This is a genomic window from Sulfurimonas lacustris (assembly GCF_059705355.1).
Genome location: NZ_AP046125.1, coordinates 1,433,086 through 1,490,756 on the forward strand (window position 1 = coordinate 1,433,086; position 57,671 = coordinate 1,490,756).

51 protein-coding genes (2 of these 51 only partly in view) are annotated in these 57,671 nt (G+C 39.3%); 17 read left to right on the top strand and 34 right to left on the bottom strand.

The genetic code is table 11. From position 1 onward, the window contains the following. Positions 1-3,001, bottom strand: the beginning of a protein-coding gene (locus AC6H4V_RS07460) for a hypothetical protein (RefSeq protein ID WP_497606343.1). Its footprint begins 4,133 nt before the window's first position; 3,001 of the gene's 7,134 nt are visible here — the first part of the coding sequence; its start codon is at positions 2,999-3,001; the stop codon falls past the left edge of the window. Positions 3,002-3,199: 198 nt separating this feature from the next. Between AC6H4V_RS07460 and abc-f the strand changes: the two genes are divergently transcribed. Beyond that, positions 3,200-5,140 (top strand): ribosomal protection-like ABC-F family protein, encoded by a 1,941-nt coding sequence (gene abc-f / locus AC6H4V_RS07465; RefSeq protein WP_497606344.1) that lies wholly within the window; start codon positions 3,200-3,202, stop codon positions 5,138-5,140. 16 nt (positions 5,141-5,156) lie between these two features. Here the strand turns inward: abc-f and AC6H4V_RS07470 are convergent, their stop codons facing one another. Continuing rightward, positions 5,157-6,506 (bottom strand): class II 3-deoxy-7-phosphoheptulonate synthase, encoded by a 1,350-nt coding sequence (locus AC6H4V_RS07470; RefSeq protein WP_497606345.1) that lies wholly within the window; start codon positions 6,504-6,506, stop codon positions 5,157-5,159. 236 nt (positions 6,507-6,742) lie between these two features. On the opposite strand from AC6H4V_RS07470, the gene AC6H4V_RS07475 reads away from it, so the two are divergent. From AC6H4V_RS07475 to AC6H4V_RS07515, 9 genes are all read left to right on the top strand, one after another. Next, entirely contained in the window at positions 6,743-7,675 is a 933-nt protein-coding gene (locus AC6H4V_RS07475) for a GGDEF domain-containing protein (RefSeq protein ID WP_497606346.1), read from the top strand. Next, complete coding sequence (locus AC6H4V_RS07480) at positions 7,675-8,322, top strand: CvpA family protein (protein ID WP_497606347.1); 648 nt, start codon at positions 7,675-7,677, stop codon at positions 8,320-8,322. Before AC6H4V_RS07475 ends, AC6H4V_RS07480 begins: the two co-directional genes overlap by 1 nt. A gap of 2 nt (positions 8,323-8,324) precedes the next feature. Next, positions 8,325-8,801, top strand: a complete 477-nt coding sequence (locus tag AC6H4V_RS07485) for a Fur family transcriptional regulator (protein ID WP_428729610.1) — start codon at positions 8,325-8,327, stop codon at positions 8,799-8,801. 12 nt (positions 8,802-8,813) lie between these two features. Further along, the gene (gene lysS, locus AC6H4V_RS07490) at positions 8,814-10,328 is read left to right on the top strand and encodes a lysine--tRNA ligase (RefSeq protein ID WP_497606348.1); all 1,515 of its coding nucleotides are present in this window, start codon (positions 8,814-8,816) and stop codon (positions 10,326-10,328) included. Positions 10,329-10,352: 24 nt separating this feature from the next. Further along, a complete protein-coding gene (locus AC6H4V_RS07495; protein ID WP_428729608.1) occupies positions 10,353-11,600 on the top strand; it encodes a serine hydroxymethyltransferase in 1,248 nt (415 codons plus the stop codon). Positions 11,601-11,612: 12 nt separating this feature from the next. Further along, positions 11,613-12,155, top strand: coding sequence for a DUF1882 domain-containing protein (locus tag AC6H4V_RS07500; protein ID WP_428729607.1), 543 nt, complete (start codon positions 11,613-11,615; stop codon positions 12,153-12,155). A gap of 112 nt (positions 12,156-12,267) precedes the next feature. Further along, positions 12,268-12,972 carry an SPOR domain-containing protein gene (locus AC6H4V_RS07505; RefSeq protein WP_497606349.1) on the top strand — a complete coding sequence of 235 codons (705 nt, stop codon included), beginning with the start codon at positions 12,268-12,270 and terminating at the stop codon, positions 12,970-12,972. Positions 12,973-13,013: 41 nt separating this feature from the next. Continuing rightward, the gene (locus AC6H4V_RS07510) at positions 13,014-14,417 is read left to right on the top strand and encodes an anthranilate synthase component I family protein (RefSeq protein WP_428729605.1); all 1,404 of its coding nucleotides are present in this window, start codon (positions 13,014-13,016) and stop codon (positions 14,415-14,417) included. Positions 14,418-14,499: 82 nt separating this feature from the next. Further along, a complete protein-coding gene (locus AC6H4V_RS07515; RefSeq protein ID WP_497606350.1) occupies positions 14,500-15,294 on the top strand; it encodes a shikimate dehydrogenase in 795 nt (264 codons plus the stop codon). A 10-nt stretch (positions 15,295-15,304) separates the two neighbouring features. Here AC6H4V_RS07515 and AC6H4V_RS07520 read toward each other — a convergent pair whose 3' ends face one another. The 18 genes from AC6H4V_RS07520 to hypB all read right to left on the bottom strand — a co-directional run bounded on the left by AC6H4V_RS07520 (position 15,305) and on the right by hypB (position 32,181). Continuing rightward, a complete protein-coding gene (locus AC6H4V_RS07520) occupies positions 15,305-15,730 on the bottom strand; it encodes an Hsp20/alpha crystallin family protein (protein ID WP_497606351.1) in 426 nt (141 codons plus the stop codon). 15 nt (positions 15,731-15,745) lie between these two features. Further along, positions 15,746-16,156, bottom strand: a complete 411-nt coding sequence (locus AC6H4V_RS07525; RefSeq protein WP_428729602.1) for an Hsp20/alpha crystallin family protein — start codon at positions 16,154-16,156, stop codon at positions 15,746-15,748. 86 nt (positions 16,157-16,242) lie between these two features. Continuing rightward, positions 16,243-16,926: a Crp/Fnr family transcriptional regulator gene (locus AC6H4V_RS07530; protein WP_428729601.1), complete on the bottom strand. Its 684-nt coding sequence runs from the start codon at positions 16,924-16,926 to the stop codon at positions 16,243-16,245. A gap of 20 nt (positions 16,927-16,946) precedes the next feature. After that, on the bottom strand, positions 16,947-19,172 hold the full coding sequence (hypF, locus tag AC6H4V_RS07535; RefSeq protein ID WP_497606352.1) for a carbamoyltransferase HypF: 2,226 nt from the start codon (positions 19,170-19,172) through the stop codon (positions 16,947-16,949). Beyond that, on the bottom strand, positions 19,173-19,514 hold the full coding sequence (gene hypA / locus AC6H4V_RS07540; RefSeq protein WP_497606353.1) for a hydrogenase/urease nickel incorporation protein HypA: 342 nt from the start codon (positions 19,512-19,514) through the stop codon (positions 19,173-19,175). Continuing rightward, positions 19,515-20,507, bottom strand: a complete 993-nt coding sequence (gene hypE / locus AC6H4V_RS07545; RefSeq protein WP_497607921.1) for a hydrogenase expression/formation protein HypE — start codon at positions 20,505-20,507, stop codon at positions 19,515-19,517. It abuts the gene before it with no gap. A 10-nt stretch (positions 20,508-20,517) separates the two neighbouring features. Then, the gene (dinD, locus tag AC6H4V_RS07550; RefSeq protein WP_497606354.1) at positions 20,518-21,366 is read right to left on the bottom strand and encodes a DNA damage-inducible protein D; all 849 of its coding nucleotides are present in this window, start codon (positions 21,364-21,366) and stop codon (positions 20,518-20,520) included. A gap of 258 nt (positions 21,367-21,624) precedes the next feature. Beyond that, complete coding sequence (locus AC6H4V_RS07555; protein ID WP_497606355.1) at positions 21,625-23,421, bottom strand: GmrSD restriction endonuclease domain-containing protein; 1,797 nt, start codon at positions 23,419-23,421, stop codon at positions 21,625-21,627. Positions 23,422-23,486: 65 nt separating this feature from the next. Continuing rightward, entirely contained in the window at positions 23,487-23,774 is a 288-nt protein-coding gene (locus AC6H4V_RS07560; RefSeq protein ID WP_497606356.1) for a type II toxin-antitoxin system RelE/ParE family toxin, read from the bottom strand. Continuing rightward, positions 23,767-24,021, bottom strand: coding sequence for a type II toxin-antitoxin system Phd/YefM family antitoxin (locus AC6H4V_RS07565; protein ID WP_497606357.1), 255 nt, complete (start codon positions 24,019-24,021; stop codon positions 23,767-23,769). Before AC6H4V_RS07565 ends, AC6H4V_RS07560 begins: the two co-directional genes overlap by 8 nt. A gap of 30 nt (positions 24,022-24,051) precedes the next feature. Then, positions 24,052-24,732 carry a hypothetical protein gene (locus tag AC6H4V_RS07570; RefSeq protein ID WP_497606358.1) on the bottom strand — a complete coding sequence of 227 codons (681 nt, stop codon included), beginning with the start codon at positions 24,730-24,732 and terminating at the stop codon, positions 24,052-24,054. A gap of 3 nt (positions 24,733-24,735) precedes the next feature. Then, positions 24,736-25,224 carry a SixA phosphatase family protein gene (locus AC6H4V_RS07575; RefSeq protein ID WP_497606359.1) on the bottom strand — a complete coding sequence of 163 codons (489 nt, stop codon included), beginning with the start codon at positions 25,222-25,224 and terminating at the stop codon, positions 24,736-24,738. A gap of 3 nt (positions 25,225-25,227) precedes the next feature. Next, positions 25,228-26,247 (bottom strand): aldo/keto reductase, encoded by a 1,020-nt coding sequence (locus AC6H4V_RS07580; protein ID WP_497606360.1) that lies wholly within the window; start codon positions 26,245-26,247, stop codon positions 25,228-25,230. 21 nt (positions 26,248-26,268) lie between these two features. Beyond that, the gene (gene pyk / locus AC6H4V_RS07585; RefSeq protein WP_497606361.1) at positions 26,269-27,738 is read right to left on the bottom strand and encodes a pyruvate kinase; all 1,470 of its coding nucleotides are present in this window, start codon (positions 27,736-27,738) and stop codon (positions 26,269-26,271) included. A gap of 5 nt (positions 27,739-27,743) precedes the next feature. Further along, entirely contained in the window at positions 27,744-30,059 is a 2,316-nt protein-coding gene (locus AC6H4V_RS07590) for a helicase HerA domain-containing protein (protein ID WP_497606362.1), read from the bottom strand. A 10-nt stretch (positions 30,060-30,069) separates the two neighbouring features. Then, entirely contained in the window at positions 30,070-31,200 is a 1,131-nt protein-coding gene (gene hypD, locus AC6H4V_RS07595; RefSeq protein WP_497607922.1) for a hydrogenase formation protein HypD, read from the bottom strand. Then, positions 31,190-31,435: a HypC/HybG/HupF family hydrogenase formation chaperone gene (locus AC6H4V_RS07600; RefSeq protein WP_497606363.1), complete on the bottom strand. Its 246-nt coding sequence runs from the start codon at positions 31,433-31,435 to the stop codon at positions 31,190-31,192. The genes hypD and AC6H4V_RS07600 overlap by 11 nt, the downstream gene beginning before the upstream one ends. Continuing rightward, positions 31,435-32,181 carry a hydrogenase nickel incorporation protein HypB gene (gene hypB / locus AC6H4V_RS07605; protein ID WP_497606364.1) on the bottom strand — a complete coding sequence of 249 codons (747 nt, stop codon included), beginning with the start codon at positions 32,179-32,181 and terminating at the stop codon, positions 31,435-31,437. Before hypB ends, AC6H4V_RS07600 begins: the two co-directional genes overlap by 1 nt. Positions 32,182-32,269: 88 nt before the next feature. On the opposite strand from hypB, the gene AC6H4V_RS07610 reads away from it, so the two are divergent. Beyond that, positions 32,270-32,392, top strand: a complete 123-nt coding sequence (locus AC6H4V_RS07610) for a hypothetical protein (protein WP_497606365.1) — start codon at positions 32,270-32,272, stop codon at positions 32,390-32,392. A 99-nt stretch (positions 32,393-32,491) separates the two neighbouring features. Here the strand turns inward: AC6H4V_RS07610 and AC6H4V_RS07615 are convergent, their stop codons facing one another. The 11 genes from AC6H4V_RS07615 to mltA all read right to left on the bottom strand — a co-directional run bounded on the left by AC6H4V_RS07615 (position 32,492) and on the right by mltA (position 46,484). After that, positions 32,492-33,007, bottom strand: coding sequence for a HyaD/HybD family hydrogenase maturation endopeptidase (locus AC6H4V_RS07615; RefSeq protein ID WP_497606366.1), 516 nt, complete (start codon positions 33,005-33,007; stop codon positions 32,492-32,494). A gap of 24 nt (positions 33,008-33,031) precedes the next feature. Beyond that, positions 33,032-33,619 (bottom strand): Abi family protein, encoded by a 588-nt coding sequence (locus AC6H4V_RS07620; protein WP_497606367.1) that lies wholly within the window; start codon positions 33,617-33,619, stop codon positions 33,032-33,034. A 256-nt stretch (positions 33,620-33,875) separates the two neighbouring features. Further along, positions 33,876-34,928 carry a Fic family protein gene (locus AC6H4V_RS07625; RefSeq protein WP_497606368.1) on the bottom strand — a complete coding sequence of 351 codons (1,053 nt, stop codon included), beginning with the start codon at positions 34,926-34,928 and terminating at the stop codon, positions 33,876-33,878. 13 nt (positions 34,929-34,941) lie between these two features. Beyond that, the gene (locus AC6H4V_RS07630) at positions 34,942-36,384 is read right to left on the bottom strand and encodes a DUF6161 domain-containing protein (RefSeq protein WP_497606369.1); all 1,443 of its coding nucleotides are present in this window, start codon (positions 36,382-36,384) and stop codon (positions 34,942-34,944) included. A 44-nt stretch (positions 36,385-36,428) separates the two neighbouring features. Then, positions 36,429-38,090: a nickel-dependent hydrogenase large subunit gene (locus tag AC6H4V_RS07635; RefSeq protein ID WP_497606370.1), complete on the bottom strand. Its 1,662-nt coding sequence runs from the start codon at positions 38,088-38,090 to the stop codon at positions 36,429-36,431. Then, positions 38,071-40,482 carry a hydrogenase small subunit gene (locus AC6H4V_RS07640; RefSeq protein ID WP_497606371.1) on the bottom strand — a complete coding sequence of 804 codons (2,412 nt, stop codon included), beginning with the start codon at positions 40,480-40,482 and terminating at the stop codon, positions 38,071-38,073. Before AC6H4V_RS07640 ends, AC6H4V_RS07635 begins: the two co-directional genes overlap by 20 nt. 69 nt (positions 40,483-40,551) lie before the next feature. Next, complete coding sequence (locus tag AC6H4V_RS07645) at positions 40,552-43,227, bottom strand: glycosyltransferase family 2 protein (protein ID WP_497606372.1); 2,676 nt, start codon at positions 43,225-43,227, stop codon at positions 40,552-40,554. 88 nt (positions 43,228-43,315) lie between these two features. Further along, complete coding sequence (locus AC6H4V_RS07650; RefSeq protein WP_497606373.1) at positions 43,316-43,918, bottom strand: Tgt2/MlaC family protein; 603 nt, start codon at positions 43,916-43,918, stop codon at positions 43,316-43,318. Positions 43,919-43,921: 3 nt separating this feature from the next. Continuing rightward, positions 43,922-44,710, bottom strand: coding sequence for an MlaA family lipoprotein (locus AC6H4V_RS07655; RefSeq protein ID WP_428729578.1), 789 nt, complete (start codon positions 44,708-44,710; stop codon positions 43,922-43,924). Between the two features lies 1 nt (position 44,711). Next, positions 44,712-45,281 (bottom strand): recombination mediator RecR, encoded by a 570-nt coding sequence (gene recR / locus AC6H4V_RS07660; RefSeq protein ID WP_428729577.1) that lies wholly within the window; start codon positions 45,279-45,281, stop codon positions 44,712-44,714. 27 nt (positions 45,282-45,308) lie between these two features. After that, positions 45,309-46,484, bottom strand: a complete 1,176-nt coding sequence (gene mltA, locus AC6H4V_RS07665) for a murein transglycosylase A (RefSeq protein WP_497606374.1) — start codon at positions 46,482-46,484, stop codon at positions 45,309-45,311. 92 nt (positions 46,485-46,576) lie between these two features. Here mltA and dnaJ point away from each other — a divergent pair, with 92 nt between their 5' ends. Further along, positions 46,577-47,695 carry a molecular chaperone DnaJ gene (gene dnaJ, locus AC6H4V_RS07670; RefSeq protein ID WP_497606375.1) on the top strand — a complete coding sequence of 373 codons (1,119 nt, stop codon included), beginning with the start codon at positions 46,577-46,579 and terminating at the stop codon, positions 47,693-47,695. 366 nt (positions 47,696-48,061) lie between these two features. Continuing rightward, entirely contained in the window at positions 48,062-50,107 is a 2,046-nt protein-coding gene (locus tag AC6H4V_RS07675; RefSeq protein WP_497606376.1) for a methyl-accepting chemotaxis protein, read from the top strand. An 83-nt stretch (positions 50,108-50,190) separates the two neighbouring features. Here the strand turns inward: AC6H4V_RS07675 and AC6H4V_RS07680 are convergent, their stop codons facing one another. Then, positions 50,191-50,436: a helix-turn-helix domain-containing protein gene (locus AC6H4V_RS07680; RefSeq protein WP_497606377.1), complete on the bottom strand. Its 246-nt coding sequence runs from the start codon at positions 50,434-50,436 to the stop codon at positions 50,191-50,193. Between the two features lie 500 nt (positions 50,437-50,936). On the opposite strand from AC6H4V_RS07680, the gene AC6H4V_RS07685 reads away from it, so the two are divergent. The 3 genes from AC6H4V_RS07685 (at position 50,937) to AC6H4V_RS07695 (ending at position 56,499) form a co-directional block, all read left to right on the top strand. Further along, positions 50,937-53,108 (top strand): EAL domain-containing protein, encoded by a 2,172-nt coding sequence (locus AC6H4V_RS07685; RefSeq protein WP_497607923.1) that lies wholly within the window; start codon positions 50,937-50,939, stop codon positions 53,106-53,108. Positions 53,109-53,211: 103 nt separating this feature from the next. Continuing rightward, a complete protein-coding gene (locus AC6H4V_RS07690) occupies positions 53,212-55,170 on the top strand; it encodes a methyl-accepting chemotaxis protein (RefSeq protein ID WP_497606378.1) in 1,959 nt (652 codons plus the stop codon). A gap of 129 nt (positions 55,171-55,299) precedes the next feature. Next, a complete protein-coding gene (locus tag AC6H4V_RS07695) occupies positions 55,300-56,499 on the top strand; it encodes an ATP-binding protein (protein WP_497606379.1) in 1,200 nt (399 codons plus the stop codon). A 6-nt stretch (positions 56,500-56,505) separates the two neighbouring features. Here the strand turns inward: AC6H4V_RS07695 and AC6H4V_RS07700 are convergent, their stop codons facing one another. Both AC6H4V_RS07700 and AC6H4V_RS07705 read right to left on the bottom strand, forming a co-directional pair. Beyond that, entirely contained in the window at positions 56,506-56,859 is a 354-nt protein-coding gene (locus AC6H4V_RS07700) for a DsrE/DsrF/TusD sulfur relay family protein (protein WP_497606380.1), read from the bottom strand. Between the two features lie 2 nt (positions 56,860-56,861). Further along, entirely contained in the window at positions 56,862-57,344 is a 483-nt protein-coding gene (locus tag AC6H4V_RS07705; protein WP_497606381.1) for a rhodanese-like domain-containing protein, read from the bottom strand. Positions 57,345-57,434: 90 nt separating this feature from the next. Between AC6H4V_RS07705 and AC6H4V_RS07710 the strand changes: the two genes are divergently transcribed. Further along, on the top strand, positions 57,435-57,671 hold the 5' portion of the coding sequence (locus AC6H4V_RS07710) for an ArsR/SmtB family transcription factor (protein WP_428729571.1). The gene runs 138 nt beyond the window's last position; the window shows 237 of its 375 coding nt (coding positions 1-237); its start codon is at positions 57,435-57,437; the stop codon falls past the right edge of the window.

A 57,671-nucleotide genomic window follows, 5' to 3' on the forward strand; every position in this document is an offset into this window, starting at 1 on the left:
CCATCTCTCCTATTCTATCTGCTATTGCTCCGATATCGTCTGAGAGAGTAAGGATAGTCGCCATATAGGTAGGGCTTTGTTCTATCATACTTTGCATGGTTCCGTTGGCTGTATCGAACATAGAAGCTATCACTTCCATATTTCCATCCATGGTATTCATCATGGTATCCATCATACTTATCATTGGATCCATAACGGTTACCATATTGGAGCTCATATCACTCATGAAGCGGCTCATCATATCACTCATGGTTGTAGTAAAGCTTTGGAGTGGTGCTGTGGTATCTCCTGTCATTCCTGACATCATACTTCCCATCATGCTACCCATCATATCGCCGAGTGCTTGTGCTGGGTCTTCATTTCCTCCTGTTAGTCCTACCATAAACTGATTTATCATCTCTCCCATGGTAAGGGCAAACTCTTGGGCAGGTTTTTCGCTGGTGTTACCTGTCATCCCGTCCATAAATGAGTACATCATGGAGCCCATGGTGTTTGCCATATCTACGAATGGGTCCTCTGATGTCTGCATCTGTTGGCTGAACGTGTCCATCATCACACCCATCATATCGCCAAACTGAGAGATTGGCATAGCGCTCATCATACCATCCATCATCTCCATCATCTTCGATGCCATTTGGCTCATGGTATCCATCATACCGCTTTGCATCATGACGTTCATCATCTGATTCATCATACCCATGAACTCATCCATAGGCATAGAATCCATTCCGCTCATAAAGGAGTTCATCATCTCCATTAACGGCTCACTCATAGTTGACATATCCATAGGCATTCCATCGGTAGTTGTCATACCTGAACCCATAAACATAGACATCATAGAGTTCATCATTGCCGACATATCGTTAATGGAGCTATCATCTCCACTTGGAAGGCTAAACATAGGAAGCTCTTGCATACTAAAGCCCTCTTGGATGATGGTTGTCATATTTAGCAGGTCACCGAGTGTCATAGTGGATGTTGTTGGAATGGTATAGGCTACTAGAAGTTCTCTTCCATCTAAGAGGGAGCTGATATCTACTGAGAGACCATCCTCGCTTAGCCAGTTTAGTTCGCTGAGTTTAAATATACCTCCATCACTTGTCATAGTGTAAAGGTCACTTGGAAGTGTTTGCATTGCGTTATAGTCAACGGCTTCCCAGAGCATACTCATAGCATCGGTTGCTTTAGTGAGATTCGCCATAACCTCACTAAACCCAGCCATGTTCTGAATATCTTGTGGTTGAGACATCATCATCTCTATAAGGCTCAGTGCGTTTGCTTGGGTTGCTAGGAAGTTCGGGCTTTGAATCACTTGGGTATCTACGATTCTATCTGCCATCTCGCCTATTCTATCTGCCATTGCTCCGATATCATCTGATAGTCTAAGCATTGTATCCATATAGAGTGGGCTTTGTTCTATCATGCTTTGCATGGTTCCGTTGGCTGTATCGAACATGGAAGCTATTACTTCCATATTTCCATCCATTGTATTCATCATGGTATCCATCATACTTATCATTGGATCCATAACGGTTACCATATTGGAGCTCATATCACTCATGAAGCGGCTCATCATATCACTCATGGTTGTAGTAAAGCTTTGGAGTGGTGCTGTGGTATCTCCTGTCATTCCTGACATCATACTTCCCATCATGCTACCCATCATATCGCCGAGTGCTTGTGCTGGGTCTTCATTTCCTCCTGTTAGTCCTACCATAAACTGATTTATCATCTCTCCCATGGTAAGGGCAAACTCTTGGGCAGGTTTTTCGCTGGTGTTACCTGTCATCCCGTCCATAAATGAGTACATCATGGAGCCCATGGTGTTTGCCATATCTACGAATGGGTCCTCTGATGTCTGCATCTGTTGGCTGAACGTGTCCATCATCACACCCATCATATCGCCAAACTGAGAGATTGGCATAGCGCTCATCATACCATCCATCATCTCCATCATCTTCGATGCCATTTGGCTCATGGTATCCATCATACCGCTTTGCATCATGACGTTCATCATCTGATTCATCATACCCATGAACTCATCCATAGGCATAGAATCCATTCCGCTCATAAAGGAGTTCATCATCTCCATTAACGGCTCACTCATAGTTGACATATCCATAGGCATTCCATCGGTAGTTGTCATACCTGAACCCATAAACATAGACATCATAGAGTTCATCATTGCCGACATATCGTTAATGGAGCTATCATCTCCACTTGGAAGGCTAAACATAGGAAGCTCTTGCATACTAAAGCCCTCTTGGATGATGGTTGTCATATTTAGCAGGTCACCGAGTGTCATAGTGGATGTTGTTGGAATGGTATAGGCTACTAGAAGTTCTCTTCCATCTAAGAGGGAGCTGATATCTACTGAGAGACCATCCTCGCTTAGCCAGTTTAGTTCGCTGAGTTTTTGGATGGAGTTGTCTCTATTTTTAACATAGAGAGTAGTCATTAAAGAGTCATCTTCCTTCTCTGCTGGAGTATTTGTTTGATTTTGAGCATTATCACTACGCTTAGCCACAATAATTTCAAATCTATCTTCAAGAAAGCTATTTTTTCTTGCCGCTTTCAACTCATTTGTATCACCATTATTCAATGCTTCTATGCTTGAGATACTATTTTTTGAGTGCTCATTGCGCTCTAAAAAATGTGCCGACATACGAGTACTATTTTCCGCACCCTCTTCACCAGATGCTGTTTCTAAGCTCTCTTCATCAAACGCACCATCTGCACTACTCATATCTTCTTCTATTTTTTCTAAAAAAGTCTTATCAAAAGAGACTTTGGACTTTGCAGAGATAAAAATCTCTTTTCCCAAAGGGAGTATTGCAACTGCAATTTTGGCATTTTTAGGGTTATTCATATGACCGAAGAGAACATCATTTTGAGCAAGAGAGTCGCCCTCTTTTAAAAGCTTTATCTCTCCTTTTATAAAATCCTGAACAAAAAACTGATCTTTTTCAATCTGCTTAATCGTACCAATTATCGTTGCCATAAGAATACACCCCTGTTTTTTTTAAAATCCACATCACACGCTCTGTTGTTTTGAACTTTTTTATCTAAAAAATTTAACTAAAAGAGTTAAAAACATTACAAAACAAAAATTTGTAACTTCTTGTAATTATATTAAAATTTATCTCTTATATTACTTATACTATAATCGCAATTTTATAAATTACACAAAGACAGAAAAATGGCACTTATAGATTTACTCAATATTTCAAAACATTACGAAGCACAAAAGATTTTAAATGAAGTCAATTTTCATGTCGATGAGGGCGAGAGAATCGTTATCATCGGCAAAAATGGAAGCGGCAAATCTACTTTGATGAAGATTGTCAACGGCACGCTTGAGCAAGACGGCGGCGAGAGGATTTGCAGACAAAATCTTGAGATAAAGATGCTTGCACAAAGACCTGAGTTTCAAGAGGGGCAAAGTGTTCGAGAAGCTGTTGAAGCCGGACTGGATGAACTCAACCGTGCAAAAGAGCGCTACAACTCACTCTCGCTTCTCTTGGCTGATGATTTTGAGAACAAAGCACTTATTGATGAACATGAGATGCTCTCACGCTATATCGAACATCATAATGCTTGGAATTTGGATGACAAGATAGAACGCATCATCATACATTTTGACCTCAAGCAGTATGAAGAGAAGCCGGTTGCGATGCTTAGCGGAGGGGAGCAAAGAAGGGTGGCTCTGGCTTCACTGCTTCTGCAAAAACCGGATGTTTTGCTTCTGGATGAACCGACAAACCACCTTGACGTTTACATGGTAGAGTTTTTGGAGGAGCTGATTTTAAGGGAGAAATTTACTCTTGTTTTCATCTCGCATGACAGGTACTTTATCGATAGAGTAGCCACAAAGTGTGTTGAAGTGGAGGATTGTGCGCTTAGAGAGTACAGCGGCGGATACAGCACTTATCTGGTGCAAAAAGAGGAGTACATGCAGACACTCCAAAAACAGCATGAAACGCTTTTAACGATACTAAAGCGAGAAAATGAGTGGTTTGCGCGAGGTGTCAAGGCAAGACTAAAAAGAAACGAGGGGCGCAAAGAACGACTTATGTCTCTTAGAGAAGATGCCAAAACAAACCCCTCTAAAATAAAAAAAATGACGCTCGAGTTAGAGCGTGAAGCAAAACATTTCAACCGTGACAAAAGCGTCAACAAGCAAAAAATGCTCTTTGAAGTCGAAAATCTTGGACTCACACTTGGCAACAAACTACTTTTTAAAAACTTCACCACAAGAATCCTCCAAAAAGATGTTATCGCCATTGTCGGTCCAAACGGAAGCGGTAAATCAACACTTCTCAAAGCTCTTTTAGGACGCATCGAACCAACAGAGGGCAAAATCAAGAGAGGAGAGTTTAGTGTTGGCTACTTTGACCAGCACCGAGAGATGCTTGATGATGAAAAAAACCTTATAGAGACTTTCTGCCCATTTGGCGGAGACAGAGTGAGTGTGCGTGGGCGTGATATGCATGTCTTTGGCTACTTGAAAAACTTCCTTTTCCCCAGAGAGTTTTTGGACAAGAAGATAGGAATACTCAGCGGCGGAGAGAAAAACCGTATCGCCCTTGCCCTGCTCTTTACCAAAAATGTAGATATTCTCATCCTTGACGAACCTACAAACGATTTGGATATCCCAACCATAAACATCCTTGAAGAGCAGTTGATGAACTTTGGCGGAGCGGTAATCATAGTAAGCCACGATAGATATTTTGTCGATAAAATCGCAAAAAAACTCTTTATCTTCAAAGAGGACAAGCATATCGAGGAGAGTTACCAAAGCTACACGGAGTATCTCGAACTAGAACATGAACTAAAAGAGCTTAGTGAACTTGAAAAAGAGAGCCAAAAAACAGAGGAAAAACCAAAAGAGAGCAAACCAAAAGAGTTGCGTCTTACTTTTAAAGAGAAAATCGCACTTGAAAAACTCCCGCTTGAGATAGATGCTCTTGAAGCAAAAATAGACGAAAAAAACAGCTGCTTGGCAAACCCTGCATGCTACGAAAAGATAGGCATAACACAACTCGCCCGTGAGCTTGAAGAGTTAAAAAATCTTTATGAAGAAAAAGTGGAAGAGTTGTTGATGATTCAGGAGAAAGAGGAAGAGATAAACAGTAATTAACGCACGAATGCGTTATTTACTTTTGCGCCTCTTTAAGAGTGTCTGCTATTAAAAATGCCAGCTCTAAAGCTTGGTCGGCGTTAAGGCGAGGGTCGCAATGCGTATGGTAACGAGAGCTTAAATCCTCTTCTGTTACGATAAACGAACCACCGATGCACTCCGTTACATTTTTACCAGTCATCTCCAGATGTACACCACCCGCAAATGTTCCCTCAGATTTGTGTACTTGAAAGAACTGTTTCATCTCTGTAAGGATGGCATCGACAGGGCGTGTTTTAAAGTTGTTAGATGATTTGATAGTATTTCCATGCATCGGGTCACAGCTCCAAAGAACTTTTTTGCCCTCTCTCTCGATTGCACGGATAAGCTTTGGCATGCCATCACCAACTTTATCTGCTCCCATTCTTACAATTACATTTAAACGTCCTGCTTCATTTTCAGGGTTCAAAATATCGCAAAGTCTTACCAGATCTTCAGGATCCATTGACGGACCGGCTTTGACACCGATAGGGTTTTTGATACCTCTCATATACTCTATATGCGCACCGTCAAGTTGACGTGTTCTATCGCCTATCCAGAGCATATGCGCAGATGTATCGTACCAGTCTCCCGTAAGCGAATCTCTTCTTGTAAACGCCTCTTCATACGGAAGTAAAAGTGCCTCATGTGATGTATAAAAATCAGTTTCACGAAGCGCTCTATGCGTCTTGGATGAGATACCACATGCTTCCATAAACTTTAAAGTCTTTCCAATCTCCTCCGCCAAATCTTCATACTTTTTACTGATTTCACTCTGATGCGTAAAGTCAAGATTCCACTTATGAACCTCGTGCAAATCAGCCAAACCGCCGGATGCAAACGCACGTAAAAGATTTAGTGTTGCAGCTGACTGGTTGTAAGCTTTTATCATTCTTTGCGGGTCTGGAATACGTGCTTCGGACGTAAACTCAACACCGTTTATGATATCGCCGCGGTAAGCATCTAGCGTTACTCCACCGATAGTCTCAGTGTCGCTTGAGCGAGGTTTTGCAAACTGACCGCCTACACGACCTATCTTGATAACAGGAAGCCCGCCGGCATAGGTCATCACAACTGCCATTTGCAAAATCGCTTTGAATGTATCACGGATGTTATGTGCATGAAACTCACTAAAACTCTCAGCACAATCACCGCCTTGAAGTAAAAAAGCCTTTCCCTCAGAAGCGTTTGCCAACTGTGCTTTTAAAGAGCGTGCTTCACCAGCAAAAACAAGCGGAGGATAGTTTTTCAACTCATCCAAAACACGCTTGAGTTCCTCTTGATTTTGATAGGTTGGTTGCTGTACGATAGGTTTTTCTCTCCAGCTTGATGGACTCCAAGTACTCATTGTCATACCTTTAAACTATATATTTTTCGCGGATTTTACATTAAACTACCTAAAATAGCACTGATAAGAATTTTGTGCTTAACTAAACTTTTTCTCCCGCTTTATGCGGGTAGCTTTAGGGGGTTGCGAGGGACAATTGTCCCTTGCCACTAAAACGGACGAGTTCGTTTTAGTGTGTAACATCAAATAAAAGCTTTTTTTTATGCTTAGGAATGTATAATGCAGCATATTTTTCAATGGACTATGTCATTATGCAAAAAAACGATTTAAAAGCGCTTGTTGAGCAGATTTATGAAAATCTTCTTGAGCGCATTGACGCAGAAGAAGAGCCGACAAAAGGGCAAGTTATTGGATATCTCAAAGATGCCGTAGAGATAGTTTCAGGCATCAACGATAAAGACATAGACTCCATAGAGCACGCAAAAGAGAGCTTTAATAACTCCTACAAAGAGCTTGTAAAACAGAGCTTAAACTCCTATAAAAGCACCAATCAAAGATTTGGAGAGTTAACACAGCGCAACCAAGAAACCATAGAGCAGTGTACTTCTAAGCATATCGACGTAGATACTCTCTCTAGCATGTTTGATGAAATCCAGTCTCATATGATAGATGAAGTAAAAAAAGCAAATGAAGTAATCGCTGACTTAACTTCAAAAGTAAAAATTCTTGAAGAGACCTCCAACTTAGACCCTCTTACAAAAGTTTTCAACAGAAGAGCCCTTAGCTCTTACCTTGGAGAAATTTGCTCCAATCAAGGAGCTATCTCCTACCCGCTCCATCTCATTATGCTTGATATTGATAATTTTAAAACTATCAATGACAAACATGGTCACATAACAGGCGATAAAATCCTTATCTTTATCTCTAACATCCTTCGAAAAACTCTTAGAGATGGAGATAAGATTTTCAGATACGGTGGTGAAGAGTTCACTGTTATCATCAACCGCAACACTGATGAGCAGTGTGAACTTATCGCTAATAGACTCTTAACTTTAGTAAGCTCAAACAGACTTATCTATATGGGTGAGCGCATCTCTGTCACTGCAAGTATCGGTGTAACAAAGCTCCATGCAGGCGACACTCCCGACTCTCTTCTCTCAAGAGCAGACAAAGCACTCTACATGTCAAAAAGAAATGGAAAAAACATGGTTACAAAGGTGTGTGAATAATGGAGTTTAACACTTTTGATATTGTAGTCTCTATCCTCATTCTTTTTCTTGGTTTAAAAGGGATAATTAACGGCTTTTTCAAAGAACTTTTTGGACTTATAGGCATCATTGGTGGTATCTTTATCGCCTCAAGAGTGGGAGAAAATGTAGGGCAACTCATCAACAACTCACTTTTAAAGTTTGAAAATAGCGCTGCTATCAACTTTACAGGTTTTTTAGTTACCCTTGGACTCTTTTGGCTCTTTATGATAGGGATTGGTCTGATTTTCAAAAAACTAAGCCTCTTAAGCGGTCTTGGTCTTTTTGATAAAATTCTAGGTTTTATCTTTAGTGCCGGCAAATTTTTCCTTATCGCAGCAGTTATTCTCTACTCCACTTACAACATAAAGGTAATGCGCCCAAACCTCGATAAAATGATGCAAAACAGCATACTTTTCCCTGTTTTAGTAGAAGCGGGAGGTTTTATCATGAAACTAGACTCAACAGAACTCTCCAATGAAATCAACGCAACACTCAGCGAGAGTTCAGAGATACTAAAAGAGAGCGCTCTCAAAGATTTACAAGAAAATGCACTTCAAATCGTAGAAGATACAAAAGATAAAATAGATTCTATAAAAGATGATAACTCATCGAGTCAAAAGAGATAAAGATGCCAGAGATAACTACCGACTTTAGTGATAAAACGATCAAATATAAGCAACTATTAGAGGACTTTAAGCAGCTTCTCAAAAAAAACAACCTCAAGTTTACCATCCAAAGGGAAGTGATACTTGAGACGCTCTACAACGCTGATGAGCACTTAACTCCTGAATCACTCCACAACCTTATCCAAAAAAAATTTCCAGACCTCAAAACTGGAATCGCGACTGTTTATCGAACTCTCTCTTTGCTTGAAGAGTCAGATATGGTCACATCACTCTCTTTTGGTGCGCAAGGCAAAAAGTATGAACTAGGTGCAAAACACCATCACGACCACTTTATCTGTACTTCTTGTGGAAGCATCACAGAGTTTGTTGATGAACAGATAGAAGAGAGACAACGTAAAATAGCACAGGAACTTGGTTTTGAGATGAAAGACCACTCAATGCAGATTTACGGTATCTGCAAAAATTGTCAAAAAAAATAAAAGGAAATAGTATTGGTTTTTGAAAACAAATTTATTCAACAAAGAATCGAAAAAGCAGAACTTCTAAAAAAAGAGGGGATTAACCCCTACTCTAACGACTCAAAAAGAAATACGACTATTGAGAAGTTTTTATACGTAAACACAGACATTGCCCACACTGAGAGCAAAAGAGATGAAAATCGTCACTACACTCTAAGCGGACGTATCAAGCTATTTCGTATCATGGGAAAAGCGAGCTTTATCCAGATAGAAGATGAGAGCGGTGTTCTTCAAGTTTATGTTGCCCGTGACAACCTTCCTGAAAATTTCTATAATGAGACTTTTAAGAAAAATATAGAGACAGGCGATATCGTAGAAGTAAGCGGCTACCCTTTTGTAACGGGTCAAGGTGAACTTTCGCTTCATGCAGATGAACTAAGACTTTTAACAAAAGCCATCGCGCCGCTACCTGAGAAGTTTCACGGCATAACGGACAAAGAGACAAGATACAGAAAAAGATATCTCGACCTTATCATGAATGCAGATGTCCGTAAAACATTCCAAATTCGTTCAAAAGTTATCTCCTTAACTCGTCGTTTCTTTGAAGACAAAGGCTTTTTAGAGGTTGAAACGCCTATGATGCACCCCATAGCAGGCGGTGCAAATGCTAAACCGTTTGTAACACATCACAATGCACTTGGCATCGATAGATACTTAAGAATCGCTCCTGAACTCTACCTAAAGAGACTTATCGTCGGTGGGTTTGAAGCAGTTTTTGAGATAAACCGTAACTTTAGAAACGAGGGTATGGACGCTACGCACAACCCTGAGTTTACATCCATAGAGTTCTACTGGGCATACAAAACTTACAAAGATTTGATTGAAATCACAAAAGAGTATTTTACCTATCTTTTCGACCACCTAAACCTCCCTACAAAGCTTCCTTACGGAGAGATGGAGGTTGATTTTAGCCGCTTTAGCGAAGTACCTCTCATCGAGTCTCTTACTACCATCGGCGGAGTTCCGCAAGAGATAGTAAACGACAAAGAGAAGATAGTTGCATTTTTAAAGAGTAAAAACATTGCTGTAAAAAATGGTCTTAACTTAGGTCAGCTTCAAGGCGAACTTTTTGATGAGTTTGTTGAAGAAAAACTTATCAATCCAACTTTTATCACAGAGTATCCTGTTGAGATTTCGCCTCTTGCAAGAAGAAGTGATGCAAATCCCGCTATCACGGAGAGATTTGAGCTTTTCATCGCAGGACGGGAGATTGCCAACGCTTTTAGCGAGTTAAACGACCCTGTAGATCAGCTTCAAAGATTTGAAGCGCAAGGTGCGGCGAAAGAAAACGGGGACGATGAAGCGCATGAGATGGATTTGGACTTCATAGAAGCACTAAGTTATGGTATGGCTCCAACGGCAGGTCAAGGCATAGGTATAGACAGACTTGTGATGCTGCTTACAAACGAACACTCCATTAGAGATGTTCTGCTCTTCCCTGCTATGAAACCGTTGCATGTTGAAGAAAAAAACGACGAGACAATTTAATTTAAATAGGAAAAGGATAGAAAAATGAGTTTTTTAAAAGAGTTCGATAACGAAATTTATGCGTTATGCGAAAAAGAGTTAGAGAGACAAACAACGCACTTAGAGATGATAGCGAGTGAAAACTTCACACTTCCTGCCGTTATGGAGACTATGGGTTCTGTTTTTACAAACAAATATGCAGAGGGTTACCCAGGGAAAAGATACTATGGCGGTTGTGAGTATGCAGATGGTGTTGAGCAGTTGGCGATTGACAGAGCGTGCAAACTTTTTGGATGTAGCTATGCAAATGTTCAACCGCACTCGGGAAGCCAAGCCAATGCGGCAGTTTATGCGGCACTTTTAAATGCAGGCGACAAGCTTTTAGGGATGGATCTTAGCCACGGCGGACACTTGACACATGGAAGCAAACCTAGCTTTTCAGGTAAAAACTACCACTCTTTCACTTATGGTGTAGAGCTTGACGGTCGTATGAACTATGAGAAAATCATGGAAATCGCAAAAGCGGTACAACCAAAAATCATCGTTTGCGGTGCTTCTGCTTACGCTAGAGAGATAGATTTTGCAAAATTTAGAGAGATTGCAGATGCGGTTGGAGCAATTTTATTTGCTGACATTGCCCATGTTGCAGGTCTTGTTGCAGCGGGAGAGCATCCTAGTCCATTCCCTCATGCTCATGTTGTAACAACTACAACGCACAAAACTCTTGCAGGTCCAAGAGGTGGTATGATTATGACAAACGATGAGGAGATGGCAAAAAAACTAAACTCTGCCATCTTCCCTGGTATCCAAGGCGGACCGCTTGTTCATGTTATCGCTGCAAAAGCGGTAGGATTTAAGTACAACCTCTCTGCTGAGTGGAAAGAGTACGCTAAACAGGTAAAAGCAAATGCTAGAGTTCTTGGAGAAGTTTTAGTTAAGAGAGGTTATGAACTTGTAAGTGGCGGAACAGATAATCACTTAGTTCTTCTCTCTTTCATCAACCGTGATTTTTCAGGTAAAGATGCAGATATCGCTCTTGGAAATGCTGGTATTACAGTAAACAAAAACACTGTTCCAGGGGAGACTAGAAGTCCATTTGTTACTTCAGGTATCCGTATCGGAAGCCCTGCGCTTACAAGTAGAGGTATGAAAGAAAAAGAGTTTGAGTTTATAGCAAACAAGATTGCCGATGTCCTTGATGATATCAACAACACAGAGCTTCAGGCATCTGTCAAGAAAGAGCTAAAAGAACTAGCACAAAATTTTGTGGTTTACCACCAATCGACATATTAAGAGGAACAAAAGATGACGGCAGCAGATTTAAATCTTATAAAAATGGTAGCAGACCACTACTGGATCAAAAGAGATGCGGTAGTTGAAAAGATTATCTTTAAAGGTCGTACATTTTATAACAAATTTGAGAAAGTAAACTCTACGCTCTCGCATGCCATCATCAACCAACACATCAAAGGTGAAATAACTGTTGCGCATTCACTCATCAACAAGCTTGGCAAAGTAGAAAACATCGTTATTGACTATAATGGACGCGATCCTGAGCGTTTTTACCATAAAACGCAACTTCTTCTTCGTGAAGAGGGTTTTATCAACTTTACGGCATACAAAACAAAAACCGAAGGACATCTTCACGTCTATATCCACAAAGGACACACGACGCTTCAAGAAGCTATCCAGCTTGGAAAAATGATAAGTATGAAGTTAGCCGCGAAACAACCAAACCAGTGGCGCATGTTTCCAAATCCAGATCTACCGGATGAGTACAATATTTTGGCACTTCCTTATGAAGTGTATGCAAAAGAGCGTGGAGCTTCGTGGTCAAAGCATATGTAAACAACTTTTTGGTATGATTTTAAGTAGATAACTGAGTAGGGTCAATTTGTCCCTACCATTAAAACGGACGAGTTCGTTTTAATGCGTAACATCAGCAATAAAAGGAGAGATTATGGAAGAAAAAAGCGAATTGAACGATATTATCCTCAACAAAAACAACCAATCTACCAACAGCAAAAGAATAGTTTTAGCAGTTGCAACACTTGGCATCGTACTTATCCTTGTTGTTATGCTTATGAATACATTGACATCAAGCAATACAGACAATCTTCCACAAGCAGTCCTTCCTCCTGAACCACAAAAAGAGATAAAAACAGTAGCAGATGAACCACTTTTTGAAGATGTAAAAGTCATTCAAGAGGCAAATAAGGAAAATGGTTCTTTAGATGAAATAGCTCAAAGACTCAAACAAGAGAGTACAAAAGAGAGTAGTTTAGCACAACAAACAGCTCAAGTACAGCAACAAGTAACGCAAGAGGCTGAGAAAAAAACAGAACCAAAAAAAGCTTTAGAGGCTAAAAAAGTAACTCCACCTAAAGAGAGTGTTGCACAACCAAAAGCTCCATCGTCATCTGCAACAACACCTTCTGGATACTACGTCCAAGTTGGCTCTTTTTCGAAAAATCAGCCTAACAAAGAGTTTTTAGGCTCTATCACAAAACTTGGCTATGGCTATACATTTCACAAAGTTTCAAGCAATACAACACCTATCAGCAAGGTACTTGTCGGTCCTTTTGAGAGTGAAGCAGAGGCGAGAAAAGCACTCAAAAGCGTAAGAGCTTCTGTAGAGCCAGCTGCATTTTTAACAAAAATATAAACAATGAAGCTCCGCTTGTGGAGCAAATGAAGGTTACTCTTTTGATTTACTCAAAACAATTTATTCAAGACCAGTTAGCTCCTGTTGCAATTTATGCAAAGTTAAGGGCACTTTTTCCAAATGAAATCTCCTACCTTTTTGAGAGTGCGGGAGCAAGCGAGGGCAACTACAGTTTTATCTGCATTGGTGCGCGGGAGAGAGTTCAGTATAGAGATGCGAAAACTCTCTACACCGACGCAAATGGCGCAGTGCACACAAAAGAGGAATCTCCTTTTACTTTTTTAAAAAATTACTATAAAAACATTGATACAGAAATCTATAAAAAAGCATCTGCTGAACTTAAAGTCGGTTACGTTGACGGCTTTATCGGTTACATCGGCTATGATATGGTTAAAGTTTTTGAACCAAAACTCCACAACACAATGGACAATCTGAGGGATGAGCTAAATACTCCAGACCTTGACCTCATACTTCCAAAAATCGTTCTTGTTTACTCGCATAAAAACTACCAGCTCACGCTTATAAGCACGCAAAAAGAGATGTGTGATAAGTTTGAGGAGATTGAAGCAGAGCTAAAAAATTCCTACGAATATGTCCACATGAAGCGAAATATCGGTGAGGACAAAGGGAGTTTTGCATTTTCAAAAGAGCAGTTTTTTGAGATGGTTGACAAATCAAAAGAGATGATAAGAAGCGGGGATGTGTTTCAAATCCTCATCACTAACCGTTTTACAAGAAATATAAAAGTTGACCCCTTTAGCTTTTACAGAATCCTAAGAAGTAAAAATCCCTCTCCCTATATGTTTTTGATGGAGTATGAAGATTTGAACATCGTGGGTTCTTCTCCAGAGGTTATGGTAAGGCTTACTAACGGAGAGCTTCTTCTTCGTCCTATAGCAGGAACAAGAAAAAGAGGTGCTACAAAAGCCAGAGATAAAGAGCTTGAAGAGGAACTTTTAGCTGACCCAAAAGAGCTCTCAGAACACCTTATGCTTATAGACCTTGGCAGAAACGATGTAAGCCGCGTTGCAAAGACGGGAAGCGTGAAAGTTGAAAACATGATGCACATTGAGAGATTTTCCCATGTTATGCACATCGTCTCAGACGTTACAGCTACGCTTGCGGACGATAAAGATATGTTTGACCTCTTTATGGCGACCTTTACAGCAGGAACAATGACAGGTGCTCCAAAGATACGTGCGATGGAACTTATAGCCGAGTATGAGGGATTAAAACGCGGTTTTTATAGCGGAAGTGTCGGTTACTTCGGATTTGATGGCAATATGGATAGTGCGATTACCATCAGAACTGCTCTCGTTAAAGAGGACAAAGTCGTTCTTCAAGCGGGTGCTGGTGTTGTTGCCGATAGCCAAAACGAACTTGAGTACTTAGAAGTCAAAAACAAACTCGGCGCACTTGTTGCTTCACTAGAAGATTTAGACTAAAATTTATAATTTTTCTCGGCGAAGCCGTAGCTTTAGTGAGAGGAATTTTTGCCGGGCTTTGCTCGGAAAAAAGGAGACATTCTTGGAAAAACTCTTTGCCATCTTTGGCGACCCTGTTGCGCACTCTCGCTCTCCGCTTATGCACAACAGTGTATTTAAAAACCTCAATTACAAAGCTTGTTACACCAGAGTTCATCTAACGGATGGCTCAAAACTCAGAGAGACTTTTTTTGCTCTTGGTCTTAGCGGTGCGAATGTTACCGTTCCTCATAAAGAAGCGGCTTGTGCGGCTTGCGATGAAGTTCGCGGTTTTGCCAAAAAGGTTGGGGTGGTGAACACCATCGTAAATGAAAACGGCAAGTTAATCGGCTACAACACTGATGCGGACGGTTTTATGTTTGCTATAAAAGAGTTCGGTGCTATGAAAAACATCTTAGTTCTTGGTGCAGGTGGCACTGCAAAAGCGCTCTGTGCAAGATTTATAGAAGATGGCATAAAAGTAAGCGTTTTAAACAGAAGCAAAGAGAGGCTTGTATATTTTAGAGAACTTGGGTGTATGTGTTTTACGTGGGATGATTTTAAAAGTGACAAATATGATTTGGTAGTCAACACGACAAGTGCGGGGCTTAAAGATGAAGAGTTGCCCGCACCGCTAGAGTTAATAGAAAAAATCCTAAAGAACACCTCTTTTGTCGCAGATGCGATTTATGGCAAAGTCACACCGTTTTTGCAACTCTCTAAAGATAAAAATATCACCTGCAAAGACGGTGCCGCTATGCTTCTGGGGCAAGGCATTTTGGCGAATGAACTTTTAGTAAAACATGCACTAAAAACCGATGCCATAAAAACCTATATGTCAAAGAGTTTTGAGATTTAAAAGAGTATCCCTATTTTACGGTGATACTCTTTGATTTTTTGGATTCAACCTTTTCTAGAATTATATAAAGCCTTCCATCTTCATATTTTGCATCTATCTTCTCTCTATCAATCGTATCTGAGAGTATAAAGCTTCTTGAGATAAGCCCAAAATTTGACTCACAAAGATAGTAATCATCTTTTTTTGTCTCATTTTTGTATTTTCTGGTTGCGCTGATGGTGAGGTAGTTGCCCTCCACCTTGATATCAATATCCTCTTTTGTTACACCTGGCAAATCTACTTCTATGCTAAAAATATCGCTTGAGTGCTTTGCCAGATTTGCAAAAGGGAGATGTCTTGCGACGTTGTCAAATGTCTCTTTTACCACTTCCAATCCCTGCTCCACTTTTTCTTCTACTTTATCAACCAGTTTTTTTGAAGTTTTAACTAAATCCATGAAAATCTCCTTACTTTATTTGATTTCTATCTTTTTAGTTGGATTTTGAGCAATTTGGAGTTTTGGTATGACAACTTCTAAAACACCATCTTGTGTTGCTGCTCTGATATTTTCTACATCAACCTTCTCAGGTAGAGTGAAACTTCGCTGAAACTTCCCATAACTACTCTCTATCTTATAGTAGTCTTGCTCTTTTACTTCACTCTTAGTTTCTCTTTTTCCGGAAATAGTCAAAACATTATTCTCGACATCTATACTGATATCCTCTTTTTTGACACCCGGTAAATCAACATCCACATGGTACGCATCACTGCCTTCTCTCGTGTTTACGGCAGGTTTAAAGTCAACCATCACATCACCCTCTTTAAAAAAATCATAACCTCTTCTTCTATAACCTTGAGGATTTAAATATCTTGAAACTAACATCACAACACCTCTTTTAAATAAAATTTTATAGCTCAAATCACTCTTTAAGCTACTGAAATGATAGTAAAATCTGAAAAAGAGTTTTGCTACTTAAGTAGCATTTTGGAGTTTTTTTCTAAAAGTTTTTGAAGATTTGATATTTTTATATTTTTTCTACCTGTCTCGACCAAGCCATCGTCTCTAAGCTCTTTGATAGCTCTCTCTAGCACATGCCTAACACTACCAAGAAGCTTTGAAATCTCGCTATTTGAGAGATTTTGTAAAAGATTGTATTTAAAATGCTCCTCTGTATCTAAGTTTTGCAACAGTAGATGTACAAGTCTCTCTTTTACATCGTAAAGCGATACCTCAGTTGCCAAATCCTCCAAATAGCGCATTTGTGATGCGAGATAGGGAAAAAACATCTTGTTAAACTTTGGGCTATTTTCTATCCAGTATCTAACCTTCTCTATCGGAAGTTGAAGCAGTTTTGCATCCTCTAAAACCTCATATATAACCTCGTGAGGCTTTTTGTCGAGTAAAGAGAGGACATCAAACATATCTCCCCGCTTATAGATAAAGAGGGTCTGCTCTTTGGATGTCTCAAAATTTATCTGATATGTCTTAACTTTGCCATCTAACACTATATAAAAATGGTGAAGCAAATCTTTTGTAGAAAACGGTGAAGTGCCTTTTTTGTACTCTACGCTTTTTGAAGAAGCATAAAAATCACCCTCAAGTTCTTTATCGACATTTTGAAGAAGTTCTATCTCATATACTGGCTTTTGCATAAGAATTATTATAGCAAAAATTATGTGATTTGTATCGCCGCAATCGACTGTCCGTAAGCGATTGCGGCGTCATTACTGACAAACGATTCAGGCAAAATAACATCGGGAATCTTTCTCATAATCAACCTTAAAAGCACTCTGTTTTGAAACACTCCTCCGCCCAAAACCAATGGCAAATCGTACTTTTTGTGCATCCCATAAATAATCTCGACTATCGTATTAAAAAACTTTGAAACTGCTACTCGTACATCTTTTTCATCTAAAATCTGTTTTACTATTTGGCTAAAATCTATCTCGTTATCTTGCATACTAAACTCATAATACTCTGCAATATTTTCATCATAGAAGCTCTCCAAAAGCAACCCGCTCTCGCCCTCGTAACTGCAAACCTGAACAACATCCAAAAGAGATGCAACAGCATCAAATAGCCGTCCGCATGAGCTGCTAAGAGGTGCATTTAGTCCATTCTTCCATGCCGTGTAGAGTGTTTTTATCTCTTCTTTTCTAAATGAGGCGATTGTCGGATTGTTAAGATTAAAAACTCCATCACCGTATATCTCAAACAAGAAGCTAAGGGCAACACGCCTCGGCTCTTTTATAGCCCTCTCACCCCCGATAAGCTTAAAATATTTAAACTGCCCTACTCTTTCATACCCATCCAAGTCACATACAAAAAACTCTCCGCCCCAAAGATTGCCCTCATCACCGTAACCAGTTCCGTCAAAACTCACACCCAAAACTTTTGTCGTAATACCATTTACACCCATAGTAGCAAGTATATGTGCATAATGATGCTGCACTTGCACCAACTCTATCTCTTGATTTTGCGATACTAACTCTTTTGCGTATTTGGTGGATTCATAGTTTGGATGTTGGTCGCAAACAACTATATCAGGAGTAAAATCATAGATTCTCTTTAGCGTCTCTATATGTGATTTGAAATGCTCTATGCTGGACAAACTTCCCAAATCCCCTATATATGGTGAGAGAATCACGCTATCTTCTACGGTTATGGCAATCGTGCTTTTCTGGTTTGCTCCAAGTGCCAAAATCTTTTTATCTGTTTTTTGCGGAAGTTTTAGGTATAGAGGCGCGTATCCTCTTGCGTTTCTCAGCATAAATACTCTCTCATTTTCAACAAAGGCAACCGAATCATCGCAGCTGTTTAGTATCTCTCTGTTATGCTCCAAACAGTAGTCCCAAATGCCCCGCAGCTTCATAATATCATCATAAGTAGTACATAATGGCTCATCAGAGATATTTGCGCTTGTAGCGACTACGGGGCGGTTTAACTTTTGCAAGATAAGATGATGAAGCGGAGTGTATGCCAAAAAAAGACCGATTTGGTTGATATTTGGAGCGACAAAATCACTAAGAGAGTTATCGTCTCTTTTTTTAAGCAAAACTATCGGTCGTCTGTTTGAACAAAGCAGTTCTTCCTCTTTTGCGTTTATGCAGGCAATCTGCCTAGCCGCATTGACATCTTTTACCATCACTCCAAAAGGTTTTGAGGGTCGTTGTTTTCTCTCTCGCAGAAGTTTAAGGGCTTTATCATTTGAGGCATCGCAAACCAGATGATAACCGCCTATTCCCTTTATGGCTACAATCTTGCCCTCACTTATATCTTGTACAACTTCATCTACGATGTTTTTGGACTCTATTTTTGTACCGCTGTTGTCAAAAAGAGAGAGCCTTGCGCCGCACTCGTGACACCCGATGGGCTGAGCGTGGTATCTTCTATCTTTTGGATTTTTATACTCTGCCGCGCACTTTTCGCACATAACAAACTCATCCATAGAAGTATTTTTTCTATCATAGGGAAGATTTCTTATGATACTGTATCTGGGTCCGCAATTTGTACATGTGATAAAGGGGTGCTCAAATCTACGGTTGGCCTCATCACTAAGTTCACTCTCGCACTCCGTGCACATCGCGATGTCTGAGGGTATATGGCTTGATAGAGTTTTGGTACTTTCGCTCATCTCTATGCTAAAACCATCAAACGATTTTGTTTTTTTTATTTGAGTGATTTTTATGGAGTCTATCTCGCAAAGGGGCGGTCTGTTTTGTCTGATTTTTTGGACAAATAGATTCATATCTTCTTGGCAAGTATCAAGAAGTATCAACACGCCGTAACCGTTGTTTGAAACTTGACCCTTTAAGTGCATTGATATGGCAAGGTTATAGATAAAAGGACGAAAACCGACCCCCTGCACCACTCCTCTTATTTCAATGCTAAAAATCATCTATTCCAGCTCCAAACTCATAAGGTACATCTCTTCACCGTCAAGAACTTTTAAGTCAAAACTGCCGCATAACGGACATATAAACTCATTTTTTTTAAGCTCGGACTCTGCCAAACAGCCGTTACAGTGCACTTTTACTTTTTGAAGATTTATAACCAACTCAGCATCATTACACACTGTACCAAGCCTAAACATCTCGTAAGCTTCACTCAGAAGATGAGGCTCAACTCCGCTTAAAACTCCTATCTTCACTACTACTTTTGTTACTTTTTTTGCAAAGTTTTTTCTTGCATGCTCCTCACAACTCTCTATAAGCGAACTAACTATAGAGTACTCATGCATTTAGCAGATCCTTGGGAGCAGCTCACCGCTTGGCATATCTAAAAATCTCTGCGTACTCCACGCCGAATTTATAATAACTTTTTTTGGATGCAGATTTGTCACTTTGCCGATGATGGAAGCATTTTTATTAAATATTTTCAAAATCTGCTCTGCCCTCTGGGCTTCTTCTTTCTTAACCGCAAGCAAAAAAGTTCCCTCATTTGCCAGAGACATAGCATCAAACCCTAAAATCTCGCAAAGCCCCGTTACCTCATCACTTATGGATATCTTAGTCTCATCTACTTCTATACAGATATTTGACTGTTTTGCCCACTCGTTTAACACCGCACTAACTCCGCCGCGCGTTGCATCTCTCATAGCAGTTATATCTATGCCCTCATCTATCAAACTCTTTACGGTTGGATAAAGAGAGGTGCAGTCGCTCATAAGAGAGCTGCTTAACTCAATCCCCTCGCGTGATGCAAAAATAGTCGCCCCATGACACCCGATATCACGGCTAAGAAGTATGATATCATCCTCTGTTATGCCATTTGAGCTTATACCGCTTTGCAAAATCTCGCCAATGCCCGTCGTGTTTATAAATATCTTATCCACACTTCCTTTGGGCACCACTTTGGTATCACCGCTCACTATTTGTGCGCCGTTTACCTCTAGCTCTTTTTGCATAGATGAGACTATTCGTTCAAGCTCATCTACGCTAAAACCCTCTTCGATTATCACGCTGCAAGTTAGATACTTCGGCTTTGCACCCATCATAGAGAGGTCATTACAAGTTCCGCAAACGGCAAGTTTGCCAATGTCCGCACCCGCAAAAAAAAGCGGAGTGACCGTAAAACTGTCGGTTGAAAATGCTAGCTTTCCACCCTCTATAACCGCCGCATCTTCACTTTTGTCTAGGATGTCGTTTTTAAACGCTTTGTAAAATACTTTTGATATAAGTTCATTATTTTCAACTCCGCCGTTACCGTGTGCTAAGGTTATGTTCATATCGATTTTCTCACTTTTATTTTTTTGGCAATGCACTTTGTTTTATCATCTTTTTCTCATCCGATTTTACTTTTCTCTCTAATTTTTTCAAATCTTCCGCAGGTGGCAGATCTTCTGGCTTGATGCCTCTCTCGCCTAAAACTCCTCTAACGCTTTGGTTATTTTGTATATGTTCGCTTGTGATGGAGTTTTCGCCGTAAAGATTTTTTTGTTTTACATTATAGTTTGTGATTTCTGTGGCTAAGTTTTTAGCCGTGATGGTGATAGTCGGCAAAAAATCAGCCAATGGGCGAGTGTTTGGCACGCCTAGCTTATCTTTCATATTTTGTGTTGTATTGCCGCCAAAAAGTGCCGTATCGCCTTTTGAGCGAATCCGCCCAAATCCGCTCTCATCGACTCCTCTTTCATAGATATTTTTTGATAGTTCGGTTTCGGATTCTTTTAATTTTGCTCTTGCTTGAAGTCTGTCTTCCAGCTCTAAGCGTTGTTCTATGAGTTCTTGTTTTCGTGTCTGAATCGCAAAATATGTTTGAGCAAAAGCAATCTGCTCTTTTTTGCTATCGCCGTTTTGAGCTATGAGGTAACAAGCGTATCGTGTAAGCATGATATCTTCAATACTTCTTTGTGTATTTGAGCCAATAGATACCATTTTCGTAACATCACGAAAATGGTCTGTTATCTCTATACTAGAATTTTCACAAGCAGTTTTTGCTTTTTGTATCACATTTGCGAAATTTTCCCATCGTTCATATCCAAGCACTTTTTGCAAATCTCTAGCAAACCAATACTCTACACTACTATCTTCAAGTGTATTTGATAGCTGATTGAACTCATCTTGAAGTGCAGTTATAAGCTGTTTATCCATAAGTTTTTTTCCTTTAAGGTTTTACTCATCTTAGCATTTAAAACTATCTTTATGCAAAAATATGTCATTTTGCAATGTTTTTATCATTATACCAATCCCAACTCTTGTGAAATATCTTTGATAAGTTTGCTTAGAAGGCGTTTTTAAAGACTTTATAAAATACCTTGGAGATAAGCTCGTTATTTTCCTGCCCACTGTCACAGTGTGCTAATGTTATGGTTTTAATCATTTACGCATTCTTTGCTTCATATATAAACACTATAGAGAAAAATAATATTCTTTTATTTTTAAAGCCATTAAATTTCTTCTCTCATTTAAAAAATCCTCATAATTTAAAGCATCACTAGAAAGTATCATTTCTGGAATAGAATGCATTTTTAAATTTGTCAACAACTCTTCTTTAGTGGCTATTCCACTAAATTTTGTTTCAGAATTTACAAAATTTTCAAAAAGCTGTCCAAAATATTCGACTGGAGATTTATTACCAACTTTTATATTTATTTCTTGCTGCATATAAACATAGTTTGCAATTTGATTGTATTTATTTCTTTCAAACCCATTTTTCTTCAAGTAATCCTTTGGAAAAAGATGATGAATATCACCTCTGAGCGAAATTAAATCACTTACAGACACATCCTTCGATAAAAAACCTTTATCATTTGCTTTTGCCTGCGAAGCTAAAAATATATGGAAATATGGACTACTAGCTGCAGACGTATCAAGACTTCTTGGCAGAGATGCATTCCAAAATGCATCTGATAGCTCAGCTTCTTCTTTTTCTTTTAAATACTCATCCATTTTTTTATGGCTAATCTGTTTAATATCATAATCAAACATACTCTCTGGAGAGCCTGAATATCTACCCGTAAGAACAGAATAAACAAACCATCTTTTAACAAATTTTTCTATATCTACTGCATTTACACCCATTTCTTTGAGCTTAAGATATAAAATATATGCAAAATTAATCGCATTTTGAGATCTGATAAGTTTGCTATCTATAAAACCAGCTGATTTTATAATCATTAAAAATCTTTTAAAATTGGTTTCATTCGTAAAATTAACAACACCGCTTCTCAATTTTTCAAATGATTGTTCTGCAATTTCTGTCTCAAAGGTTCTTGTTTCAAAATTTCTACCTGATAACAAACTAACCAAATCTGAGAGTTTTCCCCTGTTAAATTGTGATGTAAATGCTACTCTAATTAAATCGTTATAATCAGGGTCATATAAATCCTCTTTTTCAGATTTTAGCCACTTTATTTTTTGATAAAGTTCAGTTTGTGAAAACTCCTTATCATTATCTTCTATGTGCTTGTAATATTCTGGTGCAATTGCTAAATGACAAAAATAATCAATCATTTTTCGAAGTTCATTGCCGCCATATTCAGTATTTGATGAAATTTTACTCATAGCAAAATCTGCTTGACTAAGCACCACGCCTTTTGAATTGATTCTTATAAATATTTCAGTGACAGTTTCTATGTCTAAATCTGATGCAAGTTCAATAAGTCCTATCTGTTTTTTAGGAATATTTATCAATTGAGTTATTGTTTGTTCGATTTTTTCTTCATCTGCGTCTGGATTAAGTTTAAGATATTCTCTGATGATTTTTAAAACACTTCCATTTATTACTTCTGAAATATCGTGCAACCAAGCTTTATCTTTCAAAATTGCTGGATTTTGAACTTCAAATTTTTCTGTTAAAGGATTAAATGCTATTTTTATTTTGACTCTTTTATATGTTTTGTCAATTACATATTGTCCTAAAATAGCTGCTGTTAAAGCGGTAATCCTCTGCTGTCCATCAATAAGAATTTTTTTACCCTCACTTGTACTGCCATCTTTGAGTTTAACATTTGGATTCCTCCAAGCAATAACATAACCAACAGGATAACCTTGATACAGGCTATCCATCAAATCTCTAACCTTTGAGGCATCCCATACAAAAGGTCTTTGAATTTCAGGAATCGCAATCTCACTAGAATTAACCCAAGCCAGAATTGTCTCAATTAAATGTTGATTTACAGAATATTTTTGCAAAGCTTTCTCCATTAACTATATTTTTTTATTTTACCTGATTTTTTTTAATTCACTACAAAGCACATTTTAAAACATTCTCATAATCTAGGCAAATTCTCTCTAAAAATCACCAAAATTTCTATATGCGTATCTGAAACACTGTAAATTATGGAGTATCCTTGATAGACCAGTTTTCTGGTGGAGGCTGAGAGTTCTTCTGTGGGTCTTCCTGCTTTTGGGAAGTTTGAGAGCGTTTGGATAATGTAGTTTTTCATCTTATCTAAATATCTATCGGCTACATCTTCATTTTTTGTTTGTTCAAAAATATATTTTGCTTGTTCTACTAAGTTGGCAACTGCTGTTTTTGAAAAAACTATCTTATGCACGATATGACTTTTTTGCTGCCTCAAAAGCATCATCAATATCTAAAAAGTCACCATTTTGAATCTCTTTAAGAGCATTCTGAACATCTTTTTTTAGCTTTGCGTGTGTGGCGTTATACTCATCAAGCGAGATGATGACGACGGATTTGTTGTTTTTCGTAGTTACTATTACCTCTTCGTGATTGTCGCATACATCTTCTATGATATTTTTTAGATTATTTCTAGCATTTGTGTAGTTTAGAGCTTGCATTTCAAAACCTTTTATGACAGGATATTGTCATTATAACGAAATATACTCGTTTTTTATCTTCTCATACAACTTTGCGTTTTCTTCCTGCGTATATCTCTCTATTTTTGCATAGAGTTGCTCTTTTATGTCATAGCTTTTCAATCTCTCCAAGCCGTTAAAATTGTCGTTTATCGTGCCTAAAGCATCTTTCAACTCTGTTAAACTTTTTATCTTTTTCTCATCTTTTGGTATGCTGTTTTTCTCTTTGTAGAGGCTCTTTTTGATGTAGATTCTATATTTGTGCAGCTTCTTTTTATCCAGCTCTGGAAACTCCATAAAGAGTAGTTCTTGTGGGGTAGTCTCCTCTGCTTTTTGTTCTGCACTCTTTGGAATTTCTAGTTTTTTGAGATATTTATGAAGTTTTTTTATCTCTTTTTTTCTTACATCCTCTTTTTCTTTTTCGGATATCTCATCTAGCACTTTTTTTCTCTCTTTTGTTGGCAATGAGTCAAGATAGTCGCTAAAAAAGACATCTATATCTCTGATTTCATTGCTAAGAGAGATGACTTTTTTAACACTTCTAGCAAATGCGTCCTCTTTGTTTAAGAGAGAAAAAAGCTCTCTGCATTTGATGCGAAGTTTATGGATGTCATCCTCACTTTGCAGGGATTTTTTTGTGAAATGTCTTATAAGCTTTATAAACTCTTTGAGCTTTAGCGCTATAAGTTCCATAACTCAATCACTTTTTTTTGGGTAGTCAAAGAGGAGGAGTTTTGCATTTTTTGGCTCTATCTCCGCCCAAACATCACAATCAAATCCTATCTCTACGATGCCGCATGTCGGGATATTTGCTTCATGGCTGACATAATAGTGCGCCAAATCGTTCAAAGAGGGGTTATGCCCTACCAAAAAAACCGTTTTGTTTTTGTCGCTAAGCGCTCTTAGGATGTCGCAAAGCGTAGCAACGCTTGCTTCATAAATCTCCTCATTCAAAAGCACCTTTTTTTTATAGCCAATCTCTTTGGCGATAATCTCTGCCGTCTCTTTCGCCCTTTTTGCAGGGCTGGAGAGGATGATGTCGGGCATAACACCCTTTTTTTTGAGCCGCTCACCCATCATAGGAGCATTTGCTTTGCCTCTTTTGCTAAGCCCTCTCTCAAAGTCCTCTAACGCAACGTCTTTCCAGCTTGATTTTGCATGCCTGATAATGTATAGCTTTTTCATCTCTCATCCCATCGGGTACATAATCTCTTGCTGCACCGCTTTTATCTCGCTCATGGTCTCTTGGCTTAGTGTCACATCAAACGCGGCGAGAGAGGCGTCCATCTGTTCTGTGTTTCTTGCTCCGATAATCGTTGAAGCCACAAAATCAAACTGTTTTGTGTATGCCACTGCCATAGTCACGGGAGAGATTTCAAGTTTTTTTGCAATATCGAGATATCGTGCGGTGGCTTTGAGCGTTTTTTCATTTACAAATCGTGCGGCTTGCGAGTTGAGGCGGCTGCTTTTGCTTGACACATAGTCCGAGTATCTCGCATTTTCAGGGTAGAACGCACCGTTATATTTGCCGCTTAGAACTCCTCCTGCTATGGGTGAGTATGCCAGAAGCGATATCTGCTCTCTTTTACACACGGTTGCAAGTTCATCTAAAAAACGAGGGTTATTCAAAGAGAAGTTGTTTTGAATGGACTCAAATCTTGCAATCCCCAGTCTTTTTGAAGTCTCATTTGCTTTTGTAAGCCCGTAAGCAGTGTCGTTTGAAGTTCCGATGTAGCGTACCTTGCCCTCTTTTACTAGCTCATCAAAAGCCTTTAGCGACTCTTCTATCGGCACAACGGAATCAGGCCAATGCATCTGGTAGAGGTCTATGTAGTCCGTCTGCAACCGCTTCAAGCTCCCCTCTATTGCACATTTTAGATGAAACGAGTCGATGGCGGTGTAGCCATGACGGATGGGCGGAACAAACCAGCCGTTTGCCGCACCTGCAACTTTTGAAGCTAAGATGATGCTATCTCTTGGTTTGCCCTTGAGCCATTTTCCGATGATGGTCTCGGTTATGCCAGCATCTTCAACTCTCGGCGGTACAGGGTAGAGTTCGGCGGTATCAAAAAAGTTGATTCCTCTCTCATATGCCTTATCCATAATTTTAAAAGCTTCCGCCTCATTGCTCCACGAGCCAAAACTCATCGTCCCTAAACCGATGGGAGTAACTCTAAGCCCTGTTTTTCCTATGTATCTATACTGCATTTCAAGCTCCTCTCAAAAATATTACACATCATAACAATCCAAATCTTTTAGATTTACAAAAAATTCCATCTCCTCATGCCTTAACGCCCTTATCATATTTGTGCTGCCGCTCACGCCAGAGGGATCGCCTGCGATGAGGATGTAACTTCTCTCAAGGCTAAGTAAATTGCGGCTTATCCCATCGTTTAAAAGCTGGTTGAGCATCTGTCCGATTGAGCCTTTTTTTACCAAAAATGCAGGGACAACTCCCCAAACTATGGTAAGAAGTCTTGCTGTTTTTTGCGAATGAACGCCTGCGTAAATGGTCTGGTTTGGTCTGTATCTTGCTATTTTTTTGGCACTCGCACCAGAATTTGTCATAGCAATAATCCCATCTGTTTTGAGATGATTTGACAACCTTGCGGCGGAGTAGTTTATGCTGTCTGTAAAATCATGCATCTCAAAATCTCCAAATTTATAGTAAGGATAAGTTGACCTCTCGGTTGCTTTAATGGTTTCCATCATAATCGTTACTGCTTCAATGGGGTACTTGCCCACGGTTGTCTCTTCGGACAACATCACCGCATCACTGCCATCAAGTATCGCATTTGCGACATCGCTTATCTCGGCTCTTGTCGCGCTTTTGGAGTTTGTCACGGAGAGAAGCATTTGAGTAGCGGTGATTACAGGTTTACTCATCTCATTTGCTTTTTTGATAATCATTTTTTGGACTTGCGGCACTTCATAGTAGGGAATCTCTATACCCAAATCACCCCTTGCGACCATTATGCCATCACTAACATCAATGATTTCATCAATATTTTCAACGCCGTCAAATTTCTCTATTTTGGCAAAGAGTTGCACATCCCCACCAAAAGAAGTCACAATTTCTCTGGCTTTTATGATATCCCCAGCATGTTGCACAAACGATATAGCCATAAAATCCACACCGTTTTTTACACCCCACTCTATATCTTTTATATCTTTTGGTGTAAGTACCTCAAGACCTAGTTTGGTATTTGGAAAATTCACCCCTTTGCTAGAAGACAACACGCCGCCGCTATGAGCCTCTACCACTACCCTGTCATCTTTGATTTGCACTACTTTTGTCTTGATTTGTCCGTCACAAAAAAAGATAAAACTACCCAGTTGAAGATTTTGCAAAATTTTCGGCTCACATATACTTAGCGTATAGCCACCATTTTGGTTTTTGCATCCGACTACATCATTTTTTAAAATCTCTATTTTATCGCCAACTGCTATCTCTAAAGCACCCTCTAAAGCCCCTACTCTTATCTTTGGACCGCTAATGTCTTGTAAAACTCCGATAAACAGCCCTGTCTGCTCACTCGCCTCTCTAATCCTTTGCAAAACAGCGGCATGATACTCATGCGTACCGTGAGAAAAATTGAGTCTAAAAACATTTACTCCAGCTCGAATCAAAGCTACGATTTTTTCTAAGCTGTCAGATGATGGTCCAATCGTTGCTACTATTTTTGTTCTTTTTTTCATCTCTTTTATCTCTCCCAAAGAAGCGCAAAGTCTGTAATAACGATGTCACTTCTCTTTGGCTTTATGATAAGGCTCTGGGGCGAGTAGTTTTTGATATCAAGCTCTTTTGTTATCTCTTCTATCTCTTCTTTGAGGCGTTGTTCGAGTGTTTGCATCTCCTCCTCAACATCGCTTAAAAGCAGTTGCGCATTTGCGACATCTGTTCGTTCTTTGAGTACGTCTTTACCTTTGGAGAGCGTACTTGCTCCCTTGCTGATGGTTGCGGCACTCAGAGTTTTTTTGCCAAAAAATGCGCTCATAAGTGTCATCCCAACGCCGATGAGTGTATCAGCCATTTTAGAACTCGCCTCCGCCTCCTCTTTTTGGAGTTTCATGTTGAGTTTTTGGAGCTTGTCTTGGAGTTTTTCATAGTCACTGCCAAACTTCTCTTGAAGCTTTTGTATGCGCTCTTCTCGTAACTCCTTGAGCGTATCTTCCATACGCACTAAAAAATCTCTTTTGCTCTCATGAAGTTTGGACTCCAAATCCAACTCCGCACACATAAAAAGCTCAAGATTTTTGCTCTCATAGACAAAATCACTCACACCTCTCTCAAAACCTTTCAGTGATTTCTCCCTCATGACAAGCTCTGGAAGCTGGGCATAAGAGGCATTTGCAGGGGCTTGAAGAGATTTTTGCTTCAATGCCTCTTCATGGGCATTTTGCCACTCTATGGTAAAAGTTTTTGCATCCAGTGGGAGTTTGTAAAAGAGGTTTTCTTGTGTATCTATCCCCTTTTTTTGGTTGAAAAATCTCAGTTTCAGCTCTGCATAAAGGTAAGGATAAAAGCAAGAATCCTCATTTGCAGAGACAAAATACTCTTTGATATTTTCATGCAGAAGAGGTTTTGTCATGCCACTTTGCATAAATGCCTCTCTCTCCTTTGGTTGCGGCAATGCCTCTTTTTTTGCTTGCATCACTGCTTTTATATCGTCTTTGCTCATAGGACCTTTGAGATACGAGAGCACCCAGCGGGTGTAAAACTCCTGCGTCTGCTCCTCATGCACATTTTTTACAAAAAAGTGTCGCCCTTTGAGTGTGGCTATCTGTGTGGCGATTTCTTCTTTTGAAAACTCCGAATTTGCGGCGATACCATCCACCACTTTTGCGATATCTTGTTTGGTTTGGAGCTTGCCTATAAACCACGTTCCTATGTTTGAGAGCCCTTTATAGTCGATATCCACAGGGTTTTGTGTTGAGAGGATGATACCGCATCCAAAAGCTCTTGCCTGCTTTAAAAGCAGAAGCATAGGCTCTTTTGAGGGCGGATTTTTCGAAGGCGGGAAAAAGCCAAAAATCTCATCCATATAAAGAATCGACTTAAGCACAGCACTTCCTCTTTGGGAGCGCATCCAGCTTATATAGGCGTTTAAGAGCAGGGATACAAAAAACATTCTCTCTTCGTCCGAGAGATGAGCGATGGAAAAAATAGCTATTTTTGCTCTGCCCTCTTCATCGTAGAGCATATTTTGGATGTCAAGAGGCTCACCCTTGAGCCACGCCGAAAAAGTAACAGAAGCCACAACACCGTTAAAGAGCGTTGCGAGTTTCATTCTCTCATTTTGCGGGTAAAAGGCATCAAGGGACAACATCCCTATCTTCTCAAATGGCGGCGTTATGATGTTTTGGATAAGCATCTCCATAGAAAGAGAGGTGCCGCCACTGTAGTAGTGGCTAAAGATGCTTGAGAGCAAAAGATGCTCTTTTGAGCCTAGCGAATCACTTGCTATGCCCACGAGAGAGAGGAGCGAGAGTGACGTTGTGTTGATGAGTGAAGCAAATGTCTCCTCATCTTCAAGCACACTCGGAGGCGGCGCTGCAAAACTCCCCAAGATATTTACACCGACACCTGCCGAACTCCCAGGGGTGTAGATGGTTTTTGGCACGGCGGCAAATCGCTGCACACGCTCCAAATCCTGCCCAAAACTCTCAATACCCGCTTTGTTGCTTGATGCCAAATCCTCTGCCATCTCTTGAAGGGTTTTGCCTTTGTTGAGCGCTTCACTCTCATCCACCCACGGCAGATAATCCTCTGGTCGCATCTGTCCAAAAGCAAGACAAAGATTGCCCATGTCGCCTTTTGGGTCGATAACGATGGAGGGGATATTGTCAATCGCCGCCTCCTCTATAAGCCCTATGCCAAGCCCAGTTTTCCCCGAACCCGTCATCCCGATGATGGCGGCATGCGTCGTAAGATGTTTGGATTTGTAAAGACTCAGTGAGTCATCTTTTGCATTTTTTCCTAGATAAAAAAGAGCCATTTTTTCATATATATCTTTCACTGTTTCACCTTTATACTAAATTTCCATATTTATAATACGCCGCACACGCGCCCTCGCTGCTTACCATACAGCTCCCAAGTGGACTTAATGGCGTGCAGGCTTTGCCGAAGACTTTACACTCTTTGGGGTTTGCTTTGCCCTTTAAAATATCTCCGCAAATGCAGAGTTTATGGTCGTCTATCTTTTGCGTGGGAAGAATCTCTTTGTAAAAAACCTCCGCATCAAGCCAGCTAAACGCATCTTTGAGCTTCAAGGCGCTTTGGGCTATGTCGCCGATGCCTCGCCATCTAAAATGTTCCCGTCTCTCAAAGAACTTCTCGTTTAGTTTTTGCGCTTCGATGTTGCCCTCATGCGTCACGCTTCTGCTGTACTCCACCTCAACTTCACATCGCCCCTCATTAAACTGTTTTAAAAGCATCAAAACCGACTGCATCACATCCACAGGCTCAAATCCGCTCACAACCAACGGTTTTTTATACTCACGCGCAAACTCATCATAAATCTTGCTTCCGCTTATAACGCTCACATGCGCAGGTCCTATGAAAGCGTCTATCTTGTTTGTCTCATCGTCTAGCAAAACCCTCATCGGTTCTGGGACGGTTACATGGTTTATGTGAAAGAGGATGTTTTTCACATTTTGCTTTATTGCCATGTTTATAAGTGCCGCTGTCATAGGCGTAGTCGTCTCAAAACCTATAGCAAAAAAGATAACGGTTTTATCTGGATTTTGTGCGGCGATTTTGAGCGTATCGGTGGGAGAGTAAACAAATCTGACATCAGCCCCATTGGCTCTTGCATCTTGCAGACTTCCCTTGCTTCCAGGGACTTTTATCATATCCCCTAGAGTTATAAGTATCACATCCTTTTGTTCTGCCAAAACATAAGCGTGGTCTATCCTCTCCTTTGGCATAACGCACACAGGACACCCTGGACCATGAACAAACTTGACATTTTTAGGCAAAAGCTGGTTCAGTCCATACTTCATAATGGTATGCGTATGCCCTCCGCACACCTCCATGATATTTACATCACGCGTGAGTGTTTTTGCCTCTTGTTCTATCAGCTTTGCGTATGCTTTGATGGTCTTAGAATCTCGAAAACCAAAATAGAGTTCTTTTAGCTCAAGCTCCCTACTGCTCATCATCGTCCATCCGCCTTGCTATCTCATCAAACGCCTCAAGGCATAGCAGCGCATCGGCTTTGTCGATTTTGTTCATAACAAAACCTATGTGTATAAGCACATAATCCCCGACTTCAACGCTGCCCTCTTCCATAAGCTCAAGGCTCGCTTCACGGCTCACACCCATAGTATCGACGGTTGCGGTGTTTGCTTCTTTATCTATCTTTGTTACACGGCTTGGGATGGAGAGGCACATTAGCGCATCCTTCTTTTAAACTCGACCCACTCCAACACTCTTTTTACGGAGTTGTCATCCTTGATGCTTACCTCTAAGATATCGACATTCGGACGAAGTTTTCTCGCCTCTTTCTTCTCTGCTTCTACATCAAACTCTATGTAAGGCAAAAGGTCGGTTTTTGTGATGAGCACAAGATCTGCTTTGCGAAACATCACTGGGTATTTGGCTATCTTGTCATCTCCCTCAGGAACACTAACAAGGACAATGTTTAGGTGCGTTCCAACATCATAAGAAGCAGGGCAGACGAGGTTACCGACATTTTCCACAAAACAGACATCCACCTTATCTAAGTCTATGTGATGAAGCGTTTTGTGAACCATAAAAGCATCCAAATGACACGCACTACCCGTTTGTATCTGATAAGCTTCCACTCCTTTGGCCTTTAGCCTATCTGCATCCCTTGAAGTCTCCAAGTCACCCTCTATCACGGCAAACCCAAACTCTGCCATCTCGGCAAATTTCTCTAAAAGCGCTGTTTTTCCGCTTCCGGGACTGCTCATCATATTTATCGCCAACACTCCATGACTATCAAAATGCGCTCTGTTATGAGAAGCCTCATGGTCGTTTTTGTCCAAAATCTTCTCTATAACCGCTATGGTTTTTGCATCGTTTAACTGAGGGTTTGCATGGATAGTTTGCATATCGTGCGTATGTTCGTGAGTGTGTTCATGCCCCGTTATACTGCATCCGCAATCCTTGCACATTAGCGGTTATCCTTAAAAAATTTGTCATAAACGACATAAGCACCGACCAAAGAGACTATAAAAAAAACAAAATACTCTGTATGCAGTGATGAAAAAAAGTGAATGTGTTCATGCTCTTTACCGTGGGCAAAAAGGGTACTCAAAAACAAAACAAAAACAGACAAATATCTCATGGCTTTATCCTTTTAAAATTTCGGAAGTGGGGCTTTAGCCCCGCTAAAATTTTCGTATGTGTTGCTATTTTCATTGCAATGCTTAAACGGGGCTAAAGCCCCACTTCCAGATTAACCTGCTACATTACTCATCACATTTACGGCAACTCTATTATAGCATCTAAATCCAAACTCCCCTTTTTAACTGCTTCCACAGCAATCCCCTCTAACGCCTCGATAACCGTTTGCACCAAAAGCTCAAACCGCCCTTTCAAAACCTCACTCAAACCTATCTTTGGAGTTGTGATATCTTGCGGAACTATCCCAAAGAGCGTTATATTTGCCTTTGCATCATGGAGCTCGCACATCTCTAACATCTGCAAAACCTCAACCTCATGCGCCGTTTTTTTATACCCGCCAAGCCCAAGCAATGCATGTGAAGGTATCTTGTAAATACTCCCCGCCTCATCCTCCAAAGAGAGCGTATCAAGCAGCAAAACATCATCATACTCTACAAAATACTCAAAAAGCCCAAACCCCGCAGTACCGCCGTCAACCAACTCCACGGCAGGCTCAAAGAGGTAGTTTTCCCTTAGATACCTAACGACATAAACCCCTACCCCATCATCACAAAAGAGTATATTACCGACCCCTATAACTGCTGTTTTTTTCATATGTGACATAAACTAAATCTCAAGTCAACCATTATTTGCCTTTTTTGAAAATTCTAATAACTCTTTATCAAAATAGCAAAGTATCTCATCTATTTCATCAAATATTTTGTTATAGTTATTTTTATTTAAAACTTTCTCATAATGAAACACCCTATTTCTAAAGTTTCTAATATGATTTAGTTCTTTGTATAATACTTCTCGATTGATAAGTTTTTCTTCTCTTGATGGTAGATTCAAAAAAATATTTTGTAAATCACTTGTTCTAAGTTTTGTAGCGTATGGTTTTTTGAACAAATTTACCCAAAATCCAAAAGATAGTTCAGCTATTATCTTAGATTTTGTAATACTTTCTCCACGCTTTTGTAATATGCTTTTTGCTTCTTCTATTTTTACAATACTATCTTTTGTTAAAAAGCCAGTATCTTCAATCCAATTAATACCAAGTTTTACACTTAGCAGGTTGTCTATAGAGTTTTTAAGTGCTATTTCCAGAATAGATAGCGGTATATATGCATTTTTTGAAAGTAGTAAATTAGCCTCATATTCCTCTATATCTCTATAGCTTCCAAATCTTTCATCGCTTATAAATCTTTTTATTAAGGCATCTTTCATTTATATTTTCCTACAATACTCTTGTAATTCCCCTGTAAGCCTACATACTAGAGATGTAGTTGGGGGTACATAATTTTCACTCCACTCATTTAACAATCAAGTCTTACGATTAGCAATTTTACCAAATAAACCTTCATAGTTTTGAAAGTCGTCATTAGCATTTGATATGTCAAAATTTCACTATTTTTTTAACATAGGTTTTGAGCTATGTTAAATTTTTTATATTTTTTTAACATAGCTCATAAGATATGTCAAATTATATGCCTTTTCTTAACATATCAAAAAGCTCAATATTGACAAAAAATTTACTATTTTTGATTTGTATATTTTTTAATATATCTATATTTTCAAGTTCACTTAGATATTTTGAAGCTGTTTGTCTTGTAATATTTAATCTATCAACCAAAAATTCTATCTTTGTATATGGGTGCATAAAAAGTACCTCAACCAAATCTTTACTATAAATCTTTGGCAATTCTTGCGATATTTTATCTTGCGTCTTTATCATCAAATCACTGATACTGTTTATAAGTTCTATCGTCTCCAGTGAAGTTTGTTCAACTGCTTCAAGCATATATAAAATCCACTCTTCCCACTTGTCATCTGTTCGTACTTCTTGCAAAAGCCTATAATAATCAGCCTTATGTGTGATGATGTAACGGCTCAGATACAGCACTGGGATATCGAGCAAATCCTGAAGTATCAAATACAAAATATTTATAATCCTTCCAGTTCTTCCATTTCCATCATAAAAAGGATGGATTGATTCAAACTGATAATGGATAATCGCCATATTTACAAGTGGGTCTATCTCGTTTGGCTCATTTATATACTTCTCAAGGTTTGTTAAAAGCTCTTGAATAGTTGCATAATCTTGCGGCGGAGTGTAGATAACCTCACCCGTTAAAGTATTTTTAAGATTTGTTCCTGCTTGTTTTCGAACTCCCGCACTATTTTTTTCTAAAACCGACTGTATTTCAATGATATGTTTATTGAGTAAAAGTTTATACTCTTGTACGAGTGAAAACCCTCTTAATAGTGCTTCTTTGTAATTTTGCACCTCTTTTGCTTCGTTTGTCACACTCTCTATATCAAGATTTGCACGATAAAGCTCATCGTGAGTTGTGATGATGTTTTCTATAGCACTACTATCTTTTGCCTCTTGAAGCACCAAAGAGTTTATGAGAATTGCACTATTTGGAATAATACGAGCCACACCGTTTAGATTTGCCAAAGCCCTATTTGCAGAGATGGCTTTTTTTAGGACTTTTGGGGTTTCGATTTTGTGGGTAAGTAGTAATTTATTCATAATGATTCACTACCTACTTTTTAAATGCCGTCATAATATCTGCAACCGTAACACTTGATTCATCTTTAATAATACCAATATTGGATGGTCTAAACAATGAGGATAAAATTAGGTTTTTAGCATTTTCATTGTTTATTTGTCCCTCATTAATAAAAGATAAATATGTTTGTATCATAACAACTCTTTCATGGGCATCTTCTGATAAATGTAAATTACTGAGTGCAATTTTTACTGTAATTCTAATAATCCAAAAAGCACTCGATGAAGCAAAAATCATCAAAATATACCAAGCTAATTTTGAATAGTCAAAATCAAAAGATTTGCTATTTTCTTCATTATTTGAGATTATTTTCTTTGGTTCTTGCAAAGTTTGTTTTATTGCGCTAATAGATTTATTAACATCTTGTATTGCTTTGTTTGATTCATTCGTTATGTTGATATCACTTATAATTTCAATTTTTCCACTTCCATTTATTTGATTTTCATGATAATTTAAAGCCTTAAATAAAATAAGTAAAAGTATTGCTATAAAAACTATTGCTGCACCACCAAACCACCAAAATTTAATTTTATGATTTTTTTGTTTAGCCTCCCAGTATGTTACAGAAGCGTTTAGTTTTATTTTATCTTCTAGTGCTTGAATTTTTATATCAAGATTTTCTGATTTTTCAAAGATTTTATAAAATTGTTCTTTTTTCTCTTCGATAGTCTGATTTTCTTTTTCTATTTTTTCAAATTTATTACTTAATTTTAGTAATTCATTTTCATTATTTGATAGTTTGTTTTTCATAGCTTCTAGTAAATCACTTGAATTTTCTTTTACCATACTGGAAGTAACTAAAAAATCAAATATTGAATTATCTAAAATCTTTTGGATTATTACTTTGTCATACGATCTTTTTTCATCACTCTCATTTCTATATACTATGCCTATTAATTTATCTTTTGTTCTTGTGTTTGTTGTGCCGCCTTGTGTCTTAACAACTATTGATTTATTTTGATTTTTATAAACTTTAAAAGGTTTTTTTTCTTTAGATGGTGTTTCTAATATTAAGTTACACTCTTCCCCTTCAAAATTTAAAGCTTCAATCAACTTATCATATCTTTTTGAAAATTCTTTTTCTAATATTTGAGTTGATTCAGATATGTCGTTTTTTTCTATTTTTGGCTCTTTTGGAGTATTTGATATTAAAAAATTTGCAGCATTTATAAATTTATGGGAATAACTTACAAAACGAGGCTCATTACTATATGAGATAAGTTCTAAGATTTTAGTTTCTATAATTTTTAACAAATCATCATCTTGAATTTGTTCAATATTTTTATAATATGATTGTAAAGACTCCTCAAAATCTTCTAAAGAGAATCCCCCGCCTTGTAGAGTTGCTTGCACTGTTTTATTTTGCAAATTTGTTTCAAGTTCTTTTAGTTTTATTTTCAATTGATTTATATTCATTTTATTTCTTCCTTACTTTAGCGATTATATCAAATTCCAACTTATCACACCGTCCTAACCCTATAACTACCAAGCTCCCTACCTTTAGCATCTACAACATGCACCGCACATGCAAGGCATGGGTCGAAGGAGTGGATGACCCTTAGCACTTCAAGCGGTTTTGTGGCATCTTTTATCTTTATGCCTATGAGCGCTTCTTCGTAGGCTCCTCTTTTGCCATCTTTGTCTTTTGGCGAGGCGTTCCAAGTGGTGGGGGCTATGACGGAGTAGTTTTTTATCTTTTGATTTTCTATGTTCACAAAGTGAGACAAAACACCTCTAGGGACTTCAAAAAACGCTCTGCCTTTTGCATTTTGCGGGAGTTTTTCAAACTCGTATTTTGTCCAAGTTTGTGTGTCGTCGTGTTTTATATTTTGAAGCAAATCCGAGACAAGTTTAAAAACATACTCGCAGATGTAAGCACTCTCGATAGCTCTTGCGGCATTTCTGCCCACCGTTGTAGATAAGTCCAAAAGCTCCAAATCGCTCTCTTTTAAAAACTCATCAACAAAAGGTTTTATAAACTCATTGCCGCTTAGGTAGCTTACTAGCACTCTTGCCAAAGGTCCGCTCTCCATCGCTTCACCGCCGTAGCGTGGAGCTTTTATCCATGAGTATTTGTCATCGTTTTTGGCAGTTTTTAGTGTTCCGTCATCGTTTAAGTCGGTATAGCAGACTTCGCCGCTCTGAGTGTACCACGCCCTGTCCACCTCTTCGGTGATTTTACTCTCGTCAAACTCCTCTACTTTTGAAAAATCATGCGCATAGATTACTCCGCTGCTAAAGAGCTTTTGTCTCTCATCAAACTCATAACCACCCACGGACAAAAAGTTTCCCGCACTTCTGCCTAAACCAGCCTTTATATCGTCTCTGTAAGCAGTTGCCAAAAGCCTCATATCTGCCATATAAGCGTTATCGACAAACTCTTTTGCCTCTTTGATGTTAAAGATGTAGTCATTTAGCCTCTGGAGACTTAGCATATCCGCCACGCTTGTCACTCCGCCGACAACTATGCTTTGTGGATGCGGTGTTTTGCCGCCAAATATCGCCACCGCTTTGCTCAACTGCGTTTGAAACTTGAGTGCCTCTAAGTAATGCGAGAGTAAGATGAGATTTTGTTCGGGGGTGAGTTTGTAGGCACTATGCCCCCAGTATCCATTTGCAAATGGTCCTAGTCTGCCTGCTTTTACAAAGTTTTGAAGCTTGAGCAAAACTGCCTCATAGTGAGAAAACGAACTCTCATACGGGGTTTTTGCGTACTTTTTTGCCTCTTCTACGGCAAGGGCGGCATCGGCTTGAAGCGCACTTGTCACATCCACAAAGTCCAAAGAGTGCAGATGGTAAAAATGCACAACATGGTCTTGGATAAAGAGCGCCATAGCCATCAAGTCTCTTACGATTTGCGCATTTTTTGGCAGTTCTATGCCGTAAGCATCCTCGACACTGCTCACCGCGGCACGAAAATGCGAGTTTGTACAAACTCCGCAAATCCTTCCTGCTAAAAGCCCAGCATCACGCGGATCTCGCTCTTTTAAAATCATCTCTATACCGCGAAAAAGCTGCCCGCTTGCATACGCTTCTCTTACAACTCCATCCTCATCGACTTCAACTTCAACCCTCAAATGCCCCTCTATGCGAGTGATGGGGTCAATGACTATTTTTTTCATGGTAAACTCTCTCATTTGCGTATTTGTCGAAAAAACCTTTTTCTGTACATGCCATACACCCATGCCCTGCTTGAACGGGCCAGCTTGTACCTTTGTTGAACTTCATCGTAGGGCAATTTGCATTTGCGTAAGCGCCTTTACACCCCATCTCAAAAAGGCACCACCCTTTTTTTGCCCCCTCATCGCCCCACTCTTTGACAAACTCACCTGCATCGAAATGTCCTCGCCGCTCGCAGTTTTCGTGAATCCTCCCCTCATACGCCCAAAGAGGTCTGTTCAACGCATCAAGCGGCGGCATCTCCTCAAACATCATAAAGTAGAGCAGCGTACCGACTATGTTTATAGGGTTTGTAGGGCATCCAGATATATTTATGACATCATCCCTCTCAAGCGCATCGGCAACGCCAACCGCTCCAGTTGGATTTGGCGCAGCAGCTACCACTCCACCATCAAACGCACAACTTCCCACCGCAACGATGAGTGCCGCATCTTTTGCGCATCTCTTTAAGAGTTCTATGCCCGTCTCGCCCTTTGAGCCGATTCTTAGGTATTTTCCATCCAGCCCAAGAGGCACAGCACCCTCTACGATAAGCACATATTCGCCCCTTTGGTTTTTGATGATATCTTCAAGCGCGCTCTCACTCGCATCACCGCTAGCACTCATCAAAAGCTCATGATAGTCAAGCGAGATGTAGTCAAATATCAAGTCCTCGATAGAAGGGTTTGCAGATTTTATAAAAGCCTCCGAGTTTCCACTGCAATCCGAGAGTTCAAGCCAGATAATGGGTATCTTGTTTAGTGTTTTTACCCCTTTTTGTACCACCTCTTCAAACTTTGGATGCAGCTGCATATTTGCCGTGACCATACTTATCCATCTGTTGACCTCATCCTTTTTTATCTCCAACGACTCCATTGCCGCTTCAAGGTTGCTCTCGTCAAGCTGGTTTTTTGGATGCAGTTTATTGTACTTCTCAACTCTCTTTTTTGCCTCTTGCACCTCTTTTTCTATCTCTTGCTCTTTGGCGCTTTTTTGAACCACGCTAGGGTCTATGAGATGCTGGGACTCCTCTATGATTTTTACAACCTCGCCCCTGCATCTGCCGCAAACCCTGCCCGCTTGCGAAAAGTGTGCCAAATCCGCAAACGTACTCACGCCGTTTTGCACAACCAGAGCAACCAAATCATTACGATAAACACTCACACAACTGCAAACAAGTTTGCCTCTTGCTTCATCAACCCTGTTTTTGCGCAACTCATCTATAGCAACTTCACTCTCATTTTGCATAAGAGCCTGCAGAGAGGCTATATCTGCATTTGCGTTGATACCGACATAGCGAAGCAGTTTTTTTTCTCTTAAAAAGTACTCATCCACGCAATTTTGGCTACTTATAGTGACCTTCTCATACTCAGTTGAGAACTTTGCAGAAGTCACATCCACAAGGTTAATCGCACCCACTTTAAGCATATCGACCGTTGTTTTGCGTGCAAACTCTTTTGGCTCTCCAAGCAACAGATGCGCCACTACACACTCTGCCTCATCCACGCAAGCCTCCACATGCCCCGCCACAAAGCCAAGCTCTCTCACCTCCGCACACTCTCCAACAGCGTAAATATCCTCTTCGCACTGCATAAAAAGATTTGTCAAAATCCCCCTGTTGCACTCCAAGGCATCTCTAAAACTCTCAATATTTGGCTTTATCCCTATGCCAAAGACCACAAAAGGGTTCTCAATCTCCAGTTTTTTGCTACTCAGCCTCTTTATCTCGCCATCTTCAACCACAGTATCTATGATTTCATCTTCGTAAGATATGGTTATCTTCTTCTCTTTTGTGTAGCTCTTCTCGATGAGCTTTATGGATTCTTGTGAGAGGTTTTTATCGTATAAAAAGTTTGAACGTACAAGCAGTGTGACTTTGCGTACATCCTCCATTTTGTCCAGCCGCTCCAAAAGTTCCAGTGCGATTGGTCCTGCCCCGACGACAACAACCTCTCTGCCTTTTATGCCCTCTTTGATAGATTTGGCATCCTCCGCACTTCTAAAAACAGCAGCGTTTTTGATTTGGCTTATATCAAATGGGGTGTTTGGCAACGAGCCTGTTGCGATGACGAGTTTGTCATAATGAAACATCGCATCTTTGGAGAAAACTCTCTTTTTTACTTTATCTATTTTTATGATTTTTTGGTTGAGCTCCAGATGTACTCTTGGGTCAAGCAGAAGCGATATTTTTTGCAGTGTTGCGCTCTCATCGACTAAAGAGCAGAGGTGGATTCTATCATAAGGCGGGTATAACTCATCACTTAGCATCACAACATCAAGCGATGCATCGATTTTTTTTGCTCTATTTGCCAAATGCACCGCGGCGATACCGCCACCAATTATTAAGAGTCTCATAACGATACCTCTTTTTTAGAGCATTATAGTTTAAAAATGGGAAAGAAAAAAGGGCAAAAAGCCCTTTTTTTATATATTTGCAGCAGTCTCTTTTTTATAAGAACTTTTTTCGATAAGTCTTAAAACAATAGCCGAGAGGTAAGGCACACTCTGGATAAGAATGGTTGCAGAAAAGACATAAATCTCTACAATATCCTGATGATTTGTCATAATAAGTGCGATAAACGAACCTATAAGCAGTGTCGCTAAAATGATCTCATTTTTAACAGGGCTGCTTACACTCTTTTTGCTGTTGCCCCCTTTTTCTGTTCTCTTAAATGGCAGACGGTCTTTGACAAACCCATCATATACCGCTTTGAAGATTATAAGCTGTAAGCTCATAGCCGCAATAGCACCCAGCGTTGAGTGGAAAAGTTTTGCTCCAACCCTTGTTTTGTAGAGTATAAATGAGTGGATGACGTTTACCAAGAAAGCTGTCAAAATCGGCACTGTAAGCGCAATTGTAGGAATAGTTACTCCAACGAAAATGATAACTGGAACCCAAAGGATGTTGAGCACTGCCATCACTGGTCCAAGTGCGTCAGAGAGCCAGAAAAACCAACCAGTCACAAAGTGATGTTTTTGCGCACGGGTAAGCGTTTTGGATGATGGCTTAAAGTGTTGCCAATGTTTTTTGAGAATCTGCACCGCACCGTATGCCCAGCGATGACGCTGATTTTTGAAAGCTTCAATAGTATCTGGTAATAGTCCATGCCCATAACGACGGTTTGTATAATGCCCGATGTACCCCGCTTCAAAGAGTCTAAGCCCTAATTCACTGTCTTCAACGATGGTATCAGTGTTCCACTGCCCCACTTCATCAAACGCACTTTTACGTACCATAAGCATCGTTCCATGCGCCACGATAGCATTCTCTTCATTACGCTCAACCATGCCGATGTCAAAAAAGCCTGCATACTCAGCATTCATAGCAGTTTTTATAAGCGACTCGTTACCGTCTCTATGGTCTTGAGGTGCTTGAACCAATGCAACCTTCGCATCATCAAAAATCGGTACCAAATCAACAAGCCAAGTAGGCTTAATCACATAGTCGGCATCGATTACGGCAAGTATTTCGCACTCAGGATTTGTAAACTCTAACGCTTTGTTAAGTGCTCCTGCTTTAAATCCACTGCACTGAATATCAAGATAAACAAATCTCTCGCCAAGCTCTTCACACAACGCTTTGATAGGTGCTTTATAAAAATCCTCAGGAGTGTTATTGATGATAACCAAAACCTCATAGTTTGTATATTTGAGTTGTGCAAGAGCACGAAGCGTCTCTTCCAAAACAGCAGGCTGCTCTTTATATGCAGGAACATGAATACTCACAAAAGGAACTCTGTCCGACTTCAAATCAAGCGGAATAAGTCTCTCAGGCGCTTTTCCTATGGTACATTTGAAAAGCTCATTTGCCTTTGCAAGGGTTATGAGCGTGAGCGGTATCATCAAGAGAGAGCCCATCCCCCACATAATCCACATACCAAAATTCATATAGTGGATAAACGGATAGACCGCCGCCATAACGATACCAAAAGAGATACCTTGCGCCGCAAGTCCGTAAGTGATGGCATGTAAGAAGTTGATATTTTGATTTCTAAGTCCAAAGAATGTCAAAATAGCCCCGATGATAGCGGCTGAAACCATCTGCATAAACCAGAACGGCTCTACAAGTACTACCCCTTGCATCTCAAATTTTAGTTTGCGGTTTGCATCAAAGATACCCCAGTACTGCCCAACGCTTCCCTCATCCACACCTTTCCATGGCTGGTCAAACGCTTCCATAAGGTTATAGCTAAAGCCATTCTCTTTTGCCATTCCCAAAAATCTTCTAATAATCATCGCCTGATTTTGCGGACTTGCCACAGCGCCTTGGTTGTTATACCCTTGGCTTGGCCATCCAAACTCCCCTACGATGATAGGTTTTGTTTTATGCACATCCCGTATCTTTTGGTAAATCTCATTGAAAAATGCTTCAAAGTTCTCTGCTTTTATCTTCTCCCAATATGGAAGAATATGGATGTTGATCATATCAACTTCATCTGCCAAATCAGGATAAAGCAGCCACATATTCCAAATCTCAGCCGTAGTCACTGCTACGGTATGCTCTTTGTTTTTTGCAAGTTCTGCGCGAAGCTCTTTCTCTTTTGCAGTTCGTTTACGCTTGTTTTTTATCTTTGCAAGTTCATCTTGGATGGCTTTTTCTTTAACCTCTTCTCTTGCCTTGAAGATAGCATCCACGTGCGCTTTAAAATCTCTGATATGCACAACCAGTTCATCAGGTTTGAGGTCATCACGAAGCAGAACCTCATTTCCGACAATAACCGATGTCAAGTTGTCATAATACTCAGTGATGAGAGTTTTCGCCAAAGCTATCTCTTTTTCGTTATCCTCAGCAACTCCGGAGAGCCAAAGCCCCATATGAGCCTGCATACCAAGCTCTTTTACAAAAGGCAGTACTTTTTGAGAATCCTCCGCAGAGTAGAAACGTACAGTGTTGGTAAACTTTTTTAAGAGTTTTAGATCTCTAAGAACCTCTGCATCACTCAGCATCTCTTTTTCGTTCTTTTTTGTATAGGGAGCGTACGAGAGTGACTCAATGATGTTATCGGCATCAGGAGGTGTGATAAATTTGTTATCACTGTTAAGCCATAAAAAAACCTGAAGAAGCGAAGCGAAAAGGAGCGAAACGAGAATGTATTTCAATGGTGTTCCTAAGAAAATGAAACGAATTGTACATCAAAATTTTTGAAATTGTTATGTAAAATTTGCAACTCTTTCCTAGGCTTTAAATCTACGACTGTTTTGCCAAAGCATCCATGAGTTCAGCCATACTTTTTGTTTGTAAAAACTCTTTAAATTGCGCCATATCTGTTTTTAAAATGCTTACACCCAAAATCTCTACATCATAGATAAGCCACTTATCTTTTGACGCAACAGGAACTTTTGGTTTATGAAACTTATAAGCGATTTCAAGTTTTTGGGTTTGACTCACAAGGTCACTTACTAAAGTTATCCTATCTTCTTTAGTTTGTTCTATCTTTTTTATCTCTACTTTTTCATCTTTGTACGCATCGATTTTTGATGAGTAGGATTGTTTCATACGCTCAACATAGAGTGCTACAAACTTCTTTCCCTCAGCATCTGAGAGCTCCCTCCATTTGCTTCCAAGGCTAAGTTTTGCCATAAGTTCAAAATCAAACATAGGCGTTAATGACTTAACGATAGTGCCATTTCTCTCATCTTTTGTCATCTTTTTGTCTTCAACTATCAAGATAACTTCATCAATCTTCTTTAAAAAATGCTCTTTTAACTCCACTTGCTCATTTGCGGCTACACTTTGTGCACAAAAAAGCACCATACCCAGAACCAACACCATTTTATAGATATATTGCATCACTTACTCCTCTATCTGTTTTTTTCTACGCTGTTCATACATATCTCTCAAAAACGGATACAAATCCACTGCATCCTCTTTCATCTTGTCGTATTTGTCCATATGCAAGGAGATAGTGTTTGTTTTTTCTAGCACTTTTACACCGATATACTCCGCTGGGGTATCCGTAAGTGTCCAGTAACTTCTCTCTTCATAGTCAAGCAGACTCAAAAAAGAGTCTGGGTAGAGGCTCAAAGTATCACGCAGGTTTGAGGGTCCAAGAAGCGGAAGTACGATATGAGGACCGCCGCCAACGCCATAAAATCCAAGTGTTTGCCCAAAGTCTTCCTCATGTGCTTCAAGCTCAAAGTAACTCTTCGCAGGATCAAAAAACCCTAAAACACCCACTGTCGTATTACAAACAAATCTCCCCGCCTCTTCCGCCGCATAAGAGAATTTCCCCTGCAAAAGAGTGTTTGCAAATCGCACTGGAAAGTAAAGATTTTCAAAAAAATTCTCTATAGAGTTGCGAACCTCAAAATGCAACACATTTTTATACCCAGTAGCAACAGGCTTAAAAACATACTCATACGCACCGTCATTGAAACGTGTCATCGCACGGTTATAGCCCTTAAGTGGGTCATAAATCTCTTGAACTTCCATCTCATCCGCAAACGATGCCAACTCATCCTCAGCGCCATCACTTTTTTGTGTTTGTACCGCTTCTTCTGGTTTTGCAACACTCTTTGAACTACACGCACTAAGCCCAAAAACAAGCATACAACTCACTATGCTTAGATAAATCGTCCTCATCTTACACCTTTACTCTGTCACTTAAAGCCCTGCTAAGAGACAACAAATCTATATTTTCTAAACTTACTCCAGTTGGAACACCCTGAGCAATTTTTGAGAAGTTTATATCAAAATTACTTAATTTATCTTCAATATATAACATAACCGCATCGTTTGCGATAGATGGTGTTAGCGCAAAAACGATCTCTTTTACCCCTGAAGCAACCATTCTCTCTAAAGCCGAGAGATTGAAGTTTTCTAAAGATTCTAAGACAAAATATCTTCCCTCAAAAAGCTTGTTTTCCTCTAAAAGAAGAATATCTTTGGCGTTTTCAACGATACAAAGAAGTGTCTCATCTCTGCTCTCATCACAACAGATAAAACAGAGTGCATCTTCACTCATGCCGCCGCACATACTACACTGTCTGATACCGCCAAGCGCATCTTCTATGGCATGCGATATCTTCATCCCGACAAAACTGTCTCGCATAACTATATGGTAAGCAAGGCGTATGGCTGATTTTTTGCCGATGGTGGGGAGCTCTTGCAGCGCATCGACAAGCTTGTTAAATTTTTCTAAAGAACCATTCATAAAAAAACGCTCAAACCTCAAGCTTCATTAGGATTTACTCTTTGGCAACAGTATCCACAATTTCAAAGGCGCTTTGAGTCTGCCTGCAATCTGTCCTGCTTCATCGCCATATCCACAAAAGAAGTCAGCGCGAACACTCCCTTTGATGGCTCCGCCCGTATCTTGCGCAAGAACGATTCGGTTTAAATCCTTCTCTTTTGTCTCTGCGCTCATATAAAGCATACTTCCCAAAGGAAGATAGCTTTGATCAATTGCAACAGAGCGCTCAGGGGTAAGCACAACGCCAAGCGCACCCGTAGCAGGCTGATTTTTCTTTTTGAAAAAAACCATAGAGTCGTTATGGTGTAGCAACTCATCTACGCGTGATGGATTTTGGTCACACCACTTTTTGATGCCCTGCATAGAAGCCTCTGCATACGTCATCTCACCCGCATCGATGAGATACTTCCCGATAGATTTATACTTATGTCCGTTGAGATTATCAAACCCGACGTACATCATCTCTCCATTTTCAAGCAAAACTCTTCCTGAACCCTGTACTTCAAGAAAGAAAAGGTCAATGCGAGAGTCCACATAACAGACAATCTCCGCATCGATTTTTCGCCCGCTCAACTCTTTACGCGAGTAGTAGGGAACGACATTTGCCCCCTCCACTCTTCCGCGCAATCTATAGTTTTTAAGCTCTGGATACTGATCAGCCAACTTTACGGTAACTAAATCTTTTGGAGTTCCATATACAGGATGCACATAAGGCTCTTTTTTTTTCAAAGAACCCCTCAGAAGCGGTTCGTAGTAACCCGTCAAAAGCCCATCATCTTTCTTGTCCGAGACATCCACTTGGTAAGGTGCAAAATTTTGCATAAAAAAATCTTTAGGGCTTGGTGTCTCTTTGGCAACACGGCATAGCTCTTCATAAAGCGCTTTTGTTTTAGTTGTTTTACAGCTTGTCACAAAAGAGTTCAGAGCCGCCGTATAATCTTCACTTTCCCACTCAGGAAGCTCCTCAAAACTGCTAGGAATCAGCTCTGCATTTGGTACAGCAGGAAGCTTCACTTTTTGGACACTCTTTTGGATGCTCTCTTGAGCACTTTTTTGGATATCCAAAGGCTTTTGCGTAGGTGCATCATAAACAACGACCGTGGGTTCTCTCGAACATCCTACTAAAAATAAAATTGTGGTTATATAAAGTATGTTTCTTTTCATTGATGCGATTATAGCAAAATTCATACCAAGCAAATATATTAAATTTTAAACGCTATAATTGCGAAAAAATTTCAGGCAAGGATAGAAAAAAGATGCAGGATTTAAGCTATTATGAAATTTTAGAGATTTCGCGAGATGCGGATCAGGCAACCATCAAAAAAGCCTATAGAAACATGGCAAAAATGTACCACCCTGACAAAAACCCGGGTGATAGCGAAGCAGAACACAAGTTTAAACTATGCAACGAAGCGTACCAATGCTTAAGCGATGAAAAGCAAAAGAGCATCTACGACAGATACGGCAAAGAGGGACTTCAAGGCATCGGCGGCAGACGCTCTTCCGGCGGTTTTGACGATTTGGGTAGTATCTTTGAAGAGATGTTTAACGGATTTGGCGGTTCATCTCGCCGCCGTCAAAACCCATCCGATATGGAAAAATACAACCTCGATATGAACGTCGATATGCACATCACTTTCAACGAAGCCGTTTTTGGATGCGAAAAAGAGGTAGAGTTCAAGTACAAAAACTCTTGTAACAGTTGTAGCGGTACAGGTGCAAAAGATGGCAAGCTCTCCACATGTAGCCAGTGTAGAGGTCAAGGGCAGGTCTTTATGAAACAAGGCTTTATGACCTTCTCCCAAACATGTCCGGCATGCCATGGAACAGGCTCTGCTCCCGCTGCACCGTGTAACAGTTGTGATGGCAAAGGCTACCATGAAGAGCGTGGCAATGTTACCATCAAAGTTCCAAAAGGCATCGACAACGGCAACCGCCTTAGAGTTTCAGGAAAAGGAAACATCGGTAAACGCGGCACAAGAGGCGACCTTTACGTCACTTTTAGCGTCAAGCCAGATAAACATTTTCAGCGTGATGGCAACGATATCTATATCGCCATCCCCGTCTTCTTCACACAAGCAGTCGCAGGCGACACGCTCAACATTCCATCGCTTACAGGCGAACTTGAGCTAAAACTAGACATCGGAACGACAGACAAACAGCACTTTGTCTTTAGAGGTGAGGGCATCGACGATGTTCATGGACACGGAAAAGGAGATCTCATAGCGCAAGTCAACATCACCTACCCTAAAAAACTCACCGACGAACAGCGAGAACTCCTCTCAAAACTCCAAGAGTCTTTTGGCATAGAGTCAAAACCACATGAAAGTGTTTTAGACTCAGCTATCGAGAAGATGAAAAGCTGGTTTAAGTAACAAAATCCCTTTTTTATGGGGATTTTGCACTCTCATGAAAGCGAGGCTTCAGCCTCGCGAACATGCCAATCTTGAACTAAGCTCCGTGGAAAAACATGATTTTACACTCTCTTGGAAGTGAGGCTTCAGCCTCGCCTAGTTGCTACGACAAAAACTACACAAGTGTTTTAAACTTTTAACGGGGCTAAAGCCCCATTTCCGATAAAGTACGCAAAATCAGTTTATAGTTAGATATAGAAGCAAAATAATGATACAGAATAAATATTGCATTCTATTGTAACCTTTTTGTAATCTTTTTATTTTGACTATAACATCAATTGTTAATTTTGATATAATAAAATAATTCTTCATAAAAAAGGTTCGTAAATGAAAAAAATGTCACTTAGGTTTCAGATGATTACACTTAGCGTGTTTTCACTTCTTATATTGGCGGTTATCACCACCTATATAGCGGTAACAGACAGCAAAGAGGCTATTCACAACAAAAGCGTTGCCGCTCTTCAAGGAGCAAGAGATATCAAAAAATCGCAATTAGAAACTTTTTTCAAAGAGAGAATCGGAGATATAAATGTACTTTCAGCATCGTCTGATGTCAAAGAGCTAGTAGAAGATATGCTTCATGTGCATGATGAGCTAGGTGTAGGCGCAACGGATGATTTTCCAGTTAAAAATGAGATGGTACAAGAGAAAACAAAGAGACATGAGACTTTTTTTCAATCCTATATGCAAGAGTATGGTTATTATGATATTTTTGTTATGTGTGCAAAACATGGGCATGTGCTCTACACAGGGGCAAAAGAATCCGACTATGGAGAAAATCTAAGCGCTGGAAAACTTAAAGAGAGCGGACTTGCAGAGGCGTACAGAAAAGCGCTCCAAAACAACCGTCCTACATTTGTCGATATGGCTCCTTACGCACCAAGCGGCGGTGCGCCTGCGATGTTTCTAGCAACTCCAGTTAAAGTAGGCGGTGAAGTCAAAGCAGTTATAGCATTTCAGGTGTCGGATGCTGCTATAAGCAGGGTTATGCAGTATAGAACTAGCTACGGTGAAACGCAAGAAGATTTTCTTGTCGGGCAAGATAAGTTGATGCGAAGCGATAGTTTTTTATGGAAAGATACACACTCTATTAAAGCCTCTTTTGCAAATCCTTCTGCGGGTAAAGTAGATACTGAAGCGTCACAAAAAGGGTTGAGCGGAGAGAGCGGTGAAGCAGTCATAAAAGGGTTTACAGGAGAAATGATAGCAGTTGCCTACTCTTTTGTAGAGATTGGGAGTGATTTGAAATGGGCTATCATTTCTAGGATAACTGTGGACGAAATGGAAAAAGTGGCGATTGAGACGAGAAATCTTTTAATTATTTCTTCTCTTATCGTACTTGTTGTCATTGTTTTAGCTGCTGTCTTGCTTATCAATAAAAGTGTTATTGCTCCGCTTGAGAAGTTTAAAACAACGCTCTTGGGTATAGGCAATACAAAAAACCTCACGCTTCAAGTAGATGAGAATGCTCCGCAAGAACTCTCAGAAATGGCACAAAGCTTCAATAAATTATTAGGCACACTCAGAGACCTCATAGAAACTTCTAAACAGTCCTCTAGTGAAAACGCTTCCATCTCTCATGAACTCTCAACAACTGCGATGGGTGTTGGGGAAAATGTAGAAAAAAGTGTGGTGGTGATTGATGATGCAACGAAAAAAGCAAGTCAAATCAAAAACGAAATCCAAATCGCCATCTATGAAGCGGCAGAGAGTAAAAAAGAGATTATCAAGGCAAATGAGAACTTAGGTGCTGCAAGAGATGAGATTATCCACCTCACACACAAAGTGCAAAACTCCGCACAGCTTGAAGTAGAACTTGCACAGCGTATGGAAACACTCTCAAAAGAGGCAAGTGAAGTCAAAAATATCTTAAATATCATCGCCGATATCGCAGAACAGACAAATCTTCTCGCACTCAACGCTGCCATAGAAGCAGCACGTGCGGGCGAGCATGGACGCGGATTTGCCGTAGTTGCAGATGAAGTACGTAAACTCGCAGAGCGCACGCAAAGAAGCCTCACAGAGATAAATGCAACCATCAACGTCATAGTCCAATCCATCGTAGATGTCAGCGGACAGATGAGTTCAAACTCAGAGGAGATTCAAGGTCTCTCACAAAACGCTTCTGACGTAGAAGCAAAAATCAACGAAAGTGTCCTCATAGTCAATGAAGCAGTACGCGCAACCGACAAAACCGTAAGCGATTTTGAACAAACAGGAAGAAACGTAGAGTCCATCGTCGCACAAGTCTCACAAATCAACGAAATCTCCTCTAAAAACGCTAGAAACGTAGAAGAGATAGCAGCAGCCGCAGACCACCTAAACTCCATGACAGACGAACTACACGCAAAACTAGAGCTCTTTAGAACATAAAGAGCCTTTTGTTCTTATATCTACCTCTATAGTGGTATATTTTATGCCACTATACTAGAATATTTTACAAACATAACCACGCCTCAAACTATCAAATCTTTAACATCAACCTCAAGAGCTTTTGCTATTTTATAAAGATGCTCCAAATTAAAGTGCTTTCCATATCTATTATTTTCGCAATTTGAGTAAAAAGCAACAGATTTAATCCCTATCTCAAGTGAAAGTTCGAGTTGCGATATCTTTTTTTCTTCTCTAAAACATTTCACTCTTAAAGATATGTTTTTGTATATATCATCGACCTCTTTTTGTGAAATATTGGCAAAATTCATATGTAATTTATCCTATAGGTTAATTTTAGATTAAACTATATAGATATACAATACCTTAGTCATTATCCTATGGGATAAATAACAAGGGATAAAGTCATTGATAAATATTAAATCCAAGCTTCTTATACTCTCTACACTGCCAATGATTATAATTTTTATGTTATCCACTCTCGTTTTAATTGAGATATTTCATAAAAAAGAGGATTTTGAACTTGCAAAAAAAGATATCAGCAACGCTATGGCAATTTCAAAAATAGTGCATTTGCTTCAGCTTGAAAGAGGTCTAAACACAGAACTCGTAGCCAATCCAGACAGTAACAAAAAAGAGAAGTTGCACTCCACTAAACAGCAACTGAACAAATTACTTCAAAACACAACTCTAACAAACTGCCAACACACTCTTGCAAAAATTATAGAAGAGAGAAAATCCTTAGATACAAAAAACCTCACGATAAATGAAATACATGATTTCTACTCTTTAAAAATTGCCACTCTCTTAGATATTTGCCAGCACTCTTCCAAACTCTATGAACGATGCGCAAAACAGAACTTATATAAATGCTTATACGCATCTTGTCATCATGAAAGAGATGCTTGGACAAACAAGAACTATTCTCAACAAATCTTTTATAAAAAAAGAGATTCAAGAGGAAGATTATGCAAAACTGGATGTTATTTTTAAAACATACCGCGTTTCTCAAAGCAGATTTGAGAACAATTTATCTACTTTTAGCGATTTGTTTTATAGCTATACAAAATCGCTGGACGATGAAAAAAACAGAGAGGTTTTTGACATCATAGAATTTGTGTTAAACAACAAAAAAAGCCAACGACTTGAAGCGTTTTCTCATGAGTGGTTTGAAAAGATAACATACACTATAGAATCACTCAACGCTATCGAAAGTGCGTTATTTATAAACGTAAATAAGGCACTGGAAAAAAAACAAAAGTCAAATTTCAATGAGATGATTTTAGTTTTTATCTTTTTAATCATCAGTTCTCTAGCTCTTATTTATGAAGCAATAACGATTGTCAAAGAGATATTGGCTTCAACAGATTCTCTTGAGTCTAACCTCTATGAATCAACATCGCTTCTTGAACAGTACAAATCAGTTGTTGATGAGAGCGAAATAGTTTCAAAAACGAATCCAGAGGGCATTATAACCTATGTTAATGATAAATTTTGTACCATAAACGGTTACACACAAAATGAACTCTTAGGAAAATCACACAACATCATCCATCACCCAGATATGCCTAAAGAGGTTTTTAGAGATTTATGGCATACCGTCAAAATACTCAAGCAACCATGGCTCGGTGACGTTAAAAATAAGAAAAAAGATGGTAGTGCTTACTGGGCTAAAACATTCATAAAGCCTATTTTAGACGCAAATAAAGAAGTTATAGAGTTTATAGCAATTCGAACAGACATAACTAAGATAGTTGAACAAAAATCCCTCTTTGAGATGGCAGCAAAAACAGATACGCTAACAAACTACGGCAACAGATATAAACTTAGTGAAGACATAAAAGAGAAAGAAAATCTCTCAATCGCTATTTTTAACATAGACAACTTTAGAGAATTAAATGATTTTTATGGGCATCACTTTGGAGATAGTGTCATAAAATCTATCGCAGATAAGATCTATAATTTCATCTCAAACGACGATAAACTCTTTTTTTACAGACTTCAAGGAGATGAATTTGCGCTTCTTGCAACTCAACAAAAGCAAGATATTTTTACGCATATATGTAAAGAAATTTTACTTTCCATGAAAGAGAGCTTGATTATCCAAAATGAAAAAATCGTACTCTCTTGCAGTTGTGGCATCGCTTTTGATGACAAAGAGCATCTTTTATCTAATGCCAATATGGCACTAAAATTAGCCAAGCAGACAAATAATGACTTTATCATTTACAACGATGATATTTCGCTAAACAACACATATGCCAACAACATAAGATGGACAAAAAAACTAGCAATCGCCCTACAAAACGACAATATCATCACACACTATCAACCCATCGTTAGCAACCGCACTTTAAAATATGAAAAGTACGAAGCACTTGTGAGAATGATTGACGAAGATGGTGCTACGATTGCGCCTTTTTATTTTTTAGATATATCTAAAAAAACAAAAAAGTATTTTGATATTACAAAACTTGTTATCGCACAATCTTTTGAAATGTTCAAAACAAATGAGATTGAATTTTCTATCAATTTATCTGTTATGGATATCGCCGAACCTCAAATCTTGGACTATATAGTTATGATGCTCCAACGCTATAGTATCGGTTCAAGAGTTGTATTTGAGATAGTAGAATCAGAGTATATAGAAAATTTTAACATCGTCACCAGTTTTATAGATGAAGTCAAAAAATATGGATGCAAGATAGCTATTGATGACTTTGGAACAGGGTATAGCAACTTTGAGTACCTCATAAAACTTAAAGCAGATTATCTCAAAATAGATGGGTCGCTTATCAAAAACATAAACACAGATTACAATGCTTTTTTAGTTGTTTCTACTATTGTTGAGTTTTCAAAAAAACTTAACATGCAAACCATAGCGGAATTTGTTGAAAATGAAGAGGTTTTTAAAATAGTGCAGCAACTAGGCATTGACTACTCGCAAGGATACTACTTTTCAACCCCAAAAGAAAAATTATGATTTATCCAGCGCAGCACATCGGAAGTGGGGCTTTAGCCCCGCCCAAAACCATACTTCCACAAGCGCATAAAATGAGGTTAAAACAAAAAAGGAAAGAAAAGTTATGAAAAACTCAAGCATTAAAGCAAGGTTAATGGTGTTGGCACTTGTGCCAATTTTGGTTATTTTGGCTCTCTCTGTGGGAAAGATTGTCTTTGACATGGGTATAAAAGAGAATTTAGTTGTCACAAAGTATCGTATCCAAGAGGTAGAGTCTTTGGCAAAAGCAATCCATTTTATGCAAGTTGAGAGAGGGTTAAGCGTGGGGTTTGTAGCTTCCAATGGAGCAAAAAACGGTAGTAAACTCTCAGAAACAAGAGGGAAAGTTGATAGTGCCATTGCAGAGATAAAAGATGTTTATGCCAACACAAAAGGAGATGGTTCGGTTTTAGACAACTTAAGAGAATTAAGCCAAAAAAGAGTAGCGGTTGACGCACTCTTGATAAGTGCGCCCGATACGGGAACTTACTTTTCCAAAATCATTATCGCACTCATAGATAGCGCAACAACAATTCCATCGCTTATGGATGATAAAAATGGCAGAAATGCCATCCAAGCCTATACGCATCTTGCCTCTGCAAAAGAGGCTTTAGGGCAGATAAGAGCAAATCTTAACGGTGCTTTTGCCAAAGATAGTTTTGTCGGAAATACATATTTTGCGTTTGGAGGCTCTTTAGGGGCATACAATGTTAACAGCCGCAACTTTATAACTCTTGCGCCAAAAGAGTTGCAAGATTTTTATAAAAACAGCTTTAGAGGCGATGTAGTTGAGAAAACATCAGGTATGATAGAGATAGCCAAAAACAAGGGACTTGAAGGGGATTTTAAAGTAAATTTGGATGAATGGTTTACAAATGTAACTGCTTCCATAGACATCCTTAGAGATGTAGAGCTTGAACTCTATAGATATACCGACAAAGTTATAAATGAGAAAATTGATGAAGCATCTTTTAATATCATCTCCTTAACTATAGGTTTATTTGTGGGTATCCTTCTTTTTGCTTCACTTATACTTTTCCTTATCAAAACATCCGTAAGCAAGCCGATAGAGCGTTTTAAAGCTACTCTTATCAGTATCGGAGAGAGTCATAATCTGACCATAAAAGTCGATGAAAACGTACCGCTTGAACTAAGTCAAATGGCGCAAAGTTTCAATAGACTCTTATCTACACTCAGAGAGCTTATCCAAACATCTAAAAGTAGCTCAAGCGAAAATGCTTCTATCTCTCATGAACTCTCAACAACTGCAATGGGTGTTGGGGAAAATGTAGAAAAAAGTGTAGTTGCCGTCGATGAAGCAACTAAAAAAGCCAGAGAGATTAAAAGAGAGATAGAAGTTGCTATCAGCGAAGCGCAAGAGAGCAAAAAAGAGATACTCCGCGCAAATGAAAATCTAGGACATGCAAGAGATGAGATTATCAGCTTAACACACAAAGTGCAAAACTCCGCACAGCTTGAAGTAGAACTTGCGCAGCGTATGGAAACACTCTCAAAAGAGGCAAATGAGGTAAAAAATATCTTAAATATTATCGCCGATATTGCCGATCAGACAAATCTATTGGCTCTAAACGCTGCTATAGAAGCAGCGCGCGCGGGTGAGCATGGACGCGGATTTGCCGTAGTTGCCGATGAAGTACGCAAACTTGCAGAACGTACGCAAAGAAGCCTTACAGAGATAAACGCTACCATCAACGTCATCGTGCAGTCTATAAGCGATGTCAGCGGACAAATGAATTCTAACGCCCAAGATGTCCAAGAACTCTCTAGCAGTGCAAGCGATGTTGAAGACAAGATAAACAAGAGCGTAGCAATCGTTAAAGAAGCAGTTCTCGCGACAGATAAAACAGTGAATGATTTTGAAAAAACAGGTAAAAATGTAGAAGTCATTGTTGGACAAGTAAGTCAAATCAACGCAATCTCAGCTACAAACGCAAGAAGTGTCGAAGAGATAGCAGCAGCGGCTGAACATCTCAACTCTATGACGGATGAGCTGCACGCAAAGTTAGAGCTTTTTAGAACTTAAAGAGCCTTTTGTTCTTATATTTACCTCTATAGTGGTATATTTTATGCCACTATACTAGAGCATTTTATTCTAGTAAAATAAACATAAAATATGTATAATGTTAATTACAGATTAACAAAATGGATATAAATGTTAGAAAATTTGCGAAAACTAGAAAAAAGAATCCTAAAAGAAGTTGCAGGTGAGTATAGAAGATATCTTTTTAAAACCATAGATTTTAACTCACAGATGATAGGAATAGTGGGGGCTAGAGGGGTGGGCAAAACTACTCTTTTACTTCAGTATGTCAAAGAGCTAAAAGAGGCGAATGAGAGCTACAAATCGCTCTATTTTTCTTATGATTATCCTACAAATGTGGGTATAAAGCTTATAGAACTAGCAGAGGAGTTTGTCAAAGTCGGAGGTACACATCTCATCGTTGATGAGATACACAAATATGAAAATTTTTCACTTGACCTCAAGGCGATTTATGATTTTTACCCAAAATTAAAAGTTATTTTTACAGGCTCTTGTGCTACTTCCATTTATAATTCACAAGCAGATTTAAGCAGAAGAGTCGTGCTTTACTATATGAATGGGTTATCATATAGAGAGTTTTTGGAGTTAAAGTTGGGTACTCCACTGCCAAGCTTTCCGCTAGAAGAGCTGCTTCAAAACCATATAAAAATAGCGGATGATTTGAGCGAGAAGTTTTTACCGCTTGAACATATGCAGGAGTACTTGACATACGGGTACTACCCTTTTTACTTTAGAGACCCAAATCAGTACCTAAGACAACTAAACGCCGTGATAAATCAAACCATCGATATAGACTTAGTAAATCTCGGGCTTGTTAAACAAAACTTCACCAACAAGCTTAAAAAACTACTTCTCATCATCAGTGAGTCAAATCCATTTGAGCTCAATATCACAAAAGTAGCGGCAAATATCGAAGTAAGCCGTAACACTCTTTATGTGTATCTACAGCATTTGGACAAAGGCGGACTTTTAAATATCATAGGAAGCTCTAAAAAAGGAATAAGCAAACTCTCAAAACCTGAAAAACTCTATCTTAACAATACAAATATTTTTTATACTTTTGCCACAGAGGCAAAAGTGGGAACCATAAGAGAGACTTTTTTTGTATCGCAACTCAAACATTTGCATGATGTAGAGGTATCAGACAAAGGTGATTTTATGGTTAATGGCAGATATATATTTGAAGTGGGCGGAGAGGGAAAATCGTTTGAGCAAATCAAAGATATCCAAAACTCCTACCTAGTCATAGATACGGATAGCACAGAGCATAAAAACAAGATTCCGCTTTGGCTTTTTGGGTTTTTGTATTAGAGTTTTTTAAAACGTAAGCACATGCTCACTTTGCAAAACCCAGTCTGAGAGAACTTGCATGGTTGAAGATACTTTCTCATCAAAATAAGGCTCATTTTTAAAAATCCCGCATCTTGCGTTGCAGGTGCCGCAAGCTTGCAGTGCGACTCCGCTCTCATAGAGTTTTTTTAGCATCAAAACCAAATCATGGTCGTAACTCTCTGGTTTTTGTGTTTTGTCTCTTGCCAAATCAACCGCATCGTTCATAAGAAAGATATTGACTTTCTCTCCATTTTTATGCAGCGTTGAAGCAAGACGCAAAGCATTCCATGTTATATCAGAGCCATCGTAAGGCTCATGATTTAGTATTATCGCTGTCATTTTTATTCTCCTGCTGTTAGTTTTGTAACGCCCAAGCCGGTTTTCACGCTATAACCGGCTTTTGCCCAGTCTTGAAGTCCTCCTTTGAGATTTTTGGCATTTTTGTACCCCATTTTTTTGAGGGTTTGTGCAGCAAGTGCGCCGCGTCCTCCATTTCTGCAGTAGGTTACAAGCAGAGCATCTTTATCTGAAACTTTTTCAAGGATTTCCCACTCCAAGTTGCCGCGCGTGATTGAGATGGTCTTTACTGCAACAAAATCATCATGCAAAAATCCTTCCGCTCTTTGTTCCTCCTCTCTAACATCAAGGATGACAACACTTTTTTCATCCTCGAAAATGCCTTTTAGTTCAGCAGGTGTTATCTCTCCAGCCTCCTTTTTTGCTTCATTGATAAGCACCATTTTTGCATTTTCCTCTCCAATGAGCGGTAGTGCAGCAAAGAGCAAGCCTATGCTCCCTACGATAGCTATAATTTCTTTCTTCATTTTCTATCCTTTGCTAATTTCATATTTAGGCATTTAACTAAATATGTTGTGCTATGGTATAATTTTTGAAACTATTTGTCAAGGAAAGAGATGCTAGATATGCAACAGAAGATAAAAATTTTTAAAGCGCTTGGAAACGAAACCCGCTTTTTGATTTTTAAAAATGTATTTACGGGCGGTTATGTCTGCTCCATTGACGACAAAAAACCAAAAACAAAGATAAACCCGCATGCGACATGCGTTACAACGATTGCTGAACATTTTGAATTTTCTTTGCCCACCATCTCAAAACATCTACAGCTTTTGCGTGAAGCAGGTGTCATCAAA

Coding starts and splice junctions, on each gene's coding strand:
- abc-f (WP_497606344.1), top strand. CDS start 3,200: ATGGCACTTATAGATTTACTCAATATTTCAAAACATTACGAAGCACAA.
- AC6H4V_RS07675 (WP_497606376.1), top strand. CDS start 48,062: ATGAAAAAAATGTCACTTAGGTTTCAGATGATTACACTTAGCGTGTTT.
- AC6H4V_RS07610 (WP_497606365.1), top strand. CDS start 32,270: ATGAAAAAAAGTGAATGTGTTCATGCTCTTTACCGTGGGCAAAAAGGG.
- hypD (WP_497607922.1), bottom strand. CDS start 31,200: ATGAGCAGTAGGGAGCTTGAGCTAAAAGAACTCTATTTTGGTTTTCGA.
- AC6H4V_RS07565 (WP_497606357.1), bottom strand. CDS start 24,021: ATGCAAGCTCTAAACTACACAAATGCTAGAAATAATCTAAAAAATATC.
- AC6H4V_RS07505 (WP_497606349.1), top strand. CDS start 12,268: ATGGAAGAAAAAAGCGAATTGAACGATATTATCCTCAACAAAAACAAC.
- AC6H4V_RS07630 (WP_497606369.1), bottom strand. CDS start 36,384: ATGAATATAAATCAATTGAAAATAAAACTAAAAGAACTTGAAACAAAT.
- AC6H4V_RS07690 (WP_497606378.1), top strand. CDS start 53,212: ATGAAAAACTCAAGCATTAAAGCAAGGTTAATGGTGTTGGCACTTGTG.
- AC6H4V_RS07600 (WP_497606363.1), bottom strand. CDS start 31,435: ATGTGCCTCTCCATCCCAAGCCGTGTAACAAAGATAGATAAAGAAGCA.
- dnaJ (WP_497606375.1), top strand. CDS start 46,577: ATGCAGGATTTAAGCTATTATGAAATTTTAGAGATTTCGCGAGATGCG.
- AC6H4V_RS07625 (WP_497606368.1), bottom strand. CDS start 34,928: ATGAATAAATTACTACTTACCCACAAAATCGAAACCCCAAAAGTCCTA.
- AC6H4V_RS07655 (WP_428729578.1), bottom strand. CDS start 44,710: ATGAGGACGATTTATCTAAGCATAGTGAGTTGTATGCTTGTTTTTGGG.
- AC6H4V_RS07485 (WP_428729610.1), top strand. CDS start 8,325: ATGCCAGAGATAACTACCGACTTTAGTGATAAAACGATCAAATATAAG.
- AC6H4V_RS07480 (WP_497606347.1), top strand. CDS start 7,675: ATGGAGTTTAACACTTTTGATATTGTAGTCTCTATCCTCATTCTTTTT.
- AC6H4V_RS07580 (WP_497606360.1), bottom strand. CDS start 26,247: ATGCAGTATAGATACATAGGAAAAACAGGGCTTAGAGTTACTCCCATC.
- AC6H4V_RS07500 (WP_428729607.1), top strand. CDS start 11,613: ATGACGGCAGCAGATTTAAATCTTATAAAAATGGTAGCAGACCACTAC.
- recR (WP_428729577.1), bottom strand. CDS start 45,281: ATGAATGGTTCTTTAGAAAAATTTAACAAGCTTGTCGATGCGCTGCAA.
- AC6H4V_RS07640 (WP_497606371.1), bottom strand. CDS start 40,482: ATGAGACTCTTAATAATTGGTGGCGGTATCGCCGCGGTGCATTTGGCA.
- AC6H4V_RS07615 (WP_497606366.1), bottom strand. CDS start 33,007: ATGAAAAAAACAGCAGTTATAGGGGTCGGTAATATACTCTTTTGTGAT.
- AC6H4V_RS07635 (WP_497606370.1), bottom strand. CDS start 38,090: ATGAAAAAAATAGTCATTGACCCCATCACTCGCATAGAGGGGCATTTG.
- hypA (WP_497606353.1), bottom strand. CDS start 19,514: ATGCATGAGTACTCTATAGTTAGTTCGCTTATAGAGAGTTGTGAGGAG.
- AC6H4V_RS07650 (WP_497606373.1), bottom strand. CDS start 43,918: ATGCAATATATCTATAAAATGGTGTTGGTTCTGGGTATGGTGCTTTTT.
- AC6H4V_RS07705 (WP_497606381.1), bottom strand. CDS start 57,344: ATGAAGAAAGAAATTATAGCTATCGTAGGGAGCATAGGCTTGCTCTTT.
- AC6H4V_RS07475 (WP_497606346.1), top strand. CDS start 6,743: ATGGACTATGTCATTATGCAAAAAAACGATTTAAAAGCGCTTGTTGAG.
- dinD (WP_497606354.1), bottom strand. CDS start 21,366: ATGGATAAACAGCTTATAACTGCACTTCAAGATGAGTTCAATCAGCTA.
- AC6H4V_RS07700 (WP_497606380.1), bottom strand. CDS start 56,859: ATGACAGCGATAATACTAAATCATGAGCCTTACGATGGCTCTGATATA.
- AC6H4V_RS07520 (WP_497606351.1), bottom strand. CDS start 15,730: ATGGATTTAGTTAAAACTTCAAAAAAACTGGTTGATAAAGTAGAAGAA.
- mltA (WP_497606374.1), bottom strand. CDS start 46,484: ATGAAAAGAAACATACTTTATATAACCACAATTTTATTTTTAGTAGGA.
- AC6H4V_RS07555 (WP_497606355.1), bottom strand. CDS start 23,421: ATGGAGAAAGCTTTGCAAAAATATTCTGTAAATCAACATTTAATTGAG.
- pyk (WP_497606361.1), bottom strand. CDS start 27,738: ATGAAAAAAAGAACAAAAATAGTAGCAACGATTGGACCATCATCTGAC.
- AC6H4V_RS07575 (WP_497606359.1), bottom strand. CDS start 25,224: ATGAAAAAGCTATACATTATCAGGCATGCAAAATCAAGCTGGAAAGAC.
- AC6H4V_RS07470 (WP_497606345.1), bottom strand. CDS start 6,506: ATGAGTACTTGGAGTCCATCAAGCTGGAGAGAAAAACCTATCGTACAG.
- AC6H4V_RS07620 (WP_497606367.1), bottom strand. CDS start 33,619: ATGAAAGATGCCTTAATAAAAAGATTTATAAGCGATGAAAGATTTGGA.
- hypF (WP_497606352.1), bottom strand. CDS start 19,172: ATGATTTTTAGCATTGAAATAAGAGGAGTGGTGCAGGGGGTCGGTTTT.
- AC6H4V_RS07495 (WP_428729608.1), top strand. CDS start 10,353: ATGAGTTTTTTAAAAGAGTTCGATAACGAAATTTATGCGTTATGCGAA.
- hypB (WP_497606364.1), bottom strand. CDS start 32,181: ATGTGCAAGGATTGCGGATGCAGTATAACGGGGCATGAACACACTCAC.
- AC6H4V_RS07530 (WP_428729601.1), bottom strand. CDS start 16,926: ATGCAAAAGCCAGTATATGAGATAGAACTTCTTCAAAATGTCGATAAA.
- AC6H4V_RS07680 (WP_497606377.1), bottom strand. CDS start 50,436: ATGAATTTTGCCAATATTTCACAAAAAGAGGTCGATGATATATACAAA.
- AC6H4V_RS07695 (WP_497606379.1), top strand. CDS start 55,300: ATGTTAGAAAATTTGCGAAAACTAGAAAAAAGAATCCTAAAAGAAGTT.
- AC6H4V_RS07570 (WP_497606358.1), bottom strand. CDS start 24,732: ATGGAACTTATAGCGCTAAAGCTCAAAGAGTTTATAAAGCTTATAAGA.
- AC6H4V_RS07525 (WP_428729602.1), bottom strand. CDS start 16,156: ATGTTAGTTTCAAGATATTTAAATCCTCAAGGTTATAGAAGAAGAGGT.